The 57,671-nt window shown below is 51.4% G+C and carries 59 protein-coding genes (1 of these 59 running past the window's edge); 32 read left to right on the forward strand and 27 right to left on the reverse strand.

The genetic code is table 11. From position 1 onward, the window contains the following. Positions 1-936 precede the first annotated feature (936 nt). From P2W70_RS30575 to P2W70_RS30585, 3 genes are all read left to right on the forward strand, one after another. Positions 937-1,560, forward strand: coding sequence for an SGNH/GDSL hydrolase family protein (locus P2W70_RS30575; RefSeq protein WP_276485404.1), 624 nt, complete (start codon positions 937-939; stop codon positions 1,558-1,560). Positions 1,561-1,625: 65 nt separating this feature from the next. Next, positions 1,626-2,195, forward strand: a complete 570-nt coding sequence (locus P2W70_RS30580; RefSeq protein WP_276485405.1) for a DUF6934 family protein — start codon at positions 1,626-1,628, stop codon at positions 2,193-2,195. Then, positions 2,192-2,365, forward strand: a complete 174-nt coding sequence (locus P2W70_RS30585) for a hypothetical protein (RefSeq protein ID WP_276485406.1) — start codon at positions 2,192-2,194, stop codon at positions 2,363-2,365. The genes P2W70_RS30580 and P2W70_RS30585 overlap by 4 nt, the downstream gene beginning before the upstream one ends. Positions 2,366-2,428: 63 nt before the next feature. Here the strand turns inward: P2W70_RS30585 and P2W70_RS30590 are convergent, their stop codons facing one another. Continuing rightward, a complete protein-coding gene (locus P2W70_RS30590; RefSeq protein WP_276485407.1) occupies positions 2,429-2,686 on the reverse strand; it encodes a hypothetical protein in 258 nt (85 codons plus the stop codon). Between the two features lie 71 nt (positions 2,687-2,757). Here P2W70_RS30590 and P2W70_RS30595 point away from each other — a divergent pair, with 71 nt between their 5' ends. The 4 genes from P2W70_RS30595 to P2W70_RS30610 all read left to right on the forward strand — a co-directional run bounded on the left by P2W70_RS30595 (position 2,758) and on the right by P2W70_RS30610 (position 5,851). Further along, positions 2,758-3,075: a winged helix-turn-helix transcriptional regulator gene (locus tag P2W70_RS30595; protein ID WP_276485408.1), complete on the forward strand. Its 318-nt coding sequence runs from the start codon at positions 2,758-2,760 to the stop codon at positions 3,073-3,075. A 185-nt stretch (positions 3,076-3,260) separates the two neighbouring features. Then, positions 3,261-4,415 (forward strand): DmpA family aminopeptidase, encoded by a 1,155-nt coding sequence (locus P2W70_RS30600; RefSeq protein ID WP_276485409.1) that lies wholly within the window; start codon positions 3,261-3,263, stop codon positions 4,413-4,415. 289 nt (positions 4,416-4,704) lie between these two features. Then, positions 4,705-5,235: a hypothetical protein gene (locus P2W70_RS30605; RefSeq protein ID WP_276485410.1), complete on the forward strand. Its 531-nt coding sequence runs from the start codon at positions 4,705-4,707 to the stop codon at positions 5,233-5,235. 64 nt (positions 5,236-5,299) lie between these two features. Next, on the forward strand, positions 5,300-5,851 hold the full coding sequence (locus P2W70_RS30610; protein ID WP_276485411.1) for a hypothetical protein: 552 nt from the start codon (positions 5,300-5,302) through the stop codon (positions 5,849-5,851). A gap of 11 nt (positions 5,852-5,862) precedes the next feature. Here the strand turns inward: P2W70_RS30610 and P2W70_RS30615 are convergent, their stop codons facing one another. From P2W70_RS30615 to pxpB, 8 genes are all read right to left on the reverse strand, one after another. Beyond that, complete coding sequence (locus P2W70_RS30615) at positions 5,863-7,125, reverse strand: DUF4407 domain-containing protein (protein WP_276485412.1); 1,263 nt, start codon at positions 7,123-7,125, stop codon at positions 5,863-5,865. Between the two features lie 217 nt (positions 7,126-7,342). Continuing rightward, positions 7,343-8,827, reverse strand: coding sequence for an FAD-binding oxidoreductase (locus P2W70_RS30620; RefSeq protein WP_276485413.1), 1,485 nt, complete (start codon positions 8,825-8,827; stop codon positions 7,343-7,345). A 217-nt stretch (positions 8,828-9,044) separates the two neighbouring features. Further along, on the reverse strand, positions 9,045-9,503 hold the full coding sequence (locus P2W70_RS30625) for a hypothetical protein (RefSeq protein ID WP_276485414.1): 459 nt from the start codon (positions 9,501-9,503) through the stop codon (positions 9,045-9,047). 210 nt (positions 9,504-9,713) lie between these two features. Further along, positions 9,714-10,139, reverse strand: a complete 426-nt coding sequence (locus P2W70_RS30630; RefSeq protein WP_276485415.1) for a hypothetical protein — start codon at positions 10,137-10,139, stop codon at positions 9,714-9,716. A gap of 74 nt (positions 10,140-10,213) precedes the next feature. Beyond that, the gene (locus P2W70_RS30635; protein ID WP_276485416.1) at positions 10,214-11,443 is read right to left on the reverse strand and encodes an NRAMP family divalent metal transporter; all 1,230 of its coding nucleotides are present in this window, start codon (positions 11,441-11,443) and stop codon (positions 10,214-10,216) included. After that, the gene (locus tag P2W70_RS30640; RefSeq protein WP_276485417.1) at positions 11,424-12,185 is read right to left on the reverse strand and encodes a LamB/YcsF family protein; all 762 of its coding nucleotides are present in this window, start codon (positions 12,183-12,185) and stop codon (positions 11,424-11,426) included. The genes P2W70_RS30635 and P2W70_RS30640 overlap by 20 nt, the downstream gene beginning before the upstream one ends. Next, on the reverse strand, positions 12,179-13,174 hold the full coding sequence (locus tag P2W70_RS30645) for a 5-oxoprolinase subunit C family protein (protein ID WP_276485418.1): 996 nt from the start codon (positions 13,172-13,174) through the stop codon (positions 12,179-12,181). Before P2W70_RS30645 ends, P2W70_RS30640 begins: the two co-directional genes overlap by 7 nt. A 58-nt stretch (positions 13,175-13,232) precedes the next feature. Beyond that, on the reverse strand, positions 13,233-13,910 hold the full coding sequence (gene pxpB, locus P2W70_RS30650; RefSeq protein ID WP_276485419.1) for a 5-oxoprolinase subunit PxpB: 678 nt from the start codon (positions 13,908-13,910) through the stop codon (positions 13,233-13,235). A 335-nt stretch (positions 13,911-14,245) separates the two neighbouring features. On the opposite strand from pxpB, the gene topA reads away from it, so the two are divergent. The 4 genes from topA to P2W70_RS30670 all read left to right on the forward strand — a co-directional run bounded on the left by topA (position 14,246) and on the right by P2W70_RS30670 (position 19,283). Continuing rightward, positions 14,246-16,846, forward strand: a complete 2,601-nt coding sequence (gene topA, locus P2W70_RS30655) for a type I DNA topoisomerase (protein ID WP_276485420.1) — start codon at positions 14,246-14,248, stop codon at positions 16,844-16,846. Positions 16,847-16,852: 6 nt separating this feature from the next. Next, complete coding sequence (locus P2W70_RS30660) at positions 16,853-17,404, forward strand: YcxB family protein (RefSeq protein WP_276485421.1); 552 nt, start codon at positions 16,853-16,855, stop codon at positions 17,402-17,404. A gap of 194 nt (positions 17,405-17,598) precedes the next feature. After that, positions 17,599-18,513, forward strand: a complete 915-nt coding sequence (locus tag P2W70_RS30665; protein ID WP_276485422.1) for a transglutaminase family protein — start codon at positions 17,599-17,601, stop codon at positions 18,511-18,513. Positions 18,514-18,812: 299 nt separating this feature from the next. Further along, complete coding sequence (locus tag P2W70_RS30670) at positions 18,813-19,283, forward strand: Dps family protein (protein WP_276485423.1); 471 nt, start codon at positions 18,813-18,815, stop codon at positions 19,281-19,283. A gap of 98 nt (positions 19,284-19,381) precedes the next feature. On the opposite strand, the gene P2W70_RS30675 is transcribed toward P2W70_RS30670, so the two are convergent. From P2W70_RS30675 to P2W70_RS30685, 3 genes are all read right to left on the reverse strand, one after another. Then, positions 19,382-20,149 carry a methyltransferase domain-containing protein gene (locus P2W70_RS30675; RefSeq protein ID WP_276485424.1) on the reverse strand — a complete coding sequence of 256 codons (768 nt, stop codon included), beginning with the start codon at positions 20,147-20,149 and terminating at the stop codon, positions 19,382-19,384. Positions 20,150-20,237: 88 nt separating this feature from the next. Continuing rightward, on the reverse strand, positions 20,238-20,966 hold the full coding sequence (locus P2W70_RS30680; protein ID WP_276485425.1) for a LytR/AlgR family response regulator transcription factor: 729 nt from the start codon (positions 20,964-20,966) through the stop codon (positions 20,238-20,240). Beyond that, entirely contained in the window at positions 20,966-22,036 is a 1,071-nt protein-coding gene (locus P2W70_RS30685; protein WP_276485426.1) for a sensor histidine kinase, read from the reverse strand. Before P2W70_RS30685 ends, P2W70_RS30680 begins: the two co-directional genes overlap by 1 nt. 232 nt (positions 22,037-22,268) lie before the next feature. Between P2W70_RS30685 and P2W70_RS30690 the strand changes: the two genes are divergently transcribed. Beyond that, positions 22,269-22,553 (forward strand): hypothetical protein, encoded by a 285-nt coding sequence (locus tag P2W70_RS30690; protein WP_276485427.1) that lies wholly within the window; start codon positions 22,269-22,271, stop codon positions 22,551-22,553. 5 nt (positions 22,554-22,558) lie between these two features. Here P2W70_RS30690 and P2W70_RS30695 read toward each other — a convergent pair whose 3' ends face one another. From P2W70_RS30695 to P2W70_RS30705, 3 genes are all read right to left on the reverse strand, one after another. After that, a complete protein-coding gene (locus tag P2W70_RS30695; RefSeq protein WP_276485428.1) occupies positions 22,559-24,214 on the reverse strand; it encodes a serine hydrolase domain-containing protein in 1,656 nt (551 codons plus the stop codon). 322 nt (positions 24,215-24,536) lie between these two features. Next, complete coding sequence (locus P2W70_RS30700; protein ID WP_276485429.1) at positions 24,537-25,976, reverse strand: Gfo/Idh/MocA family protein; 1,440 nt, start codon at positions 25,974-25,976, stop codon at positions 24,537-24,539. 224 nt (positions 25,977-26,200) lie between these two features. Next, on the reverse strand, positions 26,201-27,637 hold the full coding sequence (locus P2W70_RS30705) for a Gfo/Idh/MocA family protein (RefSeq protein ID WP_276485430.1): 1,437 nt from the start codon (positions 27,635-27,637) through the stop codon (positions 26,201-26,203). A 71-nt stretch (positions 27,638-27,708) separates the two neighbouring features. On the opposite strand from P2W70_RS30705, the gene P2W70_RS30710 reads away from it, so the two are divergent. From P2W70_RS30710 to P2W70_RS30765, 12 genes are all read left to right on the forward strand, one after another. Then, positions 27,709-28,038: a tRNA-binding protein gene (locus P2W70_RS30710; RefSeq protein ID WP_276485431.1), complete on the forward strand. Its 330-nt coding sequence runs from the start codon at positions 27,709-27,711 to the stop codon at positions 28,036-28,038. Beyond that, positions 28,019-28,561, forward strand: a complete 543-nt coding sequence (locus P2W70_RS30715; protein WP_276485432.1) for a methylated-DNA--[protein]-cysteine S-methyltransferase — start codon at positions 28,019-28,021, stop codon at positions 28,559-28,561. Before P2W70_RS30710 ends, P2W70_RS30715 begins: the two co-directional genes overlap by 20 nt. Positions 28,562-28,682: 121 nt before the next feature. Next, on the forward strand, positions 28,683-29,504 hold the full coding sequence (locus tag P2W70_RS30720; RefSeq protein ID WP_276485433.1) for an SDR family NAD(P)-dependent oxidoreductase: 822 nt from the start codon (positions 28,683-28,685) through the stop codon (positions 29,502-29,504). Between the two features lie 106 nt (positions 29,505-29,610). After that, complete coding sequence (locus P2W70_RS30725) at positions 29,611-30,504, forward strand: helix-turn-helix domain-containing protein (protein WP_276485434.1); 894 nt, start codon at positions 29,611-29,613, stop codon at positions 30,502-30,504. 81 nt (positions 30,505-30,585) lie between these two features. Beyond that, positions 30,586-31,341, forward strand: coding sequence for an SGNH/GDSL hydrolase family protein (locus tag P2W70_RS30730; protein ID WP_276485435.1), 756 nt, complete (start codon positions 30,586-30,588; stop codon positions 31,339-31,341). A 170-nt stretch (positions 31,342-31,511) separates the two neighbouring features. Beyond that, positions 31,512-31,994: a cupin domain-containing protein gene (locus P2W70_RS30735; protein WP_276485436.1), complete on the forward strand. Its 483-nt coding sequence runs from the start codon at positions 31,512-31,514 to the stop codon at positions 31,992-31,994. A gap of 76 nt (positions 31,995-32,070) precedes the next feature. Then, entirely contained in the window at positions 32,071-32,913 is an 843-nt protein-coding gene (locus P2W70_RS30740) for a helix-turn-helix domain-containing protein (RefSeq protein ID WP_276485437.1), read from the forward strand. A 65-nt stretch (positions 32,914-32,978) separates the two neighbouring features. Then, on the forward strand, positions 32,979-33,509 hold the full coding sequence (locus P2W70_RS30745; protein ID WP_276485438.1) for an O-acetyl-ADP-ribose deacetylase: 531 nt from the start codon (positions 32,979-32,981) through the stop codon (positions 33,507-33,509). Next, on the forward strand, positions 33,499-34,503 hold the full coding sequence (locus P2W70_RS30750; RefSeq protein ID WP_276485439.1) for a YhdH/YhfP family quinone oxidoreductase: 1,005 nt from the start codon (positions 33,499-33,501) through the stop codon (positions 34,501-34,503). The genes P2W70_RS30745 and P2W70_RS30750 overlap by 11 nt, the downstream gene beginning before the upstream one ends. Positions 34,504-34,512: 9 nt before the next feature. After that, positions 34,513-35,550 (forward strand): ferredoxin--NADP reductase, encoded by a 1,038-nt coding sequence (locus P2W70_RS30755; RefSeq protein WP_276485440.1) that lies wholly within the window; start codon positions 34,513-34,515, stop codon positions 35,548-35,550. Positions 35,551-35,751: 201 nt separating this feature from the next. Beyond that, complete coding sequence (locus P2W70_RS30760) at positions 35,752-37,026, forward strand: NAD(P)/FAD-dependent oxidoreductase (protein ID WP_276485441.1); 1,275 nt, start codon at positions 35,752-35,754, stop codon at positions 37,024-37,026. 113 nt (positions 37,027-37,139) lie between these two features. Further along, the gene (locus P2W70_RS30765; protein ID WP_276485442.1) at positions 37,140-37,766 is read left to right on the forward strand and encodes a class I SAM-dependent methyltransferase; all 627 of its coding nucleotides are present in this window, start codon (positions 37,140-37,142) and stop codon (positions 37,764-37,766) included. Positions 37,767-37,768: 2 nt separating this feature from the next. Here the strand turns inward: P2W70_RS30765 and P2W70_RS30770 are convergent, their stop codons facing one another. After that, positions 37,769-38,734: an AraC family transcriptional regulator gene (locus P2W70_RS30770; RefSeq protein WP_276485443.1), complete on the reverse strand. Its 966-nt coding sequence runs from the start codon at positions 38,732-38,734 to the stop codon at positions 37,769-37,771. Between the two features lie 70 nt (positions 38,735-38,804). Between P2W70_RS30770 and P2W70_RS30775 the strand changes: the two genes are divergently transcribed. From P2W70_RS30775 to eutC, 5 genes are all read left to right on the forward strand, one after another. Next, positions 38,805-39,188 (forward strand): hypothetical protein, encoded by a 384-nt coding sequence (locus tag P2W70_RS30775; RefSeq protein WP_276485444.1) that lies wholly within the window; start codon positions 38,805-38,807, stop codon positions 39,186-39,188. Positions 39,189-39,480: 292 nt separating this feature from the next. Further along, complete coding sequence (locus tag P2W70_RS30780; protein ID WP_276485445.1) at positions 39,481-39,849, forward strand: hypothetical protein; 369 nt, start codon at positions 39,481-39,483, stop codon at positions 39,847-39,849. A 157-nt stretch (positions 39,850-40,006) separates the two neighbouring features. Continuing rightward, positions 40,007-41,332, forward strand: a complete 1,326-nt coding sequence (gene eat / locus P2W70_RS30785; protein ID WP_276485446.1) for an ethanolamine permease — start codon at positions 40,007-40,009, stop codon at positions 41,330-41,332. A gap of 8 nt (positions 41,333-41,340) precedes the next feature. Beyond that, positions 41,341-42,717 (forward strand): ethanolamine ammonia-lyase subunit EutB, encoded by a 1,377-nt coding sequence (locus tag P2W70_RS30790; RefSeq protein WP_276485447.1) that lies wholly within the window; start codon positions 41,341-41,343, stop codon positions 42,715-42,717. Between the two features lie 141 nt (positions 42,718-42,858). Then, positions 42,859-43,710, forward strand: a complete 852-nt coding sequence (gene eutC / locus P2W70_RS30795) for an ethanolamine ammonia-lyase subunit EutC (RefSeq protein WP_276485448.1) — start codon at positions 42,859-42,861, stop codon at positions 43,708-43,710. Between the two features lies 1 nt (position 43,711). Here the strand turns inward: eutC and P2W70_RS30800 are convergent, their stop codons facing one another. The 5 genes from P2W70_RS30800 to P2W70_RS30820 form a co-directional block, all read right to left on the reverse strand. Continuing rightward, positions 43,712-43,996, reverse strand: coding sequence for a hypothetical protein (locus P2W70_RS30800; RefSeq protein WP_276485449.1), 285 nt, complete (start codon positions 43,994-43,996; stop codon positions 43,712-43,714). Between the two features lie 330 nt (positions 43,997-44,326). Next, positions 44,327-44,518 carry a hypothetical protein gene (locus tag P2W70_RS30805; protein ID WP_276485450.1) on the reverse strand — a complete coding sequence of 64 codons (192 nt, stop codon included), beginning with the start codon at positions 44,516-44,518 and terminating at the stop codon, positions 44,327-44,329. Continuing rightward, on the reverse strand, positions 44,511-45,083 hold the full coding sequence (locus P2W70_RS30810; RefSeq protein ID WP_276485451.1) for an ATPase: 573 nt from the start codon (positions 45,081-45,083) through the stop codon (positions 44,511-44,513). The genes P2W70_RS30805 and P2W70_RS30810 overlap by 8 nt, the downstream gene beginning before the upstream one ends. A 48-nt stretch (positions 45,084-45,131) precedes the next feature. Further along, the gene (locus tag P2W70_RS30815) at positions 45,132-45,674 is read right to left on the reverse strand and encodes a CAP domain-containing protein (protein WP_276485452.1); all 543 of its coding nucleotides are present in this window, start codon (positions 45,672-45,674) and stop codon (positions 45,132-45,134) included. An 848-nt stretch (positions 45,675-46,522) separates the two neighbouring features. After that, the gene (locus P2W70_RS30820; RefSeq protein ID WP_276485453.1) at positions 46,523-46,981 is read right to left on the reverse strand and encodes a GNAT family N-acetyltransferase; all 459 of its coding nucleotides are present in this window, start codon (positions 46,979-46,981) and stop codon (positions 46,523-46,525) included. Between the two features lie 161 nt (positions 46,982-47,142). Between P2W70_RS30820 and P2W70_RS30825 the strand changes: the two genes are divergently transcribed. Beyond that, complete coding sequence (locus tag P2W70_RS30825) at positions 47,143-47,628, forward strand: SRPBCC family protein (protein ID WP_276485454.1); 486 nt, start codon at positions 47,143-47,145, stop codon at positions 47,626-47,628. A 131-nt stretch (positions 47,629-47,759) separates the two neighbouring features. On the opposite strand, the gene fbp is transcribed toward P2W70_RS30825, so the two are convergent. Beyond that, positions 47,760-48,767 (reverse strand): class 1 fructose-bisphosphatase, encoded by a 1,008-nt coding sequence (gene fbp, locus P2W70_RS30830; protein WP_276485455.1) that lies wholly within the window; start codon positions 48,765-48,767, stop codon positions 47,760-47,762. 450 nt (positions 48,768-49,217) lie between these two features. Between fbp and P2W70_RS30835 the strand changes: the two genes are divergently transcribed. After that, a complete protein-coding gene (locus P2W70_RS30835; RefSeq protein WP_276485456.1) occupies positions 49,218-50,489 on the forward strand; it encodes an aspartate kinase in 1,272 nt (423 codons plus the stop codon). 4 nt (positions 50,490-50,493) lie between these two features. Continuing rightward, positions 50,494-52,275: a MutS-related protein gene (locus P2W70_RS30840; protein ID WP_276485457.1), complete on the forward strand. Its 1,782-nt coding sequence runs from the start codon at positions 50,494-50,496 to the stop codon at positions 52,273-52,275. 65 nt (positions 52,276-52,340) lie between these two features. Here the strand turns inward: P2W70_RS30840 and P2W70_RS30845 are convergent, their stop codons facing one another. The 5 genes from P2W70_RS30845 to P2W70_RS30865 form a co-directional block, all read right to left on the reverse strand. Continuing rightward, a complete protein-coding gene (locus P2W70_RS30845) occupies positions 52,341-53,711 on the reverse strand; it encodes a TlpA family protein disulfide reductase (RefSeq protein ID WP_276485458.1) in 1,371 nt (456 codons plus the stop codon). A 98-nt stretch (positions 53,712-53,809) separates the two neighbouring features. Next, complete coding sequence (locus tag P2W70_RS30850) at positions 53,810-55,267, reverse strand: PKD-like family lipoprotein (protein WP_276485459.1); 1,458 nt, start codon at positions 55,265-55,267, stop codon at positions 53,810-53,812. Positions 55,268-55,328: 61 nt separating this feature from the next. Then, a complete protein-coding gene (locus tag P2W70_RS30855) occupies positions 55,329-56,066 on the reverse strand; it encodes a DUF4843 domain-containing protein (RefSeq protein ID WP_276486157.1) in 738 nt (245 codons plus the stop codon). A 26-nt stretch (positions 56,067-56,092) separates the two neighbouring features. Continuing rightward, entirely contained in the window at positions 56,093-57,529 is a 1,437-nt protein-coding gene (locus P2W70_RS30860; RefSeq protein WP_276485460.1) for a RagB/SusD family nutrient uptake outer membrane protein, read from the reverse strand. Between the two features lie 18 nt (positions 57,530-57,547). Next, positions 57,548-57,671, reverse strand: partial view of a SusC/RagA family TonB-linked outer membrane protein gene (locus tag P2W70_RS30865; RefSeq protein WP_276485461.1) — the end only. It continues 3,176 nt past the right edge of the window; the window shows 124 of its 3,300 coding nt (coding positions 3,177-3,300); its start codon lies beyond the right edge, outside the window — the gene reads right to left on this strand; it ends in the stop codon at positions 57,548-57,550.

Raw genomic sequence — 57,671 nt, forward strand, 5'->3', positions numbered from 1 at the left:
TTACGCAATACCTGTTCATAGGCACGGCGTATGTTGCGATTATCCAGTATACGTGCTAGTAACTCCATTAGCCATTGCTTTTTTTTCTCGTCGCTTTGTTTCGTATTTTCTTCAAAACCACTGCTCAGCACTGATTAATACGCTCAGGCTTCCGGCCTTACCCTTTTAATTCAGTCTCACCTTAGAGTGAGTTTTCTGCTTTCATCACAGTGATTCCAGTTCCATGACTACTCCGCAGCATTCTGATGTCTGGGCCTTCCCTGTTTAGGCCACAGGTACTACTTCCAGAGCTGACTTCTGCCAAACCTGATATACCATCTCTGATATTCATTGCCCCTTTAGGATACGCGTCTCCCGCCGGCAGCAGTTGGGCAGATATCCCCAGGTAAGACCTTACACTTTCATCCCATGTGTCCGCTGTATTTACATCATAGAGGTTCCGGATAGTTTAGGACTTTAGCTTGCTTAGCAGCCTTGTCCACCTCTTGATGCCTTGTATACAGTTTCTGTTCGTCGGACCGGGACTTTGCCGCAGGCTTCCTTCAGATTCCACCTCGCGGTGGACACCCTTGCCATTGGCTAACGGTTCCCACTATCAAGGCCCGTAGAGGACTCCCACCTCCAAGTTTAAGATCATGCTGGGCACACCAAGAGAACGGGTGCTTCCAGCGAAGCACCCGTTCTTTTTTAAAGACGGTGCGGCCACCGCGTCATGAGGACGAGCCCTGAGCATTATTTCGATCACCATCCGCCCGAACAGATCACCGGCGTACCGCGTAGTTTGACCCAAGTAGCGTACAGTTTTGACCGGTAACCGGGTATTTTTGGTGGCCTACAAGCTAAATAGCTTGTTTACTTCGTATATAGACAAAGGCTTCTGACGTGAACAAAGTAGTATTGTTCCTATACCTTTGTCTGTCTATACATTGCACCAAAATGACAAAGGAAAGGAACCAACCCAACCAAACCTACCTCGCCCTGGGCGACTCATATACCATTGGCGAAGGTGTACCGGAGGCGGAGAATTTTCCGCACCAGGCTGTTCAGCTATTGAACAAGGCCGGACATCCATTCAGCAAACCTACCATTATTGCCAAGACCGGCTGGACGACAGACGAACTGACGGCCGGCATCGCGGCGGCCAATCCGCCGGGTCCTTACAATATCGTGTCGTTGCTGATCGGGGTCAACAACCAGTACCGTGGTCGCAGCAGTGAGGAGTACAAGGGCGAGTTTGAAGGATTGTTGCTGAAAGCGATTGCCTATGCAGGTGGCAACAACAACCATGTATTTGTGTTATCGATCCCTGATTGGGGAGTTACGCCGTTTGCCGAGGGGCGCGATCGTGCGCAGATCGCTTTGGAGATCGACCAATTCAATGCGATCAACCAGGCGGTAGCGGCGCAATACAAGGTACACTATATCGACATTACACCCGGTACGCGCGAAGCAGCGACCGATCGTACATTACTCACCTCCGACAATCTCCATCCATCGGGTAAAGATTATGAACGCTGGGCCGAAAAGTTGGCAACAGGGATCGGAAACCTGGAGAATTAAGTATTCACCGTCCTGCCAAAACCAGGTGCTTAGCGATATCGTATATGCGCGGGTAAGTCTTTCACATGACAAACTCGGAGCATTGTTATTTATTTCAGGAGAAACTTGACAACGAAAATGCCAGTTATTATTTCGTTAGCAACGGATACCGTAGATTATTGAAAGTTGTTCAATATACTTATGTGGGAATAAACCGTGAACGGCCTACCTATAATTTTGGTTTTGGAACGCTGAATCTGGACAATGGCACGTTGCAAGACATGGATATTTCTGCCAATGGTGATGCTTATAAAGTCTTTAATACAGTTTTAAACACCGTTCTGGATTTCCTTAAACGCTTTCCGGGTGCCATGATAATGGTAGAAGGAAGTGATAGCAATACACTATATCCTGATTTATGTTGGCTCACTTGTAACAAAAACTGTGCACCCCCTCACTGCCGGAATCAACATCGAAGGATAAAACTTTACAAATCATTTCTAAATAAGAACTATGATTTGTTATCAAAGGAATATCAATTTTGCGGAGGCGTAAAAAACACTCATAATGAATATGTTATGGAGGAATATCGAAGAAACAACAACTATGAATCTATTTTCTTTATTCAGAAACAATTAGCTAATTTTATGATATGAAAAGCGTAAAGAAAATTCCACCCAACATGTCGGATACCGAAACGAAGGATTTTCTGAAGCAAGTAGCCCAAACGTTTGCAGGAGTGAATCACTTTCCCGAAAAAACAGCCCTTGCGCGTGAGATCTTAAAGAATACAAAGTTCCCACCAATCCCTAAACCTAAAGCCTGACCTTCGGGGGAGATACAGCCATGCATGACAGCCAAGTCCAATTACAGCACTAAACTATTCAATTTAGTTGTTGAGGCCCCTCACCACTTTCTCCTTCTTAACCGCCTTCAGTGAATTGATAAGGCCCAGCAGGATCGGTGTCATAGCCCCGGGAATGAAAACCAGCGCTACAAATTTGTTTCCCTTTTGGGTCATTAAGAGTAGGCCAAGAGCCAGGAGAATCAGATTACCAATCCCCAGCGCATAAAAGGCCACTTTCAGCATCTTCTCGTTTTTCAGTAATTCTTCCTTACTCATCTCGTGGCGTTTCTTCGAAGCCATACAGTCGGTTATTTTGGTTAATTTCGCAAAGTTGAACCGAATTCGTTTACCCTGCAAGCAGTCAGAAATTTATGACTACACCACAATCTAATCCCGAAGAAGAAACCTGTCCGGCACAAGCCCTGCTCAAATCCCTGTCTGGCAAAAACAAAGCCGCCATATTCCGGTTGGCCGTATCAGCCCCGCTGCGCTTCAGTAGCCTCCTGCGCCAGATACCAGGCTCCAACAAACAATCATTGACTGTCGCCCTGCGCGAAATGGAAGCAGAAGCCTTATTACAACGGGTTGTCGTGCAGGAAAAGCCGTTGCATGTAGAATACGTACTGACCCCCAAAGGACAATTGCTCATCCCCGTCTTCGAACAACTGGAAAAGCTTAGTCAGGAGTAACTCCATGTACCAGATTGTCCATCGCTGTAAAAAAACTCTCCCTACCCGGTAAACGGGCAGCAGATCAAACCGCCATCATACAACCATCCTCCGCTGCCTGATCCGGCAATGGCAACACTCCATACAGTTTGGATACAGACTCCAGGTGAAAATCGCTTACCTTTCCCTTCACCAATTCTAGTTGTATGAGATCATGCGCACTTCTCATCGCATCACTCCTGACCCTGGCTGCCACCGCACAAACCAAACAACGCGCCCGCGCCCTGGGTGTACCTTTCGATGGCACCACCGGCCCGCTCAATGCCATCACCGATGTACCAGGTATACTGGTCGGTTATAAAACGATCATTAAAGGGAAAGCCGATAGCCTCATCAGGGGTAAAGGCCCCGTTCGCACCGGCGTGACCGTCATACTGCCCAAAGGCAAAAGTCTGGAAGGGTATCCTGCCGGTTGGTTCTCCCTCAACGGAGACGGCGAAATGACCGGCATTCCTTACATCGATGATTACGGAAGGGGCTACGGCGCCATTGGTATTACCAATACCAACAGTGTAGGTACCGTACGGGACGCCATTGGCCAGTGGAATACCAAAGAGTTCTCCTCGGGCAACTCGCTCGACTTTGCCTTTTCCATGCCCATCGTGGCTGAGACCTTCGATGGTATGCTCAATGATATCAATGGATTTCATGTAAAAACCCAGGATGTATGGGATGCCCTCGACAGCGCACATGGAGGCGCCATTGCCGAAGGCAATGTAGGCGGAGGTACCGGGATGTCGCTGTTTGGTTTTAAAGGGGGAAGCGGTACGGCCTCGCGTGTAATCAGGATCGATAGTACCAGCTATACCGTGGGCGTTTTTGTCCAGGCCAATTTTGGCGGCCGCAAATTCCTGAACGTAGCCGGTGTGCCCGTAGGCAAAGAGATCACCGACCTGCGGCCCGTAGTGAACATGAAAGAAAAGAAAGACGGCTCCATCATTGTGGTCATCGCTACCGACGCGCCATTGATGCCCCTGCAACTGAAACAGGTGGCCAAACGGGCCGTCATTGGCATAGCGCGCACCGGCGGCTGGGCCAGCAATGGCTCGGGTGACATTTTCGTCGCTTTGAGCACCCATCAACCAGGTTTAAAAGGCTCCCTTGAGCAATGGAGTACCGTACACAAAGAAATGATGGACCCTATTTACCTGGCCACCGCCGAAGCCACGGAAGAAGCCATTATCAACGTGCTGCTGGCCGCCGAGACCATGCAGGGCATCAATGGCAATACCTGGCATGCCCTGCCCCATGACCGGCTGGTACAGGTGCTGAAGCAATACAACCGGTTCAACAAGCGATAAACAATGGGTAAAACGGGCTGCCTGGTCGCCCACACCACCACCATACATTCCCGATCCATCGGCCAACCTTGGGTCAAGTGCGCTTTAACTCCGATAGATCACCGATGGATGGTGCATGGATAGTCCCGGCTTGGGCGGCTGCGCCTGCCCCTTCCCTGGCAGCTACAAGAACGTGCGCCCTACTTTCATACCTACCTGTCTAGGATCCCGTACCTACCTGCCTAGGACCTCACCACATGGGTTGATGCCACCCTTTACCCGTGCAGTATATTTACCGTTAAGATGAACCATGGCAAGATTCGACGGCATACCTGCTTTTACGGGCTCCATTGGCCCGGTGTGCATCTACCAGATGCATGGACGCTACTTCATGCGTACGCGCAGCAATCTTACCGGCGAGCGAGTCAAAACAGATCCTGCCTTCCGGAAAACCATGCAGTATGCCGGTCTATTGAGCCGGGCGTCGAAAATTGCGTCGATCGTATATGGAGAAGTCAACCCCGACAAGAAACAGCATACCCTGTACAGAAAGCTAACCGGGGAAGCAATGTGTTGGCTGCGCTACCAGTGGGCCGAGGGTGAGATCATTGATTTTCTTCGCCAGCAATATGGCCAATCGGGCGTTATCGAGGTATACCCAAAGGTATCGTTGAATCGCCCCTACGGCCGGCAAACACCCATCCTGCAGCCGGGCAAACCCTCACTCGGGGGGTGCTCCGCAAAAAAAGAGCCGTTTAAAACCCTTTTTGGCAAACAGGAATACCAGCTTCGGCGACGTGCTGTCAATAAGTTAATTATCGACTATGAGTGGGCTACTTAGGCCATTAGGCTTGTTAGTTCGCATTTTTCTACTAAACTTGCGACTTCAATCGCCCGTTTCCACCATGGATATGCAACAAACACCACCGACAACGTCCGCACCCCAGGCTCCATTAGCTACTGGCACACCATACGCTAAACTCAGCTGGCGGGAAAAGTTTGCCGGTATCATCGTGTTGTTCATCGGGTTCGTGTACCTCTTCGTGCAGGTCAGCAGTTTCCTATCGTCTAAGGCCGATACCTTCTCTGTCAACGAAGGCGATATACACATCAGCTCCAGTGAACTGATGAACCATGTACGTTCTATTGTATCCATCATATTGGCCTTACTGGGTGGCTGGTTGCTGCTCAACGGTAAAAAAGCTGGTTGGGTAATCTCCGTGCCCTTGTTGCTGCTCATCCTGACCATCGCCACCTGGTTGATGATCGCTTACTATCCGCTGGCCGATAACCTAAGCAAAATACTCGGCGGAACGGTGGTCTTCCTGATCCTGCTCGCACTCCTGTTTCTGATCCTACCATCCGCCAGAAAAAAATATAAGGTCACCCGGATTACTGTGATCTCCATGGTGACCTTACTCGTATTATTGGCCGCAATGTATTTCTTTATGCAATAAGGCGGTAGCGATTACAGCACATCTCCCTCATCTACCTGGTAGCGCTCCTTGATCTTGCGCATCACTTCATCCATCGAAGCACGGTGATCCCGTGGATTCCACTCACCACGCTCCCACTTCTCGAGCTCCTCGTCGATGTGTTTTTGCTGTAAAGCGGAAAGCTTATCTGTTAACTGGTCCGACACTTCCTTTTGCTTGCGGTAGAAAGCCTTCTTCTTTTCAGAAGTCAATTCTTTGTCTTTGCGCATCTCATTTTCAGCTGCAGCCATTTGTGTCAATTCTTCCTTGGCCAGCGCAATATCATAAGGACCTACGGGCATGATCAGTTTTGAAACGATCGGCCCCACCTCGATCAGGATGATCAGCAGCGACAATAGCAAACTCGTCCAGAACACACTGCTTTCTTCAGAAGCCAGGTCAGATAAGGCCTTGTTCCGTTCCAGGAAACCCACATTGGCCTTCGCTGCCGCTTCGTATTGTTTGCGTTTGTCTTCCAGGCCAGCTTTGGCACCAGCGAGGATACTATCTTGTTTGGCGATATCCACCTGCAACAGGGCCAACTCCGGACTGTACTGCTGGCGGGCCGTTTCAAAGGCGTTCATCTTCAGCCGGGTCAGGTTTTCAATGCCCCTCCTGCCCGATCCACCTGTACCATCCGCCTCCTGCACATACGACTGTTGCAGGCGGTGCAACGTATCTTCGATCGACAGTTTGCGGGTGATCAGCCGGTTGCGTTCCGCTTCCGTGGTCTGCATCAGCGCTTTGTTCTCCGCCTGCAGCAGACTGTCATTCAGCCGAATCTTCTTGTGAATATTCTCTACCACTTTGGTATCGATCTCCTTTTCGAAGATCTTCAATTCGAGGGGCCGGGCAATGGTCACCCCGATCAGCAGCGCCAGCGCCACCCGTGGCACCGCCATCCAGGCCTGCTTGCGCGGACTGACCCCATACTTACGCATGGTAGACACCAGAAACCGGTCGAAGTTGAAGATGATAAGGCCCCACACCAGGGCGAAGACAAATGTCCACCCAATGCTGTTGAAGATGCTGTAGATCGCATAGCCGGAGGATACGGCAGCCAATACAAAGGTGGCGAGGATCACGCCTCCCAGGCCACTGTACTTGCTGTGTTCTGATGGAAATTGCTTGAGGAGTTGCTGATGTGCGCCGGCACACCACCACAAAAAATTCGAGTCGGATCGTTTTCCACTCCCCCCGCTGAAGGAGTCGTAGGCGTACAGGTCATTACCCTGCACAGGTTCTTTGGCAGACATAAGAATGCTTTTAGGAAATAAATTGTAAAAGTTGAACGATAGCGGTTGAAGTGGAACGAGAATACAACGGCAAATAACGGCAATAATTGCAAATGAAACGTGAAAACAGGTGGTAATTCGCCGATAATTCACCGGCAAAGACGACTGGCGCCAGCAGGTTGATAGCGGTACTATTCGGACCGATGCCGGCATAAGTATTCAACGCCTGGCTGGATACTCATAGCGCCGCCTGTATCGACAGCGCATGGTGGAAAATATTCAACGGATCGTAAGCTGCCTTTACCGCCTGCAGACGTGGGTGGCCCGCCTTATAATAGAGTGTGTACCAGGGGGTAACGGAAGTATTCCAGTCGGCACTGGCCAGGTCGGTATCCGGATGGTTGATCATGGCGCCATCCGTCTGTTCATTGGGAACCGGCACACCACCCGAAGCAGCAAAGAGATCCTTGTAAAAATTGCGCACCCAATCGAGGCTGGGCTTTTCGCCGGATGGATCCATCCAACCGGTATTGCAGGCCACATCCATGATAGCATCCCGTTGTGCCGACGCGGTGTGGTCGGGAGGAATGGCGTTGACCACTCCGCCGTAGGTGGCCAGGCCTATCATACCGCCAATCGGCACCTGCGCCGTGAGGTATCGATAAGCAGTAGCTATCTGATCGTCCGTCAATGGGCGGCGGAAGAAAGCATCTTTTATTTTTGCCTGTGCCTTGTCGAAGCCAGGTTGAAAGAGTTCGGGAAAAGGATTCAGCGCAAATTGCAGCCAGGCGTTCTCCTCCAACTGTTTTGTATAAGCCAGCCCCACCGGCTCTACGACGTCTTTTACAAACGCGTTGATGACGTCCGCAGCGGTAGCTCCTGTGGCCAATCCTTTGATCTCTATTTTGCCGATGTTGCGGTGATTCAGAAATAGAATGCCAAATAACGATATATAGGGAGAGTTTGGTCCACCATGGCGCAAGCACCAGTCACCAAACCGATGTACGAGCGTCGCGAAAGAGGCTTCGTCGAAATCTTTCCACTCCCACCCGATCCGGAATGTGGTCAGGGTAGCGGGCGCTTGGGGTAATGTCGTAGCAGGATTGTCGCCGGAAACGTTCGCCGAACGCAACCAGTAACGCGTCACAATCCCGAAATTACCACCACCACCGCCGGTATGGGCCCACCAGAGTTCTTGGTGCGGATCGTCGTCCTCGCGGCTAGCGAATACCACCTGCACCTTGCCCTGCTCATTGACCCTCACCACTTCTACGGCATAGAGGTGATCGGCAGCAAGTCCATATTCCCGGCAAAGAAATCCAAAAGCTCCGCCCAGGATATGACCACCAACACCAATACCGGGATGCTCACCCGCCGGCAGAAATACGCCCCAACCCAAAAACAGCCGGCGATAGAGTTCGCCCACGGTGACGCCTGCGTCCACCACAAAAGCTCCTTTAGTGGTATCAAATTCAATAGCAGTCATCAACTGCATATCGATGACTACCTGAGCGGTGGGATCGGCCACAAATCCTTCGAGGCAATGGCCGCCACTACGCACTACGGGCCGCCGTTGGCTATCGACCACCTCCTGCAAGGCTTGCACCACTGCTGCGGTAGAAGTGGGCAGCACAATGTATTCGGGCTTGCCCGTATACCGCTTATTGAAACGTTTGGCAGCGAGGTCGGCATAGCGATGATCGGCCGGCGTGATCTTTTCCATAGATTAAATGTATAGAAAAGCGGGGAGCCGGTTGGTCATGGGCCAATAAAGACGGGATTGCCCCGGAGGGGGTACCAGGTGGTTGTAGAGAAACTGCCGCGCTAGTCGGCGTAGATAGACAAAAGGACCGGCACCGCCTGGCGGGACCGATCCTTTTGCCGAATGATACAATTTCAGAACGCTTCAAACAGCTTTGAGAGAAACGCTGTCGATCTTTTTATGCTCTCACCTTGTACAGCTTAGTCAGCCGGTCAAGGAATTTTTGCGCATCGGCATTGGCGGGCTGTGGTTCATCGGCACGCTTGTACGCCAGGTCGTGCTTACAGGGATGGATCGAAAGTTTGCCCTTCTCTTTGCTGCCAAACAGGATCCATTCGTCGCCGGGTTTCATGTAAAACTGGCAACTGGTCAGCATCATGGGTTCAAACACCACGGTTGTCTTTTTACCTTTGATCAGCTTGGTAACCTGTACCTGCCAGCGCCCGCCACGGTTATCGGGATTGGCGGGGTCGCCCGAAAGCGTATCGACCGATACGATCTTTACCAGGGCAATGAAATCATACTGCTTCAACTGCTTTTTCTTGGTGACCTCATAGTCTACCGGTTTGCACTTGCACGCATAGGCGCTACTTCCTGCCAGGAACAATACTGCCACTACTGTCAATAACTTCTTCATACTTGTGGTTTTTAAAAAGATGCGCGCAAGTTAGTCATTACACAGCATTGCCTATGCTTCACATTCATTTAACAGATGGTTAAATCTATGAAGCGTTAATATAGCAAGCAGTTTTACGATAGACATATCATCGGGGATGTAGAAGGGCTTGCACTTCCGTGTCAGCCTTTGGATGGCCGTTATGGAGATATCTACAATGCAGGCAGGAGTTTATTCATTGAACGGATCATGCTCATCGCGGTATTTGCCCCGCATCGACATCACGATGTAGACAATTCCGCCCAGCACGCCACCGATGGCCACCGCCCATACCAGCAACGCTTTGCGCAGCGTACCGCCATAAGTATACACGTAGTAAATGTAGAATGTAGCCGCCAACCCGAGCAGCAGCAGTACCACCCCATACAGGTAGCCGCCCCGGTTTTCTTTTTTGAACTCGCCGCCGTTGGCCGCAAATAGTTCTTCCATTAATTGGCTGGCTTCAATGGGGTCCATGCCGCGGTAGTCTGCCATCAGGTTGTCTAGGATATGCTCTCTTTTGCCGCCTTCTTTGACGGCACCGATGGCATAATCGATATTGTCTTCCTTGACGCCTTGCGCCAGGTATTTGGCTTTGATGGCAGCAAAATTATTCATAAGAGGCTTTGAGTAGCCCCAAAATAAGCCCATTTCCCGAAGTTTTCAAAACGGGCAGGTAAAACCGTTGTTGGCTACTTCCACAACTTCGGCAGGTCATCGGCGAGCGCCACTACACTCATATAGCCCATCACGACCACCACCGCCCAACCGGCCAGCTGCATCCACACAGGATGTCGGTAACCTTTCATCAACCGGGTGTTCATGGCGCCGATCAGGATAATGCCCAGTCCAATCGGCAGAATCAGCCCGTTCACGACACCTGCCCCAATCAGCAATTGCTTGGGCTTGCCGATCCATACAAATATCAATGTAGAGAGGATAATAAACACCGAGATACACAACCGCTCGTAGCGGGCAAACAACGGATGAAAGGTCTTGAAGAAGGAGACCGAAGTATATGCTGCCCCCACCACCGATGAGATGGCCGCACTCCACAATACCACCCCGAATATCCGGAAACCGATCTCACCCGCCGCATGGCGAAACACACTCGCCGGCGGATTCTGGTCATCCAGTACCACGCCCTGTACCACGACGCCCAGCGCCGCCAGGAACAACACATACCGCATGAAACTAGAGATCACAATGCCACTCATCGCACTACGGTTCACCTGTTGTATATGCGCCGTTCCTTTGATGCCCGCATCGAGTAAGCGGTGCGCACCAGAGAACGTGATATAGCCACCAACCGTACCGCCCACCAGGGCCACGATAGCGATCATGCTGATCTTCTCCGGCATCACCGTTTGCCGCAACGCTTCGCCGAGCGGCGGATGCGCGCTGAAAGCAATAAAAAGCGTCAGCAATATCTTGACCACACCGAGTATCTTGGTAAAACCATCCAGCATCTTGCCGATCTCCGTCATCCAGAACAGGATCAGCGCCACCACACAACTGATCATCGCGCCCTGCTCAAAAGACATCCCCGTCAGCACATTCATGCCCAGCCCACAGCCGGCGATATTGCCGATGTTGAAAGCAAAACCACCGAGTATCACCAGTATCGACAGGAAATAACCCAGTCCCGGCAACAACGCATTGGCCAGGTCCTGCGCGCGCAGTTCACTCACCGTGAGTACCCGCCAGGTATTGAGTTGCGCCCCGATATCCAGCAATACCGATACGAGGATCACGAACCCCATACCCGCCAGCAGTTGCTGCGTAAAAACCGTTGTTTGTGTGAGAAACCCAGGACCGATCGAAGAGTTGGCCATCAGAAAGGCAGCGCCCAGTACAGCACCGCCGCCGCCAAACATCGCCCGTGTCTTATTGCCGGAAGGATTAGTCAGCGGTGATTTCAATACCTTGTTTTTTTAATGCCTGGTGAATACGTTGGGCAAAGGCGAGGGCATGCGGACCATCACTATGGATACAAACAGTCTCCGCATCCAGCTTGATCTTCTTGCCCGTGGTCGTGGTGACCATATCCTCTTTCACCATCTGTAAAACCTGCCGCACAGCTACCACTTCATCTTCGATCAGGGCATTGGGCTCCGAACGTGGGGTCAAGCTGCCATCGTCGCGGTAAGTTCGGTCGGCAAATACCTCACTGTAGGAAATGAGTTTGGAGACATTCGCTTTATTGATCATTTCACTGCCCGAGAGGCCGTACAGGATCATGTTCTTGTCGGTATTTTTGACCGCCCGGCAGATCGTATCGGCCAGGGCAGGATCTGCCGCTGCCATATTGTACAGCGCGCCATGTGGTTTTACATGGTGCAAAGACACATCATACAACTTGAGGAATGCTTGCAGCGCCCCGATCTGGTAAACCACCAGGTCGTACACCTGCTCGGGCGACAAGGTCATATTCGTGCGGCCAAAGTTCTCGCGGTCCATGAACGATACATGCGCCCCGATGGCAATATTCGCTTCCGAGGCGGCCGCCACCAACTCATGCATGGTAAACGGATCGCCCGCATGAAACCCGCAGGCAATGTTGATGGAACTTAAGTAAGGAAATAAGGCAATGTCTTTCTCGATGTCATAAGGCCAGAGGTGCGTACTTTCCCCCATATCGCAATTAATGTCTATCGCTACCATACTAGTTGATTCAGGTGATCATGACATGCCCGCTGAATTATGCTGAGCTCATGTTCCTGTGAAAATAGTAATTCCTCGGCAGTAGGCGTGTCAACCAGTTGAAATTGTATGCTGTCGCTCGGCCGTAATTGCGCCAGTTTGGGTAACTGAGAAGAGATAACGTGCGCCACACGTGGGTATCCGCCGGTGGTTTGGTGATCGGCCATCAATAAAATAAGTTGTCCGTCGGGCAGTAATTGTACCGTACCAAAGCTCACGCCGGAAGAAAGCAGCTCCGTATTGACCTGCCGCTTCAAAGGTACGCCGCGCAACTGGTACCCCATACGGTCGGAGAAGGGATGAATGATGAAGTTGCTATCGAGCATATCGCGTTGGGAAGCCGCCGAAAGCTGGCTCCATTCATGACCGGTCGTGATCTTGATCTCATGGGGCAATTGATAAGTGCGCCCTGTATCGACACGCCAGTTGAGCGGCTGGTATTCCCGCGTTTCCTTCAGCAAACCGGCGAAGTAAATAGAATTCTCTTTAAAAGGCAGCTCATCCCCTTTTTCGAGTTTACGGCCATGGAAGCCACCCACGCCCGCCTTGAGGTTGGTACTATAGCTATCCAGCCATTGCGGTACGCAGAATCCGCCATGCACAGCGAGGTAGCAGCGACTGCCCTGCACCCATTGCGGAAAATGCAGAATGGTATTGCGTCTCACTACGATGGGCCGCCAGGTACTGACGAGCTCATTGTCGTTGAGCGTGGGGGTAAAATCGGCCCCGGTAATACTGATCAGTGCGTTTTGTTCGAAGAGGATTTGCGCAGCCGGGAAATGGATCTCCATCACAGCCGCTCCCGGATCATTACCAACCAGCATATTGGCTATGCGGGCTGCATAACCGTCCATGACACCGCCCGGATTGATACCCCAGCAGCTATAGCCGGGCCGGCCAAGGTCCTGTATAGTATCCAACAGGCCGGGTTTGATGATCGTTAAGGACATAGGTATTGTTACGGGTTTTGAGTTTGGATAAAGCAGGTTATTGGATGACCGACTGGTTTTACAGCCCTTGTGTCGGATAGAACACTACTTCGTCGCCTGCCTTTAGTAGTACGGGAAATTGCGACTGAGGGTTGAACATTTGCAGCGGGGTGCGCCCGATGATGTTCCAGCCTCCCGGACTGGGCAGCGGATAGATGCCTGTTTGCGAGCCGGCTATACCAATACTGCCGGCCGCCACGGGTACAGGTTTTTCTTTGCGCGGCTGCGCGATCAGCGGGTCTACTTCGCCCAGATAAGCAAAGCCGGGTAAAAACCCGATCATGTATACGCGGTACACGGTCGCCGTGTGGATATGGATCAATTCTTCAGCACGCATCCCCTTGGCCGCAGCCAGGGCTGCCAGGTCGGGCCCGTCATTACCCCCGTAGAAAACCGGGATCTGGTGCCTCACCGGTGCCTGGCTGACGGTCGCGCCAGACTGGTGGTAAGCGTCGAGCAACTGGTCCCGCACCCACTCGAAAATGGTATGGGCAGGGCGGTAATGCGCCTTGATCAGGGTTGGATCAAACACGAGGGTGAGTGAAGAATAAGCGGTGATGATGTCTTTCTGGCCGGTAAATGGATGCTGTCGCAACCATTGGTTCATGGCGAGTACTTTGCCATTCAGCGCTTCGCTGAGCTGGTTTCCGAGGTCGATGGTGACGGCCCCATCACCCAATGAAAATATGACGGGCATTTGGTTCAATGACAGGCTGCAGGATGTCCGATGGACTAAAGATATGGTTTCTTACAATAAATAGTACAATATATACAGCTTGGCAGGTAACTGCCAGTGAGATACGCCAAATCGCCGGATTGTCGCCCGGCTACCTTCTTCCCTTGCCTCGCTGGATCTATGCCTTGTAGCCCTATTCCCCCTTTCCCGCGCTGGGAACTTCCCTCCCCATTTCTTGTTTCGCGTTGATTTTCTTTAATTTAGCTATTTGGCCACCGGCAGCAATTTGTTGGTATCGTGCTTATACACTAAACTTGCACGCCAACAGGCCAATTGTAAAACCGTTCAATCAACGTATGGCGAAGAATTTATTGATCGTAGAGTCCCCTGCAAAAGCGAAGACTATTGAGAAGTTCCTGGGCAAAGATTTCGAGGTAAAGAGCTGCTATGGACATATTCGTGATCTGGAAAAGGACGAGATGGGTATCGACGTTAAGAATAACTATCAACCCCGATATATAGTACCCGACGAAAAGGAAAGGGTCGTAAAAGAATTAAAGACGCTAGCCAAGAAATCTGACGAAGTGTGGCTCGCAACGGATGAGGACCGCGAAGGGGAAGCCATCAGCTGGCATTTGTGCGAGGTACTCGGACTGGACCCAGAAACTACAAAACGTATTGTATTTCATGAAATTACGAAGCCTGCCATCGTCAACGCGGTGAGCAAGCCCCGTACTGTCAACATGAACCTGGTGAATGCCCAGCAGGCTCGCCGGGTACTTGACCGTATCGTAGGTTTCGAGCTGAGCCCCGTGCTCTGGCGCAAGATGAGCATGAAGAACAACCTCAGCGCCGGCCGCGTACAGAGTGTCGCCGTTCGGCTCATCGCCGAGCGCGAAAGGGAGATCAATGCCTTCACCGCCGTCAGCTCCTTTAAAATAGACGCACAGTTTACCGCCAAAGATACCACCGGCAAGCAGGTCGGCTTCAGTGCCGAAGGCAAGAAGTACAACCAGGCCGAAGACGCGGAGAAATTCCTGCAAAGTTGTATCGGCGCCGATTACACGGTCACCGATATCCAGGTAAAACCCGGCAAGAAATCACCTTCTGCCCCCTTTACCACCTCCACCCTGCAGCAGGAAGCTTCCCGTAAACTGGGTTATTCAGTAAGCCGTACCATGTTGCTCGCACAAAAGCTGTACGAAAGCGGTTACATATCTTATATGCGTACCGACAGCGTCAACCTGAGCGATACCGCTATGGAGGGCATCCGCAACCAAGTGACCAGCGCCTACGGCGACCGTTACTTCCAGCCACGCAAGTACAAGAACAAGAATGAATCGGCCCAGGAAGCGCACGAAGCGATCCGCCCTACTTACATGGAGAACTCCACGGTAGACGATCCGGATACCAAACGCCTCTATGAGCTGATCTGGAAACGCACCATGGCCAGCCAGATGGCCGACGCCGAACTGGAAAAGACCATTGCGAAGATCCTCATCTCCACCAATAAGGAAGAGCTCACTGCCAGCGGTGAGGTGCTGAAGTTTGAAGGCTTCCTGAAAGTATACCGGGAAGACCGCGACGATGAAGACATCTCTGAAGACGAGCAAAATGAAGGCATGCTGCCCCCACTCGCCGTGAAGCAGCAATTGCCGCTGACCAATATGAAGGCTACCGAGCGCTATACACGCCCCCTGCCCCGCTACACGGAGGCATCGCTGGTAAAGAAGCTCGAAGAGCTCGGCATCGGCCGACCTTCTACCTATGCCCCCACCATCTCTACCATCCAGAAAAGAGGGTATGTAGAGAAAAGAGATAAAGAAGGCGTACGCCGCGAATTCCGCGTGTTCCGCCTCGCCAACGACAAGATCACCAAAGTAGTCGATGCCGAGAATACCGGTGCCGAGAAATCAAAACTATTCCCTTCCGACCTGGGTCTCGTCGTGACCGACTTCCTCAAGCAATACTTCGATGACATCATGGACTACGGCTTCACCGCCCGCGTTGAAGGAGAGTTTGACGAAGTAGCTGCTGGCAAACTGAAGTGGAACCGCATGATCGACGATTTCTATATCCCGTTCAAAAAGGATGTAGACAACACCATCGAAACGGCTGAACGCATCAAAGGCGAGCGTGAGCTGGGTGTAGATGCAGAGACCGGTAAGAAGATCGTGGCGCGTATGGGTCGTTATGGTCCCATGGTGCAGATCGGCGATGTGAACGATGAAGAGAAACCACGTTTCGCCGCGCTGAAAAAAGACCAGAGCATCGAGACCATCACGCTCGACGAAGCGTTGGCCCTGTTCCAACTGCCCCGCACCCTGGGTGAATACGAAGGGCAGGAAGTGGTCGTCAACATCGGCCGCTTTGGTCCGTACGTGAAGTTTGGCGAACAGTTCATCTCCATCCCCCGTGGTGAAGAGCCACTGGATGTAACGCTCGAGCGCGCGATCGAGATCATCAAAGATAAGCAGACAGCAGACGCTCCTATCGATACCTACGATAACAAACCCGTTACCAAGGGTAAAGGCCGCTTTGGTCCTTTCATCAAATGGAACGAGATGTTCATCAACGTGCCACGCCGGTACAATTTCGATGCATTGAGCGCTTCCGATATAAAAGAACTGATCGAGACCAAGATCAGCAAAGAAGCCAACCGGTACATCCAAAACTGGCCCGATGAAAAGATCGCACTCGAGAATGGCCGTTGGGGTCCCTTCATCCGATTTGGTAAAAAGATGCTGAAGCTGGGCAGAAAGGCCGACGATTCCAAATACACTGCCGAAGAAATGGCGGAAGTAAGTCTCGACGATGTGAAGAAGATGATCGAAGCACAGGTGCCCAACGCGTTTGCGAAGAAAACCAAAGCAGCCCCTGCTAAAAAAGCAGCTGCCAAGAAATCTGCACCCGCTAAAAAAGCCGCCGCCAAAAAAGCAGCGCCGAAGAAGAAATAAACACGGATGCTGGTACTGAAATACCATCTTACCGAAGAAGAATACTTCGATTATAACTATTACACCGCCTGGGCTTCACCGGAGAAGAAAGGCTACAGGGTCCGCTATTACTTACGTGTATTTGTATTATACGCAGTAGTAGCGGGCCTTTTCATTTACAGCCGTCATAACCAGCAATGGCTGTGGGACCTCATCGTTTTCGGCATCATTGCACTCATTTACTTTCTGCTGGTGCCCTGGCTTATCCGCAAATCAATCGACCGGCGTGTGAAAGACACCTTACGCCAAACAGAAAATCAGCATATCCTGAATGCAGCAGAAGTAACCTTTATGGAATCGGGCATCATCGACAAGGACGAATCCTCCGAATCGAAATACGCCTGGGATGCCATCGTGCGAAAAGGAGAAACGCCATTGTGTTATTACCTGTATACTAACTCTTATCATGCCATCGTTATTCCCCGGAGGGCTGTACAAAACCCGGCCGACAGGAAGGAACTGGAACGAATATTCGATACTTACCTGCCACTTACTTCAGAATTCGGAACAGAAGAATAACTTTGTAGAGCCGCTACCGTTTACAGCTACAACGCAGCCCGGACGGCTGTTTGCATTCCAAAACAGTTGTCCCTGACCGACTTGTAGCATTCCCATTTGTGGATTTGTGGAAAACATTTTCATTTGTAATCCTACAGTTTACCCGAAATTGACTGCCATATCTGATGTGTTGGACACTGAAGTAACTGCAAATCATGGAAGAAACTAAGGAAATATCGGCGCTGTTTCACCTGTTGGACGATCCTGACACTGAGGTATACCAAGCGGTATCTACCCGCATCATCGACTTTGGAAAAGGAATTATTCCCAACCTCGAGAACCTCTGGGAAAACACCATCAGCGAAGAAATACAGGAAAGGATCGAGCAATTGATCCACCGCCTCCACCTGCGCGATCTTTCGGAAGAAGTTTCCCTCTGGAACAACAATACCCACCAGGACTTACTGACCGGCGCGCTGCTTGCCGCCCGTTTTCAATATCCCGAATTGGCTACCGCACAGGTATTTCAGGAAGTAGAAAAGCTGCGCCGCAATATCTGGCTTGAGCTCAACAACTACCTCACCCCCCTGGAGCAGGTCAACGTGCTCACCAGCATCCTGTACAATTACTACAGCCTGCGTGGTGCAGAAGTGGGCTACCAGCATCCCGAAGAGTTCCTGATCAACAAACAGCTCGAAAGCAAAAGAGGTAATGCCATTGCCAATGGTATCCTCTATCTCATAGTAAGCGAACTGCTCGATGTGCCTATCCGGGCCATCAACATTCCCCGCCAGTTCGTACTCGCCTACTTCAAGACCGATTACGACTTCCACCGGCATACGACCGACATGCTGTACCGGGCCGAGTTCTTCATCGACCCCATGAGTGGGCAGGTATTTACCCATAAAGATGTAGAAAACTACTTCAAGCGGATCAATGTGCCGCCCGTACCTTCCTATTTCAAGCCCTTGTCGAACAAGCGGGTCATCCAGATCCTGCTTGAAGAATTTGCCAAATGCTTCGACACCGACAAGACCCGTTACAAACAACAGGAACTCGTTGGACTGGCCGAGCTGATCGTGGAAGAACCGCCAACACCACCTCCCGCCCCGGAAGGTCCACCCGTGTAATGAACGGATGGCTTCATGGCTATTGCCATTCAACAACGTTTGTTTGACCATACGTTGCAGCCTTGCTATACAGAAGCTGCATGAATTACCTATTGGTCTGTGTGACCATGCTCCCTGCATTGCCTCGTGCCTGTATCCCCTCGTTGCCTGTATTCCCTTGTTTGCCTCTGTGCCTTGTTGCCTGGTTGCCTTTCTTCCCCGCAGGCATCGGATTTGCAGCCATGCCATCCACGAATGCTGTACAACCTACCGACAGTATCTATTGCATAACACTGCATTAACAAACCAAATCATAAAGTATGAAAGCCAATATTGGTCTGACCGAAAAACATGCCCAGGATGTGGCCCTGATCTTAAACAAGGTACTGGCCGATGAGATGATCATCTACTCCAAGACCCGCAATTACCATTGGAACTACGAAGGCGACAATTTCATGGAAATGCATAAATTCTATGAAGGACAATACGAAGAACTGGCGGAGGATATCGATGAAGTCGCAGAGCGTATTCGTAAGATCGGGCATTATGCAGAAGGCCGGCTGAAAGAATACGTGAAGCTTTCCGATCTGGAAGAGGATGCCCCCACCAACGATCAACAAAAACAGGTGAAGAACCTGCTCGATGACCACGAAACCATGACGCGGTACCTGCGTGAGCAGATCGATATCGTCGACAACAAACTCAAGGATGCCGGCACCACCGACTTCCTGACAGGGCTCCTGCAAAAACACGAAAAATGGGCGTGGATGCTCCGCGCTTACCTCAAGTAAGAAAATCTTTCCCGAATTATATACCGAGGCGGATTGTGCGCAGGCGGATAGTGACCGCAACGGGCAGTCCGCTTTTTTACACAGGTAAACCGCGCCCCTTAAAACCGGGCTGAGAGCAAGATCCTCCTGAAAGGATAGAAGATCGGCCTGTCGGGAAAATAGGCCGCAATGCGCGCCTTGAAGTCCGCCACAAAGGGTGCCTTCAATTCCTCCGGCAACGCCTCCATATAGGGGATCATGCCCGTAGCAGCGACAAAATTGAAGACCTCTTCTGTCTCCTCCACGATCAACGGATAGATCTTCTCCAGCGCAGTAATATTTGTACCGCCATGTCGAAACAACAACTGCGCATAGCGATCGGTATCCAATACCGGCGACGTTCTTTTGAAACCCTTCAGCGCCTGTTCATATGGCGCACTGGCGGCGGTCTGCAACAACAACCGGTTGGCAATATTATGGTGCTGGGCAGGCATCTGCACCACCAGTTGTCCACCGGGTTTGATCTTGTCGATCACAGCAGGAAACAGCCATTCATGGTCGGGTACCCATTGCAGAGCAGCATTGGAGAAGATCAGGTCCCATTGTCCCGGCAGCGCCAGCTGATCCTGAATACTACGTACAACGAAGCTCAACCCATCCCGCGTAAATGTACCAGCCTCCTGCAACATCTCCGCCGAATTATCGACCCCTACAACAGTGGCATCCGGCAAGCGATCTGCCAGGTGCCGCGTCAGCTCGCCAGTACCACAGCCCAGATCAATGACCGATAGACCAGGCTTTACATCCTGTACCAATTGCAAGGCATCGAAGAAAGGCGCACTGCGCTCCCTTTTGAAATGACCATACTTGACCGGATCCCAGGGCATAGACAATGGATTTGATGAAGAACCTGCAAGGTACACATTCTCCGAGGCACAACTTTTAACAGCCCAGTACCCGCATGACGGCTTCCCGTTATTGACGACCGATGGGCAATTCTTCGGTACCGATCTCGATGGTGGCGGCGGTAAACGCCCTGATCTTATCGATCGCGATGATATACGACCGGTGATTGCGGAGAAATAGTTCATCCGGTAGTTTCTCTTCGAGGTAAGTGATACGCTGGTAGGTAATGATGTCTTTATCGGCCGTTTTCACCCGCACATAGTCGCGCAGACTTTCCATATACAGGATATCCTTGAGCAAGACTTTCACCATCTTTTTATCAGCCTTGAGATAGATGAATGGATCGGGCGCCAATGCAGGTCCTGTACCGGTAATCAAGGCCGGTAACGTACCTGAGGCCGGTGGTGCAGTAGGCGTGCCATGACCAGTAGGAATAGCGGGAAGCTGGTAATACTTGTGGATGGCTGCCAGAAAACGATTGAAAGGTATCGGCTTCACCAGGTAGTGGATGACCTCCAGTTCAAAGCCTTCCACCGCATAATCGCGGTAAGCGGTGGTAATGATCACCGCCGGACGCTTCGGCAGGCTACGCAACAGGTCGATGCCTGTGAGGCGGGGCATCTGAATATCGAGCAACATGATATCCACCTTGTGTTGTTGCAGAAAATGAAAGGCTTCCAGCGCATTGTTGCATCGGCCTTCCAACGACAGGGTATCCAATTGGCGGATGTATTGCTCCACCACATCGCCCGCCAGGGGTTCATCGTCTACAATAAGGCATTTGATCGTGTGTTCCATCAGGCATCAGATAAATGAATGGTAAGATCGGCCGTATGGCGGCCTGCTTCCTGCAGCAGTACCAGTTCGTGCTGACCGTTATACAACAGGTGAAGCCGTCTTCTTACATTTTGCAAACCAATACCCGTCTGCTCCCGGCGAATAGTCCCGGCATCGGGCAGTTGATCGCTACAACTATTCTCCACCTTCAGCTGCAACCGGCCTTCTTTCAATTTAATATCGATCGTGATCCACACCTGCCCGGTCTCATCGCTGACGCCGTGCTTAAAAGCGTTTTCGACGAAAGGGATCAATAACAAGGGCGCTACACCGATCTGCGTCGTATCGCCCGACACATTCAGCGAAACCTCCAATCGCTGGCCATACCGCAGTTTTTTCAGTTCGATGTAGTTACGGATATGCTGTAGTTCCTTTTCCAGCGAAGTGCGCCCCGCCTGGGCATCGTACAACATATAGCTCATCAGGTCCGACAATTTCAGCACGACGGCAGGTGCCACGGGCGATTGCTGCAAGGTAAGCGAATAGAGATTATTGAGTGTATTGAACAAAAAATGGGGCTGTACCTGTGCACGCAGGTAATTCAGTTCCGACCGCAAACGGTCTTTTTCAATCGCCTGCTGTTGTTGCTGCTGGCCATACCATTGTTGCAGGATACGGACGAAAAGGGTAAACAACAAGATCGGCCCCAGCAGCCAGATCATGCTTTTGAACAACATGTACCAGACAAAGATGGCTTCGGGGTGGGTAGTATCGGCCATGAAATCAGGTTCCAGCACCCGTTCCAGGAGATAGCGATTAAGTACCGAGCAAACCAGCAATAAACTGATTGCTGCCAGCACATAACCTACGTAACGCCCACGCGCAAAAAAGCGCGGGTACAATACGTATAAGTTGAAGTAAGCGACGACCAGCGTACCGGGCAACCGGAAAAGTTCATAGAGGAAGTTTTCCCACAACTCATCGTCACCCAGGTGCATGCCGGTATACAAAAGGATATAGGCTACCCAAAACAGACAATGGGTCAATAAGCGGGAACGGCATAGATAGAAGTTGATAACATTTCCTTGCATGCGTACAGGTTGATCTCCTACCGGGTGATATAAAACCTCAAATTAGGGATTAGGTGGCTTTGCAGGTTGACTTTTTAGACAAACTCCCCGCCAGGTTCCCGATACAACCATTTGGCGCCTGCCGGCATGTTAGGAGGTCTGCAACCGCTGTATACCGGTGCATTTACGTCGATCGACGAGATGTCGGCAAAACGGGGCTGCCTTGTACTTCTTTTGTTGAAAATCAGGTCCCGTGAAGCATTCAATCCCTATCATTCGCCTGCTCCCTGCCCTGTTGGCACTCCTGGCTGTTGAAGATACCCTGGCGCAATCGCGCCAGTCTGCCGATACGATGGGTATCCGCAAAAACGATACGCTGCAGACGGTGACCGTCACCGGTCGCAAGCCAATGATCGAACGCCGTACCGATCGCATCATCCTTCCTGTAGAATCGATGATGGCATCCGCCGGTGGTACTGCCTGGGAGGTGCCCTCGGCCCGGAACAGTGGCGAAGAAAGAAACAGGCTGGGTGACTGACAGCGCTATCGTTCTTTGCTGAAATGCAGGTGCATGATATCACCATCGTTGTAATCGAAGCCCGTAATTCGTCCACGGTGATCGCGTGTGAACAACAAATGCCGGATGAAGGCAGCCTGCGTAACACCATGATCGGGGCCTACCAACACCATATCGGCTTTACCGAGGCGTATATGCTCGATCACCAGTTTACCCTCCTGCAGGGATATCGTAAACCGGCAATCCAGCTCGTCGGAATGATACCGACCAACATAATTTTTGAGCGCGGCGCCTGTCGGTGCTGCGCCGGCACTTTGCAGTTCGATCGGCAGTGCCATTGCCGGAGAGATGAGCTGCAAGGTTTCTCCGGCAAAGCGGTATCGGACAGCCGGCCTGTTCCTGATATAGAATTCGGTGAAGCTGGCAGGCGCGAGCTCATTACTGCCAACATACAAAGCGCCCCGTTGCCAGCTCACATCAACCCGGTAACCATTGGCAGCAATGTAGGCTCCGGCCAGCTTTCTGACCTTATTGGAATCGGGCAAGGCAGTCCCTGTAGTGGGGCTCTCCGTTCTAACATTCCCCCCTTGATTGGCCACCGGTGGCAACAACAGGTCCGACATCTCCATGACCTTATTGTAGACGGCATTATCACTACCATTACCAAACACGACAAAACCCAGTTGTTGATCGGGATAGGCCAATACGACTGTCCGGTAGCCGGCCAGGCTACCATTGTGGAGCAAACGCCGCCGTCCGTTGACGGTATCCACACTGATACCCATTGCATAATAATTGCGTCGGCCATCCTTCAGGGGCTGTGTGGCGGTAAATAGCTGCATTACCTGTTGGGTAGCCCCATCGGGCGACCAGTAATGACGTACCCATTTCGACATATCCTGCAGCGACGTAAACAGACCGCCATCACCCAATGTGTATACCTGTTGCCGGGCATTGCGCCATTGACCGTTGGAAAAGCTATATGAGGGTGCCAGACCAGGCATCAGGGCATACGGGTCGTCGGCAAAGAAACTGTTGGTCATCTGCAATGGCTTAAAGATGACCGAGTCGGTAAACCGCCGGAACGAGGTACCACTTACATGGGCGACGATCTCGGCCAGCAATACATAGTTGCTGTTCGAATAAGCGTATTTGGTGCCTGGTTCAAAATTGAGCGAGTGTTGTTGCCGGATGATACGCATACCCAGTTCCTGCGTCAATAACCCACTTCCGCCAAGGCCAAAAAGGTCCATCAGCCTGATATCATCACGCAGGCCGCTGGTATGGTGCAACAGGTTCTCCACGGTGACCTTGCTGCCAAGATCCTGCAGCGATGGCACGTAGGTATGAATATCTTCCTCCAACCTGATCTTCCCTTCGTTCACCAGGTAAGCCACGGCATATCCTGCAAACTGCTTAGATACCGAACACATGTAGTAAATGCTTTCCGGTGTGCTGGCGAGTCGCTGCTCGAGCTGGGCCAGTCCAAATCCCTTGGCATATACCAGTTGATCACCCATCACCACACCAGCCACACAACCCGGTATAGGTTGTCGATCCCATTGTGCAAACAAGCGGTCGATCTTGTCTCGTGTTGAATCCGGCAACGACTGTGCAGTAGTCAGGTTGGCGCTGTACGTCAGTAGTACGATGATCAATAACAGGCGAATGATTGGTGGCATAGTTACAGGTATGGCAATACACAGCCTGCGGCATAGAAGCACGTTCGCCGGCTGGCGCTTGCATGAATAAATGGATGGTGAAATAAACAGACCAATGCTGGCTACTACCCTCAAACAGGTAGCTTGCCCGGCATAAACCAAAGGTAGGAAATATTTCGTACGAACAAAATACTAGCGCTAAAATTGTCCTCCGGACAAGGAATTATGTGGTCAACCGGTTCCACCCAAAGAAAAAAAGGGTATCTCTTGTTACAGAGATACCCTTTGTATCGTTGCTCAACGAATGGGGTGCTGACAGCCTGCGCTGCAGTCACCGATAGCCTTAGAGGCTCAGTTTCCAGCCGTCGCGGTATTCACGCTTAACGAACTGATTCGCTTCGTCGAAGTTGGTAATCTTCATGTTCTTGGCATCCCACAGGAGTTTCTTGCGGCCAAGGTACTTGTCATCCCATCCTTTACCATTCGGATTTTTCATCAGGTAGCTACGGATAGCCAGGTTGGAGATCAGGATGCTTTCGGTAAACGGACCAGCAAACTCGAACGGAGAGCTGGTTTCGCCTTTACCATAACCAGCGATACAGGCGTTCACCCACTGTACGTAGTGACCTTCTGGTACACGCTTGATGGTTTCTTTCGGCATGGTCTTCTCTTTCATCAGGCGCGTAGGCAGCAAACGGGGGTTGGCGCCATAACAATCGCACATGATCTTACCTTTCGTACCGATAAAGATGGTACCGCCATCCCAGTTACCCATGGGTTCGTCGGGCAGCAGTTCTTCCGGACGCTCAGGCAGCAGGCCACCATCGTGCCAGGATACGCGGATCTCGCCTTTACCCTTCTTCTTGGGATATACCAGGTGAACGATGGTAGACGGAGGACAGCTATCGGGATTGGTGGTATCGTTCCACATTTCTTTCCAGATAGTTGCTACGCTACATTCTACGCTCGTAGGATAGTCGATGGGCAGAATACGGTAAACGGGGTCCATGATGTGGCAAGCCATATCACCGAGTGAACCGGTACCGAAGTTCCACCAACCACGCCAGTTGAACGGCAGGTAAGCGGGGTTGTAATCGATCTTCTTGGCAGGTCCGAGCCACAGATCCCAATCCAGTTCTTTGGGAACTTCAAAAGTACCTGTAGGGGTAGGAACGCCCTGAGGCCATACGGGACGGTTGGTCCAGCAATGTACAGTATGTACATCACCGATCATACCAGCGTCGACCATTTCTTTCATTTTACGAACGCCGTCGCCAGAACCACCCTGGTTGCCCATTTGGGTGATCACTTTGTATTTCTTAGCGGCTTCGGTCAGCACACGCGCTTCGTAAATATCATGGGTCATGGGCTTTTGGCAGTATACGTGCTTGCCCAGTTGCATGGCAGCCAGTGCTGCTACCGCGTGTGTGTTATCAGGTGTGGAGACGGAAACGGCATCGATATTGTTCTTCTCCTTTTCCAGCATCTCACGGAAATCTCTGTAATAGTTCGCCTTGGAAAAACGCTCACGCGATTTCTTGGCCGAACGGTCGTCAACGTCGCAAAGAGCTACGATGTCGGCATTGGGGCTCTTGGCAAACTCAGCCAGATCGCTTTGGCCTTTACCACCTACGCCAATACCGGCAATGCGCAGTTTATCACTGGGGGCGATGAAGCCTCTACCCAATACGTGGCGTGGCACGATGAAAAAACCTGCAGCCGCCAGCGAGGAATTGCGGATAAAATCGCGGCGGGTTGGTTGATTCGTTTGTTTCTTTTTCATGCTGACAAACTTGGTTTTTAATTTAATATGTTAGGGAACAGCAGTGGAATAACGATTTAGCAGCCAAATTACAGGAAACCGCCCATTCCCCGAAAATATTTTTTATCGTTGGTGATTAATTATTCATGAATTCGCAAACAAGTACCCTAAGTGTTGAAAAACCACTAATTAGGCGGCGAAAAAGTACGATAAGACAATGTTTTGGTACTTTTTAGGCCTTCCTCCTACAACTCCAGCTTCCAGTTGCCGCGGTATTGCCGCTTGATAAACTGGTTGGCTGGCTCGAAATTGGTCACTTTCATATTTTCACCGTCCCACAGCAGCTTTTTACGGCCAATGAACTTCTTATTGCCTTTTGCATCCGGTTCGCTGTAATAGAAGCTACGCACGCCCAGGTTGCCCATGAGCACGGTTTCCACCAGCGGTCCTGCCATTTCAAACGGCGAACTGGTGTACGCGCCATGCCCTTGCTTGCAGGCATTGGTCCACTGCGTCTGGTGACCTTCCGGACCACCGGGCACAAAAGGCCTGTCGGGCTTGGGCAGTTTGGCGGGATTGAATTTATTGGCTGGGAGCAGCTTGGCATTGTCACCAAAAATACCCGTCACGATCTTACCCTTCGTACCCTCGAAAAGCACACCGCCACCGTCATCGCCAAAAGGCTCATCAGCGCCCAGCTCATCCGGACGGCGGGGCATGATGCCCCCATCGGTCCAGATCATCTCCACCGGCACCATTTTACCGCGGGCCGGGAACATGATATGTGTTTTGGAAGAAAGCGGATAACTATCGGTATTGAAAGCTTCCTGGAAGAAGCCCGTCCAGGTGCGGGTAACACTCGACTCCACCGAGATCGGGTATTTCAGGCGCAGGGCACGATACGGCACATCGATGAAGTGGCAACCCATATCACCGAGTGAACCTGTACCAAAATCAACCCAACCACGCCAGGTGGCCGGGATATAGGCGGGGTTAAACTCGCGGAAAGGTGCGGTGCCCAACCAGAGATCCCAATCTACTTCGTTCGGTACCGCAAACTGGCCCTTGGGCGTTGGTATGCCCTGTGGCCAGGTAGGCCGGTTGGTCCACACATGCACGGTATGCACATTACCGATTACGCCTCCCTGCACCCAGGCTTCCACATGACGGGTACCGTCGCTGCTGCTGCCCTGGTTGCCCATTTGGGTAACGACCTTATATTTCTCCGCGGCCTGTGTGAGTATACGGGCCTCATAAATATCATGCGTCAGAGGTTTCTCTACATATACGTGTTTGCCCAATTGCATACACGCCAGCGTCATCACGGCATGCATGTGGTCAGGTGTACTGATCATAACGGCATCGATGCCCTTGCCTTCTTTATCCAGCATTTCGCGGAAGTCGCGGTAATAAGAAGCCTTGGGATGTTTCTTGCGGGAGTCGGCCGCCTGGCGATCATCTACATCACATAAGGATACGATGTTCTCGGCACCTTTGTTATACGCGTTGGCAATATTCACGATGCCTTTACCACCGGCACCGATGGCGGCGATGTTCAGTTTGTCACTGGGCGCAATGAATCCTTTTCCCAATACATGACGGGGTACAATGAAAAAGCCGGCGGCGGCAAGCGAAGAGTTACGGATAAATGATCTGCGGGACGGAGACTGGTTCCTTTTCATATTGCAAATGGTGGTTGGATGATTTGGAATAGCTAAATGGTTACATTTGATGATACTATAAATGATATTAGATGATTACCTGGGATGACTTTGAAAAGATCGACTTGCGTGTCGGAACAATTCTGGAAGTTAATGATTTTCCGAAAGCCAAAAAACCTGCCTACCAAATTACCGTCGATTTCGGTGAACTGGGTATCAAAAGGTCATCGGCACAGATCACCGTTTTATACTCCAAAGACGAGCTGATCGGCAAACAGGTGGTAGCCGTTGTCAATTTCCCGCCCCGGCAGATCGCCAATTTCTTCAGCGAATGCCTGATCATGGGTGTTTATACTGATAAAAAAGATGTAGTTTTAATACAACCTGAAAGAAAAGTAGACAATGGTTGGAAGATCGGATAGCAATATGCAAACGATTGAGTTAGTGACCAACTTCACCACATATTATCATTCACCCGTTGGGATGCTGCGCATCTCCGGCACTGATCACTACATCAGCGAAGTACATTTCATGAAAGAGGAAGATGGCAAAGCCGCTCAAACCAATCCGGATGCCTTACCTCCCCTTGCTATTCAGGCCATCGAACAATTGATACAGTACTTCCATGGTGACCGGCGTACTTTCGAACTGCCCCTCAACCAGGATGGTACCGACTTTCAACAAAAGGTTTGGAATGAACTCGCCAATATTCCATTTGGCAGAACCATCAGCTACCAGGAATTCTCGCGCCGCCTCGGCGATCCCAAAGTAATTCGCGCAGCAGCGTCCGCGAATGGTAAAAACCATATCGCCATTATCATCCCCTGCCACCGGGTGATTGGCGCCAAAGGCGATCTCGTCGGCTTCGGTGGTGGGCTTGCCCGCAAAAAATGGTTGCTCAACCACGAGAACAAAGTCGCCCATGGGGTGCAGACGTTGTTTTAAGGAATATTCGACGACGGCCCCTGCCGTCGTTTTTTTGTGCTATTCTTTCCCCCAACAGCGTTATTTCGCCCGCGCCACCCGCTCTACTTTTGAGGTATCAAAAACGAAAAACAAAAAGTATATGAGCAAGATCGTTTTCATCACAGGCGCCTCCAAAGGCTTTGGTAAATTATGGGCAGAAGCCCTGTTGCAACGCGGTGATAAAGTAGCCGCCACCGCGCGCAACCTCCACGCACTCGACGGACTCGTAAAAACCTATGGCGACAACATACTCCCCCTTACGCTCGACGTCAACAACCGCGCGGAGGTTTTCAGCACCGTCGATAAAGTGCAAAAGCATTTTGGGCGTATCGACGTATTGATCAACAATGCCGGTTATGGCGTGTTCGGCACCACCGAAGAAACCACGGAAGAACAGGCCAGAACACAAATGGAAACCAATTTCTTTGGCTCCCTCTGGGTGACACAGGCCGTACTACCCGTACTGCGCCAGCAACAAAGCGGTCACATTATACAGGTATCGAGTTTCCTGGGTCTCACCACCATTCCTATGCTGGGGTTGTACAACGCTTCCAAATTTGCCGTTGAAGGTCTGATCGAAACCGTAGGCAGCGAAGTAGCACACCTGGGCATCAAAACCACCCTCATCGAACCGAGTGGCTACGCCACCGATTGGGCCGGTGCCTCTGCCACCCAAACCACTGCCGACATCAACGATTACCATCCCGTTCGGGAAGCCTTTGCCAAATCGGCCGAGCACCCCGATATGTGGGGCAAACCCGAGGCTACCGTAGCGCCCTTGCTGGACGTCATCGATAGCCCCAATCCACCGCAGCGACTGCTATTCGGTAAAATTGCCTACCATGGTATGCAACAGGTGTACACCAAGCGCTTAGAAGATATCAATAACTGGAAAGCAGTGAGCATTGCCGCACACGGCTAAACCCTGCGCGCCTATTGTTTGTTACAACTGGAGACGGTGCTGGCAGGCGATGCGCCTGCCGGCACCGTTCTCCTCTTATTGACTTGATTGTTATAAATTTATAAGCATGAAGCACTACAAAACCCTGGCCGATCTACACAAAGACAATGGCTGGGCAGCTCCAGAGAACCCCATGATCAGCCTGATTGGCTGTCTTAGTTCCTGTACACTCGGCGACCGTGAGTTTACCGTAGATGCCTATGCCATCGCTTTCAAGAAACTGAAGTCAGGCGTAATAATGTATGGCCGCACTCCCTACGACCATACGGATGGTTCGATGTACTTCATGAAGCCTCGCCAGATCATTGAAATGCGCGGACTGGAGTTTGAAGATGCCAGCTTCATGATCTATATCCACGAAGATTACCTCAATGGTCATCCTCTGCATACCATCATGCAGCAATATGGTTTCTTTGAGTACGAAGTGAATGAAGCCCTGCACCTGTCGCCCAGGGAAGAAGCGACCATCTGGGAGTTACGCGATAAGATCGAAACAGAATACAATACCAACCAGGACGAATACAGCCGCGAGATCATCCTGGGGCATATCGCCTCGATACTACTATACGCGCAACGCTTTTACAAACGCCAGTTCATCAACCGTACCGAACTGTCGGGCAAAACAGTCACCAAATTCAATACCGCCTTACAACAGTATATCAAAGACGGCGGACTGCAAGACAAAGGACTACCTTCTGTCAACTACATGGCTACCCAATTGCATTTATCACCCCGTTACCTCACCGACCTGCTCAAACAGGAGACGGGCAAAACAGCGCTCGAACTGATCCACTTATCGCTGATCTCCGAAGCCAAGAACCTGCTGCGGTCGGCCGACCAGGGCGTGGCGGAGATCGCTTATATGCTTGGCTTCGAGAACAGCTCTTATTTCACGCGGCTGTTCAAAAAACAAACCGGCATGAAGCCCCTGGAATTCCGGAAGGGCGGTCAGTTGAACTAGCCCCCCTCACATCATTATGTCGCAAATATTCAATGGCAGCCCTGGCTGCCATTCTACTTTTGTACCAAATGAAAGAGGTATATGAAAATTCTGGTCGCGGGCGATAGCATCACACGAGGCACTGTGGGCGCCAGCTACACCAAAGTATTGCAGCAGCGTTTTCCCCACTGGCAGATCAACAATATCGGCCGCAACGGCGATACCTTGCTGGTCATTACCCAGCGGTTACTCAGGACCCTCAGCGCCGACAACACCTATGATTTTATCGTGCTGCAGGGTGGTTACAACGATATCCTGCTGCCCTGGTTCGGGCTGCAGAATGCCTGGTTTCGTTTTGCCTACCGGTCACAACTCAAAAAAGGCATCATCCCCATCACCAACCCACATCACTACGAAGAACACCTGCGCCAAACCATCAAAGCCATCAGCCGCCTGTGTAATGGCAAGATCATCCTCACCACCATTGGCTGTATCAATGAAAACCTCTCTTTCTCCCTCAATTACCAACGGGAACAATACAACCACTGCGTACGGAATATTGCGCGCTCCGAACCGGTGCTGCTGGCCGACTGTGCCAAAGATTTTGAAGCCCACCTGAAAAGCAGCCGGCCCAGGCCTTATTTCATCCAGGACTTTGTATCTGTCACTTTTCTCGACCGGCTGATCTCAGCGCTGCCCGGCGGCCCCTGGCTGCTGAGTAAAAAAAGGAAACTGCAGCTGACAACCGATGGCGTACACCTCAATCATGACGGCGCCTTATTGTACAGCAACGCCATTCGCAGTACCTTGCTGCATACAGTGGCGACTTGTCGCATTTGTACAATCCCGGCCCCCTGATGCCACTTAATTTTGCACCAGATCTCCGATACACTCCACGCGTGTAGCTGATATACCAAACCAACTGCCGATGCAGGCAGCGCATGCCCTGGCCAGGATGTGCGCCTTCATCTCATTACCAACATTTATTCATTTTATCAATCAAGTTTATGCAGCCTAATTTCCAGGTTATGAAACCCGGCAACCAGTTCGTCGTGTTTGGACATTTCTTTAATTTTCTCGCTACCGGCGCCGATAGCAACGGTCGGTACCTGATCTATGAAGACCTCGTTCCTCCGGGCGGTGGTCCTCCTCCCCATACCCATCCCGATGAAGAGTTGTTTTACATCATCGAAGGCGAGTTTGAGTTCATTCTGCACGACCTCGACAAACCCTTTCGCGTAGCACCGGGCCAATTGATCCGCATCCCGGGCTCAGCCGTTCATACGTTCAAAAATGTGGGCACTACCGCGGGCCGCACCATTACCATGCTGCTGCCCGGTGAACTGGAAAAGTATTATCGTGCGGTGGGTATTCCCGTAACCGATCCGAGCGAGGTCCCCGACCTGTCACTACCACCCGATTACCCCAATATGGACCTGCGCAAAGCCTTTGAACTGGCCGCGCCCCACCAGGTACATTTTGTGGTGCCCACTACAGTTCAGTCATCCTAAAATACAATTCGCACAGCAATAATTGGCTGGCTGGGACCTTTTTACGGTACTTTACCCCCGATCAACAACGAGGTTAATGATGAGCTACCGTGAATATGTTCCCAGCCAGCCCCTTAGGCAGTATGTCGATTGTTACTGGCACTATGTTTCGGGCCAGGCAGCACCAGCCGGACAATTGCCCATACAACGTTGTCTGCCGCTGGGCAGCATCGAGATCATCCTGCAGGTAGACGGTATGATGGCCGATATATTCGACAATACCCGGCAGCAATGGGAAAAGAGCTTTCGCATCTATTTCGCAGGTATGTATACCGATACCGCTTTTTGGCGGGCACAGCCGGGCACCCTGCTGTTTGGCATCCGGCTCAAACCCGAAAGCCTGCTCCCACTCTTTGGCATTCCTCCCGCTTTGTTGCTCAACAGCGTAGTCGATGCCGAAGCAGTACTTGGCATCAGCGCCGGCCACTTGTACGATGAAATGGCAGGAGTATTCGATATGCCCCGGCTTGTTTCTGTGGCCGAACGGCATTTGCAGCAACGACTGGGCAAGCTCGCCCCCAATCGCAACTACGTAGCGGAGGCCTGCCGCCTCATCCGCGATTCAGGCGCCCACCTTACAGTAGAACAATTAAGTGACGCTATCTATATCAGCAAGCGACAACTGGAACGTCATTTCAAACTGGAGTTTGGCGCCAGCCCCAAAACCTACCAACGCATTATCCGTTTCCGCAATGCTTATCGGTATGCCCGTAGTTGGCACAGCGACAAGATACATTGGGCCGATGTCAGCTACGAGTCGGGTTATGCCGACCAGGCGCACTTCATCCGAGATTTCAAAGCTTTTACCGGCCACGCTCCTTCTGCGCTTCTCAGCGATCGCCAAAGCTTCTTCCAGACGCTCGAGTCGGTGGTGGATTAAAATTCCCGCAGGGAATTGGACGCCCCGATTTTTGCCACTACTTTGTGCGCATCAATCGTACCACCATGGCTACCCAACTCGCCCTCGTTCGTGGCGATATCACCCGTATGCACGTTGATGCTATCGTCAATGCGGCCAACAGCTCGCTGCTGGGTGGTGGCGGTGTAGACGGCGCCATCCACCGGACCGGCGGCCCTGCCATTCTGGAAGAATGTGTCAAGATCCGCAACATACAAGGTGGTTGCGCCACCGGCGAAGCCGTCATCACGACTGGCGGCAAGCTCCCCGCCCGCTACGTCATCCACACCGTGGGGCCCGTTTGGCAGGGCGGCGACAAGGGGGAACGGGATTTGCTATCTAACTGCTACCGGAACACCCTAACTTTGGCGCTCGAACACGGGATTACTACCATTGCTTTTCCCAATATCAGCACCGGTATTTACCGGTACCCCAAAGAGGAGGCGGCCGCTGTAGCCATCGAAACCGTGCGGAAGTTCATAGCAGCCCATCCCGATCGTATCGCCACCATCAGTTTTGTTTGTTTCGACGAAGAGAATTACGGATTATACAAAAAGCAGCTATCATATGCCATTTAGAGCACTCTGGATCACCGAAACCGCCGACGGAAAATTTGAAAGGAATATTATCGAACGGGTCATCGACGACCTGCCTCCGGGAGAAGTGGTCATCAGGGTACAGTATTCATCCCTCAATTATAAAGACGCGCTCTCTGCCACCGGCAACAAGGGCATTACCCGCAAATTTCCCCACACCCCCGGGATCGATGCCGCTGGCGTGGTAGAGATCAGCCGCAACGAAAGGTTCGCCACCGGCGATGAGGTTATCATTACCGGCTACGACCTGGGCATGAATACCTGCGGTGGTTTTGGTGAATTTATCCGTGTGCCGGCCGCCTGGGTCGTGCGCAAACCAGAAGGATACACGTTAAAAGAATGTATGATACTGGGAACGGCGGGGGTAACCGCCGCGATCGGATTGCACAAAATGGAAATGTTGGGCATGCAGCCCTCGCAGGGGCCCATCGTCGTTACCGGCGCTACCGGCGGCGTAGGCAGCCTGGCCGTCGCGATCCTGGCCAAGGCCGGGTATGAGGTCATCGCCGTGTCGGGCAAAAGCCACGCACAGGAATACCTGCAATACCTGGGCGCCTTGCGGGTAGAAGACCGTGAGTTTGTCAATGATCATTCGGGCAAAGCCCTGCTGCGGCCGCAATGGGCAGGCGCCATCGATACGGTAGGCGGCAATACCCTGCTCACCCTGCTGAAAGGTTGTATGACCGAAGGAGCTGTGGTGAGCACGGGACTGGTCTCTTCGCCCAAACTCGACGCCACCGTTTATCCCTTTATCCTCAACGGCGTGAGCCTGCTGGGCGTAGGATCGGCCGAAACGCCGATGACGACCCGCCTGCTCATCTGGGATAAGTTCAGGGATATCTGGAATATCCGCGACAAGCTCAACGCCATCGCCAAAGAAGTGACGCTCGAAGAGCTCAACTTTACCTACATCGACGCCATCCTGCAAGGCAAGATCATGGGCAGAGTGGTGGTGAAAATAGGGGCCGATAAATAATTGTTGCCGATGGATCTGTTGACCTGGAAAGTGACCCGGGTAATACCCGAAGCGAAGCATACCATCAGTTATGTACTGTCGGCAACGAGTGGGCAGCCTGTGACGTATGAAGCAGGCCAGTTCCTCACCCTGCTGTTCGATGACCACGGACAGGAGATCAGGCGCTCTTATTCGCTGGGATCCACACCCAGCATCGATCCACATCCTTTCATCACCGTCAAGAAAAAAGAGAACGGGGCCATCTCCCGTTTAATCCTGCAACATTGGACCGTAGGCAATACCGTACAAAGTCTACCACCTGCAGGCCGTTTTCATATTGACACCCATTCAGCTTTCCACCGGCAGATATTTTTCATCGCTGCCGGCAGCGGCATCACACCGGTTTTCGCCTTGCTCAAGAAACTGCTCCGCGACGAGCCGCAAAGCCGGGCAGTATTGATCTACCAGAACCACAACGAAGACAACATCATTTATCACGAAGCGTTGCAACAACTACAGGGGCAGTATGGAGATCGCTTCACACGCATTGACTTGCTGAGCCATCCGATCCTGCACGAGTTGCCACATCAGCGCCTCAACAACAGCCTGCTCGAATGGCTCATCAACCGGCACCAACATCCCGGTGCACAGCCCACCGCTTTTTATACCTGTGGTCCGGCTTCCTTCATGCGCATGGTACAATTTACCCTGCGGGTGATGGGCATACCGGCATCCGACATCCACAAAGAGAATTTCACGGTAGATCCCTTACCGCCCCCTGCTCTCGACATCGATCCCACACCCCGGACGGTGCAGGTAAGGCAAGGTGAGCGGGTACATCAATTTCAAGTAGCATACCCGCAAACGATCCTGGCTGCTGCCCTGCAACAACATATCCAACTACCCTATAGCTGCAAAGGCGGACGCTGCTCTGCCTGTACCGCGCAATGTGTGAGCGGGGAGGTAAAGTTGTACATGAACGAAGTGCTGACAGAGGCGGATCTTCAAAAAGGACTTGTACTGACCTGTGTAGGGTATGCACTGACAGATCTTGTGCTCGAACTGTAAACAAAAAAGCATCGCTACGCGTTATACAGTGGCAAACCAAAGCTACCAGCCTGTTGACCACGAAGGTGGCATTCTATTGGAGGCGCATCGTATTGGGTATCTGTGTGTTATTGACAAAGAATAGCCGCATTCAGACAACGGGTCAAGGGGCCCGCTTTTTGCAACCGGTATTACTTTTGTCTAACAAAACGGATTTATGCTATGGACCGTCAACAAAAAAAGGTCGTAGTCATCGGTGGAGGATTCGCCGGTGTACACCTGATACAGCAACTGGCCAAAGACGACCGCTTCATCATTACCCTGGTCGACAGAAACAACTACAACTTCTTTCCTCCCCTGATCTACCAGGTATCCGCCGGCTTTTTGGAGCCTTCCAATATCAGTTATCCTTTCCGTAAACTCTACCACAATAAAAAGAACATCACCTTCCGCATGGGCGAGTTCCAGCGGGTGATCCCGGAAGAAAACAAAGTCATCCTCTCTACGGGCGAACTGACCTACGATTACCTCGTGTTCGGAACCGGCACCCAGAGTAATTTCTTTGGTATGGAGAACGTGAAGAAGAATGCCGTGCCGATGAAGACCATTAACGATGCCATTGAACTGCGTAACTATATTCTGCAAACGATCGAAAAGGCCACCATCACCACCGATCCTGACGAGCGTAGAAAACTGCTCACCATGGTGGTAGCAGGCGCGGGGCCCAGCGGGGTGGAGATCTCGGGTATCCTCGCCGAAATGCGCAACGGTATTTACCGTAAAGATTATCCCGAGCTGAAGGATCCGCAGGGCGGCGCTATCTACCTCGTCGATTCCAACTCGAAAGTACTGGGGCCCATGAGTGAAAAATCGCAACAATACACCCATAAGGCATTGGAGCATTTTGGGATCAAGATATTGCTCGGCAAACAGGTAAAGGATTATGTCAATGACGAAGTGATCTTCGCCGACGGCGATAAGATCGCTACCAAAACCCTGATCTGGACAGCCGGCGTGATCGCCGTTGAATTACCCGGACTACCCGCCACTTCCGTTGGCCGTGCCCGCCGGGTGATGGTCGACGCACACAACCTGGTACAAGGCACCAATAATATCTATGCTTTGGGCGACAGCAGCATCATGACCACCGACCCGGCTTTTCCTGGTGGGCATCCCCAACTGGCACAGGTGGCGATACAACAAGGCCAGCTGCTGGCAAAGAACCTGCGTGCCATTGCCGACAATAGAGAACAAAAAGTCTTTATTTACAACGATAAAGGCACCATGGCCATTATTGGTAAAAACAAAGCCGTAGCCGATATCGGCAAACTACATTTCAAAGGATTGACAGCGGCCCTGATCTGGGGTTTCATTCACATCTGGTCGCTCATCAATTACCGCAATAAGATCAAGACCTTCTGGAACTGGGCTTTTGCCTGGTTTACCAAAGACGTGGCCATGCGCTTCATCTTCCGCCCTACGGAAAAGAAAGTATAACACCGCTTTGATCCAATAAGATCGCCCTGACCTCGCGTGGTCGGGGCTTTTTATTTCCCGTTATCTTTGCACCCTGCGGCATACAACAGGCCGCCAGTTAAATTATCATAGCCATGAATATACAAGAAGCTTACGACGCCTGGGCGGGGCAATACGACACGAATGTCAACAAAACCCGTGATCTGGAAGCCGTCGCGTTGCGTACTACACTCGCCGCCATTCCCATCCACCACTGCCTGGAAATAGGATGTGGCACCGGTAAGAACACCACTTGGTACATCGATAAAGCCCACACGGTAACCGCCGTCGATCAATCGCAAGGCATGCTGGACCTTGCCCGCGAAAAGATCAGCTCCCCCAAAGTAACTTTTGTACAGGCAGATATACAGCAGCCCTGGGATTTCGTGCAGCAACCCTACGACCTGGTGGGATTCAGCCTGGTACTGGAACATATCGAAGACCTGCATAGTATACTGGAGAAAGCCGCGGCTGCGCTGCAACCCGGTGGCTATGTATACATCGGAGAACTACACCCCTTCAAACAATATACCGGCAGTATGGCACGCTTCGAAACAACACAAGGCACACAGCTGGTCACTTGTTTCAACCACCATATTTCCGATTTCGTGGAAGCTGGCAAACAAAGCGGATTATCGTTGATAGATATCGAAGAATACTTCGATGAGGATGATCGAAAAGGTTTGCCCCGCATACTGACGCTGTTACTGAAGAAGGACTAAGGTTATAGTAAACGCCGCAGGCGATCCGGCGAATCACCATACCATTTGCGGAAAGAATGAATGAAAGCGGCCGGCTCGGAATAGCCGAGTATCGTCGCTATGCCAGCAACCGTGTACCGGTCGTGCCGCAACAACAAACCACAGAGCTTCTTTTTGATCTCTTCCAGCAACTCGCGGAAGCTGCTCCCTTCCGCAGCCAGCCGGCGCTGCAAGGTACGGGGCGTCAGGTATAGGGCACCTGATACCGCTTGAATATCGGGCAACTGTGGATCGGACATGGACAACAGGGCCAGCTTAACCTTGCCGGCAAAACTATCATCGGGTTTCAGCTGTTCGATCATCCGCAGGTATTCGGGTACCAATACGTCTACCTGTAAATGGCTGTTGTTGCGTAAAGCAGCTTTGAGGATGACCGGTTCAAAAGTCACCGTAAACGCCTCACCCTTTTTCCACGCAGCAGGATAATTGGCTTCCCAATAAGGAGAAGACAATTGAATATCGGTTTCCGGTCCGGTCATCATCTGCAACTCACGGCTTACAATCGCCAGTGTATATTCGAGAAGGACCCGGTTTTCGTTTATTGAGTTGTTATCGATCACGAAACACAGTTCCACCTGCTCTGCCGACACCCTCGTCGTTGCCCTGATCAACGGTATAGCTGCCTCGAGATAGGTTTGCAGGTAATGCAGTGCTTCATCCACGGTAGTGGCCTGCAAGGATAACTGATAAATAACGCCCAGTAATTTCAAAGATATACATTGGCCGCAGGCGATACCCCAGTGGCTGTCGGGTAGCTGCGTATCGATGGCATGGATCACCCGGTAAAGGTCATCAGCTTTGATGAGTGTTTTTTCATCCAGGTCGTCTAAAGGTGTTGACTGAACAAGCGCGAGAATATCCTCCGGCGACAAGCCCCGTAGCCGCGCATATTGCAGCAGGTGATGCAGGTGTACAGCGAGAATATGCATATTGTCGCAATTTATCAATTTGTCGCCGGATACCGCCGCTACATTTGCCTTGTATCAAACAACAAACACCATGAAGATGCTCAAAAATGTATTACTGATCAATGCCATCAGCTCAGGTGCCGCCGGATTGTTACTCGTATTATTCCCTGACTATACAGCCGGCCTCTTCGGCGCCGCGCTCCAATGGCCCTTTGTGGCGGCCGGGCTCTTTCTGATCGCATTTGCCAGTTTTGTATGGATGCAGGGCCGGCAGGCAAAGCCCCCCAAAGGATGGGTAAAACTGATTATCACACTCGATATCATCTGGGTAGCCGATAGCCTGCTCATTGTAGTACCTCAGTTATTCGACCTCAGTTTTATTGGCTACCTGCTGATCTCGGGCGTGGCAGCCTGGGTGGCCCTGATGGCTTTTTTACAGACCAGAGGTTTACAACAATACCGTACACCCCAGTAAGGGTATCGTTGAAGGCCACCAGGATGGCTTAACCCAAACATAATAATAGCCCTGAAAGACTGCCCGGCATACCACCCAACCACAGTGGAGCTTGCCGGGCTTTTTCCATATAAGCGAGTAGGGAAAACAATTCCACAGGAGGGCCAGCTGGCCGCCAACAATAGACAATTGTCAAAAAAGGGATCAAAACTCCCCAATGACCAATCTGAAATTTGCAAGTCATAGCCATTTTATGCCGTCTCATGCTTGCAGGCTCAACATTGAATGACTACTTTTACGTCTGCCAAATTACATGCACTACCTGAATGTACTACCATTATTGTTGTGCGGATTACTGGTGGTAACGATCATCGCCACAGTAGGGGCTATTGCATCCCGTAAATTCAACTTTCAGTACACCTGGCTCAGCGTGGCGTCGGCCGTTTTTTACACGTATGCGGGCTACCTGCTGGTCAGAGAAACCGACCTGCTCACCGCACTCATCGTCAACAATGTCATTGGGTTTTACGATGCCACGATCGGCCTGAAGCTTTGCATGGCTTTCAAAGCCAATTTTAAGATGGTCGATGAAGAAGTAGAGCTTCCATCCACCCAGTTTAGCGTGGCCACTATGATGTTTGTGTCTACCGCCCTTACCTTACTGGGTTTTATTTTCGCCTGAGTCTCTCTGTAGTCGATGGAATGACCATCCACGTCATGACATAGCAATTATCTACATGTAAATTTTTAAGCCTCACTATTAGCAAACACCTAACAAAAACGACATTATTTTCACTTTTTACTGGCGACAAGTCTTATTTTTAGCCAAACCAAGGCTAATGAGCACAGCATCCGTAACAAGTTTAAAAAAAACCATTCGACCGATACACCTGTGGGCGATTGCTGTAGGCCTGGTCATTTCCGGCGAATACTTTGGCTGGAACTATGGCTGGGGCGTGGCCGGCACCGTCGGATTCCTCATCGCCACCCTCATCATTACCGTACTCTACATCACTTTTATCTTCAGTTTTACCGAACTCACCACCGCTATTCCCCATGCCGGTGGTCCTTTTGCCTATTCGTACAAGGCGCTTGGCCCATTGGGCGGGTTGGTAGCGGGTTATGCCACCCTCATCGAATTTTTGTTTGCGACACCGGCCATTGCTTTCGCCCTGGGCAATTACTTGCACTTCCTCTACCCTTCCCTGCCTGTACTCAGTACTGCCATCGCGTGTTACTTAGTATTTACGGCCATCAACCTGCTGGGCATTAAAGAGTCGGCCTTCTTCACCCTGGTCGTCACTTTACTGGCCGTTGGCGAATTGCTCATTTACCTGGGCATCGTAGCTCCTTCGTTTAAGCTGGAAAACTTTCTGCACAACAATATGCCGGCCGGATGGGGCGGTGTCTTTGCGGCCTTACCCTTTGCCATGTGGCTGTATGTGTGTATTGAAGGCGTGGCCATGGTAGCAGAAGAAGTCAGCAACCCGGCAACCTCCATCCCAAAGGGATATATATCCGGCATTCTCACGCTGATGTTGCTGGCCATCGGCGTGATGGTTTTTACAGGTGGCATTACCGACTGGCAACAATTGACAGCGATCGATTATCCGCTGCCGGAGTCCATCGGAATCGTACTCGGCAAAGACAATAGCATTACCAAGCTTTTCGCCGGTATCGGACTCTTTGGTCTCATTGCTTCTTTTCACAGTATTATCATTGGCTACAGCCGGCAACTGTTTGCCCAGGCGCGAAGCGGTTACCTGCCCAAAATACTGTCGCGGGTGAATCACCGGCAGACGCCCCACTGGGCACTGATGGCAGGCGCCGTCTTTGGCATCGTTGCCTTGTGTATGGGCAAAACCGATCAACTGGTGATCCTCTCCGTGATGGGTGCCGTGGTTATGTATATCATGAGTATGATCAGCCTGTTTGTATTGCGTCGAAAATCGCCCTCCCTGCCGCGTCCATACCTGGTACCGCTGTATCCCTGGTTTCCGGCCATCGCCCTGGTACTGTCGATCGTCGCGCTGGCGGCCATCATCTATTACAATGCCCGGTTGTCGCTGTTCTTTTTTGGCGGACTGGCCATCATGGCGATTATTTTCATCGGCTTGGGTAAGCACCGGCAGGCAGTGAAGAATGATGTAATTTTAGAAGCATAAGCAAGTACATGGCCTACAAAGCAACCATTGGCAATATTGTATATGCGTTCCCGGACCTCAGGACCTTGCTGGCCCGTGCCACACCTTACCGGTCGGGCGATGCGTTGGCCGGACTGACGGCTGCGAGTTACGAAGAACGGATTGCCGCGCAGATCGTATTGGCCGATGTACCGCTGAAACAGTTTCTGCAGGAAGCGATCATCCCGTACGAAACAGACGAAATCACGCGGTTGATCATCGATGAACACGCCACTGACGCCTTTGCCCCCATCAGTCATTTTACGGTAGGGCAATTGCGTGATTGGTTATTGAGTGATGCGGCTACTACCCTCCAGTTGCAACAGGTCGCTACCGGACTGACGCCGGAAATGGTTGCCGCTGTTTCCAAGCTGATGCGCAACCAGGACCTGATCAGCGTGGCACGCAAATGCGAAGTGATCACGAGCTTTAGAAATACCTTGGGATTAAAAGGGCATTTTTCGGTGCGCCTGCAGCCTAACCACGCTACGGATGATGCGCGCGGTATAGCAGCCAGCATGGTAGATGGTTTGCTGTACGGCAGTGGTGATGCAGTGATTGGCATCAACCCGGCAACGGACAGTCCGGCCGTGGTAGTACAACTACTGCAAATGATCGATGACCTGCGGCAGCAGTATGCGATCCCCACCCAGAGTTGTGTGTTGTGCCATGTGACCACTGCTTTGTCGATCATGCCGCAGGCTCCTGTCGACCTGGTATTTCAATCCATTGGTGGCACGGAAGCCACGAACAGTAGTTTTGGCGTAAACCTGTCGATGCTGGCCGAAGCGCAGGCAGCCGCTTTGTCGTTGCAGCGTGGCACCGTTGGCCACAACGTGATGTATTTTGAAACTGGCCAGGGCAGTTCCCTTTCGGCGAATGCCCATGCCGGGGTAGACCAGCAAACCTGTGAAGTACGGGCGTATGCGGTTGCCCGCAAATTCGCGCCCCTGCTGGTCAATACCGTGGTAGGGTTTATCGGTCCCGAATATCTGTACGACGGTAAGCAGATCATTCGCGCAGCATTGGAAGATCATTGTTGCGGTAAGTTACTGGGCTTACCGATGGGGGTGGATGTATGTTATACCAACCATGCTGAAGCCGACCAGGACGATATGGACAACCTGTTGACCTTGCTGGGCGTGGCGGGCTGTAGTTATATCATGGGGGTGCCAGGGGCAGATGATATTATGCTCAATTACCAGTCGACCTCTTTTCACGATGCCTTGTACCTGCGGCAGGTGTTGGGCTTACGGCCCGCACCGGAGTTTGAACAATGGCTGGTACGGCAGGGGATCATGAATGAGCAGGGAAAGCTGCAGCAGGTGCCCCGTGAACATCCATTGATTGCCGCGGGAAGCTATTGAGATCAAATCAACAACCAGGCAACTATTCATAAAGACAATCGTGTATAGATGCTCTTGCGATACCAGCTGGTGCTGCCCAATACGGCGCACCGGTAACCATGAACGAACCCGGCCAGGATCATCCACCAATAGCAGATTATCATGAGCGATCAACCAATACAACCTTTCTCGCATCAACCCGACCCCTGGGTGTCCTTGCGGGCGTTTACGCCGGCAAGGATCGCGTTGGGGCGTACGGGGGTGGCGATCCCTTTGCAGGAAGTGTTACAGTTCAGGATGGCGCATGCCCATGCACGGGATGCGGTGTATTCGTTGTTGGCCACCACCACCCTGGCGGCGCGGCTGACGGGGTTGGGTTATGCCGTGCAGGATCTTCACAGCCGCGCTGCCGATCGACACGAATACCTGCAACGGCCGGATAAAGGAAGAAGATTGAACGAGGCTTCCGTGCAAATACTGCGCAATGCCGGAGCGCCACCAACCACGATTTCTCGGACAGATCAGGCAGTTGGTAATACGGAATCGTCCACCAACAAACAGCCTCCTGTATCACCCCTGCTTTCCATCGTGCTGGCCGACGGACTGAGTGCAACGGCAGTCAACCACCACGCTATACCACTGCTGGAAATATTGCTACCACAGTTGCAGGCTGGCGGATTTTCTGTAGCACCCATCAACCTCGTACAGCAGGGCCGGGTGGCCATCGGCGATGAGATCGGGATGTTGCAAGAGGCATCGATGGTGATCGTATTGATTGGCGAAAGACCGGGGTTGAGTTCGCCCGATAGCCTGGGCATCTATCTTACTTATCGCCCTGTATTGGGACTGACGGATGAGGCACGCAACTGCATTTCCAACATTCGACCGGGCGGACTTTCCTACCAGGCTGCAGCTGATAAACTGTATTGGTTTATCCGGGAGTCAACGCGTTTACAAATATCGGGTGTGGGACTGAAAGACGAGGAAGGATTGCTGGATGCTTCTACACGATGAATTATTCTTTAAAATAGCGCGCAGGCATGCCAGGATTCATCAGTTGGGCCAACAGTTCCTGGGCCAGCATAGCCAGCACGACGAACAGCACCACCCACCAGGCGTTCCTTTTTTCATATTCCTTGTAATTGCCTAACAACGGCGGCCAGGCAATAAAGGTCAATAGTAAACTGCCGATGGTATTGGTGACCAGCGGAGGCATAAACCACGGCATCCACGCGGGGTTTTCGTACACTCTTTCTACCACTACGAGCCAGATGATTCCCATGAACAGTATAAAAGCCATGGCGGACTTCTGGCGAATAGCCGTCAGATTCAAGCAAAGCATCACAGCTCCTACAAAGGGGGAAAACACGAGCGAACAAAGGGCTATCGCTAATCGGGAATAAAATCGGGGTTGCATCCGGCATGATTTAGTTAGATCTGGCTACTGCTCAAGTTTCCGCCAGTTGAAACAGCAGGCCGTCACGGTAGTAATCGCTAACTCAGTCAGTAGTCATTTAGAAGATCAAGATAGGGAGACAAACAGTAACTGCAAAGTCCCAATGATCAATCAATGAAAATAAAAAAAGAGGTCTTTTAGACCTCGGTAGAAAAGAATGTCGGAATAAGTGAGTTAGTTGACCTTCTTATCCATTTGCTCCAATAAATCCTTTGCGGGAACAATTTGTATACCGCCCTCAGCATCACCTATTACCAAGGTCTTGTTATTTGCTGCACTTTTTTCAACCAGCTCACGCGCAGCATCTTTAATACCCTGGAGGATTTTCTTGGTATATTCTCTATTATATACGGGCTTATTAGACATTGTTATTACTTTGGCGCACAACGACATTCCAAATATCGCCTTTTTCAATGACAGTATCAACTCCTACCCCGCCTTCAGCAATTGTTTCCGGAATCGTGCTGATATTATCGACCAACATCCAAACGTCGCATACTGGCACATAGAGGTGAAATAAATTGTATAGACCTCTGTAATACCTTCGAACAACCACATCATCCGGAATAAAATGCCCTCCCTCATTTACCCTGCTTGCCACTCGCTTGATTGCCAACTCCGGCGAACTTAGCCAGAAATACACCAAAGTCACATAATACCCCCGCTCCTGCGCCTTCTTCACCAACGATACATAACTCCTGGTAGCTAATGTAGTCTCGAATGCAAAATCCACTCCCTCCTCCATCAGTTGATTGATGCGATTTAACATGATCCTACCCGCTTCCAGGGCCACACTTTCTACATTAAATGGAGAGAGTCCTGCCGCAATACTGTCAGCATTGACGAATTCCTTACAATGCAATATCTCTGGTAAAATAGTATAACTCGCCGTCGTCTTACCCGCGCCATTACAGCCAGCTATGATGTACAAGTTTGGCATTCAATAAAACTAAGCTAACCAACTTTATCCCGCAAATCCTCAATTCGCAAATATCTGCGTGAAGTACAGCGTGCTTTTAGAATCGCGCGCAACGCCAATGCCGGTGAGGCGATATTTGCCTTCAATGTTCTTACGGTGACCGGGACTGTTGAGCCAACCTTTCACCACTTCTTCCGCAGATTGGCTGCCATAAGCAACATTCTCTGCTGTGGCTGAAACGCCGGCAACCTTAGTGGTAATTATTTTACTGCGGTATGAAAATCCGTCATGCCCGAATGGGGTCTTTTTGGACGCCATAGACACGGTATGTCTCCGCGCTTCTGTTTCTATGACCGGGTTGGCGGTCAACGCCGGCAGCCCTTTTTTCTGGCGATATTCATTGATCAGGACCAAAATCTGATCCTCCAGACCGGGGGCAATCGTCGCTGAAGTCGGTTTCGGCGCCGCCGGCTTACTGGTTTTGGCTGTTGTCGTGCTGGACTTCGACGCGGCTGAGGTCGATTTGCTGCTCGAACAGGATGAAAAACCAATAATAAGCGTACTGATATACAGGAAAATCGTGTAACGAATGCGGCTGTGCATGTAAATCGGGATTTACCCTACCGCCCTACTAATTTTGTACCAGCTATTGTGAAAGAAAAGAGAATTTGATTGTCAACCAGTTGCACGCGGTGGTACCCAAACTACGTCGCCCGTTTGGTGATCAGCGCTACGTTTTTGACGCCGCACTGCCTATGATTCATTCTGGTCTGCCTAGGCTTTTCTTCGGGAATTGTTCGGGTTTTCATTGTTAATCCACCGGTATTTCCCGAAGAAGTCTCGAACGAGCCGCGAAGAAGGTGCGAAGCAATGCCTACCCAGGATTATTTTACTCACCTGTAAAGTCCAGCCAGGAGGATTTTTTCACTCGTAAAGCTATTCCAGGACACCAGCTGAACCTCATAGATATTCAAATTTGCCAACACAGTGTGTAATCCGTACGCGATGGAGGACATCAACAGCCATCTTACTACCCTGGCACAATACTGCGCCAGCAACATACCCGCACTGCCTTAGCACAGGCAAAAACAGTCTTTTTAGAGCAGTGACAGAACTGTGCCAGAACGGTGGCAGAGGACTGGTAGAGCTGGGGTGGGCCGGGCGATTGGCTTCTATATGCCTGAACATTGCCTACACTATAAGGAAATATTGCCTCCTGTCATTGACAGTCCAGGCAATGTGTAGGCATACTGGAGACAATGCGTAGGCAATCAGCCGGCAATGGAGGTGCAATAAAATCACAATCGCCTTAAAGGTCAATTACAGGCGCAAGAGCAAGACATTGCATCAAAACCAAGCGCAGATACCACTCGCAAACCAACGTCCGTAAAACAAAAACTAAACCAAATTAGCAACGAACACCCGCAAACGGTTAATATTTACTCACCATTTCAGGTCAACAACAGCTCCATTTTCACATCTGCGGTAGCAAATGGTGAATGTTCCACCGGCACATGCCGGAACCCATATTTCTCGTAAAGCTTAATGGCTGTCTGGAGCTGACTGTTGGAGAATAAGCTAAGTTTTGTGGCCTTCCAATCCCGCGCCGTTTGCATACATTGGTCGATCAGCAACCGGCTGATGCCCTTGCCCTGCCAGGCCCGGGTGACCGCCATTTTGGCAAACTCATATTCCCCGTCGGCCTCTTTCATGAGGGCCGCCGATCCGACGATCTCATCGCCGGTCTGCGCCAACCAAATGATGCCGCCCCGGTCAATGATCGTACCACGTGGATCGTCGAGCACCATTAGATCGTGGGATTCTGTGAGGTGGTATTTATCCAACCACTCGAGATTAAGCCGCTTAAAGGCATCGGCATACCTGTCTTCGTAAAGAATAATGTTGATCATGGCTATTTTGTGATAATGATGTGAAAAGCAGGCACTGCAAGGCTTACAACCGCCCGCTATCACAAATATAAGCCAATCGCAGATGCCCCGGAGAAGCCCAGGCATAAGACTTGCCGTTATACGTCCAGTAACCACTTTATTCGTCCAACAACCAGTCAATCATGTCTCAAACACAACCAGTCAGACGCACCGATCGGAGATCCAGGCTCATTAAAGCAAGCCCAGCTGTAATCTACCAGGCCCTCCTCGATCCGGAAGCCCTGGCCACCTGGCGCGCGCCCACGGGTATGAAAGGCCGCATCGATCATTTCGAAGCGAAGGAAGGCGGCAATTACAAGATGACACTAACGTATGAAGATACCAGCCAGGGTGTAAAAGGCAAGTCATCGGAACAGGACGACAGCTTCGAAGGACGTTTTGTACAATTGGCACCGAACGAAAAAGTGGTGGAAGAAACCGAGTTCGACTCCGAAGACCCGGCCTTTGCCGGTACCATGCGCATCACAACCTCGCTACAGGAAACGGAGGAAGGTACTGAAGTTACCATGACCTGCGAAAATGTGCCGCCAGGCATCCGTGAAGAGGATCACCTGCAAGGAATTGATTCGTCGCTGGAGAACCTGGCTGCTTATACAGAAAAACTTTAGGTGCGTGGAGTTGGTCATCACAACAATAGTAACAGGTACCATCGGCAACGCTGATCCGCTATCCTGCCGACACCTTTGAGCATCGTCTTATGACCGATTTGGCCCAGGTTTCATGCATGGATTACCCATCCTTACAGGCAACTCTCCATTTCTTCCATCATGCCCTTGCTGCCAATAAATAGTGGGGAACGCTGGTGTAGTTCGGTAGGCTCGATGTCCAATATGCGTTGCTCGCCATTGGTCGCCTTACCGCCTGCCACTTCGAGGATGAAGGCAAAGGGATTGCATTCATACAGCAAGCGCAGCTTACCCTTAGGCTTTTCAATGGTGCCAGGATACATAAATATGCCGCCTTTGATCAGGTTGCGGTGCACATCCGCCACCATACTGCCGATATAACGTTGCGTGTATGGACCACCGTTCGTTTTATCCTTGCGCTGGCATTTGTCGATATACTTTTGAACGCCTAATGGATAGCGGAAAAAATTACCATGGTTCACCGAATAAATGCCCCCAAACTCGGGGCATTTGATATTGGGATGACTGAGGCAGAACTCACCGATAGAAGGATCGAGCGTAAAACCATTTACGCCCCGGCGCGTGCCATATACCAGCATAGTCGATGACCCATAAACCATATATCCGGCTGCCACCTGCTTACGGCCGGGTTGCAGGAAATCTTCGAGGGTTACCGGACTGCCTACAGGCGTCACCCGGCGATAGACACTGAAAATAGTTCCGATCGACACGTTGACGTCGATATTACCGCTGCCATCGAGCGGGTCAAACATACAGATGTATTTGGAGCTGCAGCTCACCTGGTCTTCAAAGGCGACAAAGCTATCCAGCTCTTCACTGGCGATACCTGCACAGCTCATGCCGTGTTGTAATACGCCCATAAACTGGTTGTTGGCAAAAATGTCTAGTTTCTTCACATCCTCTCCCTGGACATTGACCGCACCGGCATCACCCAAGATATCGACCAGCCCCGCCTTGTTCACTTCCACATTGACCCGCTTGGCCGCCCGGCCCATATCCCGCAGCAAACCGCTCAATTCACCCGTCGCATGCGGAAAATCCCGCAATTGCTGGATGGTGAACTCGTCGAGGGTCATTACTTGCCGTTTAATGGTGCTCATGGTAGCCGTTTTAGATGTGTTGGTTTGGTGACAATGCGGGCAAAACTAAGGGGAAAGCCCTGAAAGTCAAAGCATCGCAAACCCGCGCCAAAGCGGCTTTTCCGAGCAAAAACGGTATAGCTCACCCTTGTTAGCCTGTAATTTTTTATTATAAAATTTATGCAAACGTTGCCGAAAAGGGGCCTCGTCCTATCGATGTCAACGGTCCCAACAATAGATTGATGCGCACCGGGCATCACTCCCCCCCAATCGAGGGCCGATTGCCTGTGCCATGACTTTCGTTTAGTTGTCTTGTGCCCCGCTCGTAGACGAAAACCATGACTTTCAATTACATTTGCTGCGATTTACCGGGCCGGTTCTGTAACAATCAGCCCTTCCCGGATACCAATGGAGGGTTATGCAGATCAACACCCTTCCCCATTTTTAATCGATCAATTTCTTATCGGCATTATGAAGGTTTTCAAATTTGGCGGCGCCAGCGTACAGAACATAGAACGGATTCAATTGGTGGCAGACATCCTCCGCAGCTATCCCGACGAAAAGATCCTGGTTGTGATTTCCGCCATGGGCAAAACCACCAACGCCCTCGAAAAAGTAACGGACGCGTTTTTCAACCAGCAAAAGGAAGAAGCCCTGCTGCTCTTCGAAGCCGTCAAAAAAAGCCACCTCACCACCGCCAAATACCTGCTCGTCACCCATTACAATGCCGCCCTGGAACAACTGGCCAACTTCTTCACCGAAGTTGAATGGCTGCTCCACGATAACCCCGTACGTGACTACGATTACTATTACGATCAGATCGTGTGCGCCGGCGAACTACTCTCCACCGCCATCATGAGTGCCTACTTCAACGAAATGGGCATCGCCAACGAATGGATCGATGTGCGCGACATCGTACGCACCGACAACAATTTCCGCGATGCCAATATCGACTGGGCCTTTACCCAACAAAAGATCAACAGCGATATCCTGTCCCTGTTCGAGGATACCAATATCGTCGTAACACAAGGGTTTATCGGCGCTACCGACGAAAACGAAAGCACGACCCTTGGCCGTGAAGGCAGCGACTACACCGCCGCCGTATTCGCCAATATGCTCGACGCCGAAAGTCAGACCATCTGGAAAGATGTGGAAGGTGTCATGAACGCTGACCCCAAGGCTTTTCCCGACGCCCAGTTCATCGGTACCCTCAACTACAACGAGGTGATCGAAATGGCTTACTACGGCGCCCAGGTCATTCACCCAAAGACCATCAAGCCGCTCCAGAACAAAGGCATTCCCCTCCAGGTAAAATGCTTTCTCGATAAAACCCTGCCCGGCACCGTGATCAACAACAAGGCGGTTAAAAACCTGCCCCCCATCATCGTGCTGAAGCAACAGCAGGCACTCATTCACCTGCACTCGAGAGATTTCTCTTTTGTGGGCGAACAACCCATGTCGGACTTGTACGAACTGCTGGCCAGCCTCAAAGTAAAGCCCAACCTGGTGCAAACCGGCGCCGTATCGATCCAGGTGTGCCTCGACGACCGGTCGGATAAGATCGAGAAACTGGCCCTCGCCGCTTCCGATTTCTTCGAAGTGCAGGTAGAGAAAGGTCTTACTCTGCTCACCATACGTCATTACAACGATGCCCTACTGGAAAAACTGATCGCCGGACACGCGGTGGCCCTGCGCCAGCAATCGCCCGAAACCGTACAGGTATTGATGCAACCCAACCCATAATCTTATGCAATCGCCCGCCTCCTATTACCAGGAAAGGATCCAGCAACTCAGCGCTCAATTACAAAGCCTGCAGAAACGCAGTGTACTCACCGGCATCGCCCGGCTCGTGTCCTTCCTGGCACTCGCCTGGAGCGTGTGGCGCTGGATACAGGACGGTGGTACCAACTACAAACTGCTCACGGCTGCCTTCCTCGTGCTGTTCATCGTATTCATCCGCATCGCGCTCAACCTGAGCGATCAAAAGAAACTGGTTGAGAAGCTACTGTTCCTCAACCGCAATGAAGCTGGCGTACTCCAATATGCACCCAACCAGTTCAACAATGGCGTTGCTTTCAGCACCAACGACAACTATAGTGGTGACCTCGATATCTTTGGCGCCAACTCGGTATACCACCTGCTCAACCGTACCACCACCCATCACGGCGCACATGCCCTGGCGGGTATCCTAAGCCAGTCACTGCTGGACAAAGCCGCCATCGAGGCACAGCAGAAAGCGGTACGCACCCTGGCGCCACAAAAAGAATTACGCCAATTACTCACCGCCAACGGCCTCATCCACGAAGAAAAAGAAGGCAACCTGCACGATGTAGCTTCCTGGCTCAAAGCCCCACCGGTATTGCGCGACAAAACCTGGGTCAATGTGTTCAGGCTGCTGGTTCCAACCTTCAATATCGGCGCCATCATTTTTTACCTGTTTACCGACAACTACCTGCCGGTACTTGGTGGTGTACTCGCCGGTTGGGTATTCATTGGCCGCTTTGCCAAACCCATTAACCAACAGCATCTGCTGCTGAGCAAAAAGCAGTCCATCCTCGAGCAATATGCTACCATCCTGCGCCTTTTCAGCACGGCTGATAAAGGCAGCGCTACCCTGCTGCAACAACAGCAGCAAACAGCCATCGAAGCCCACCAGGCCATCAACAAACTGTCGCGCCTCGCCGGCTTGTTTGACCAGCGCATCAATATGCTCGTAATCCTCTTTCTCAACAGCCTCGTGCTCTATGACCTGCAATGCATGTGGCAGCTCGAAAGCTGGAAGGCTGCCAACAAAGAACGATTTGGTCAATGGATCGACACCGTCGGGATCATCGAAACACTCAACTCACTGGCCACCTTCGCCTACAACAACCCCGCTTATCACTGGCCAACGGTCAACACCAGTGGACTATCAATTCAGGGTAAGGCCCTCGCCCATCCGCTGATACCAGCGGGCAAATGTGTGTCCAATGATTTTACCTTCGGACTGGAAGAAAGACTCGCACTCGTCACAGGATCCAATATGAGCGGCAAAACAACCTTCCTGCGTACCGTTGGCGTCAACCTGCTACTCGCTCAATGCGGGGCGCCCGTCTGTGCGGCGGAACTTTCCTTTACGCCCATAAATATCCTGACCTCCATCCGTGTCAGCGACTCGCTGCAAGAGCAGACCTCCTATTTCATGGCAGAACTGAAACGCCTCAAGCAGATCATCCTGCATTTGCAAAAGCACAACACGCCTGCGCTCGTGCTCATCGATGAGATCCTGCGTGGAACGAACTCCGAAGACAAAACACACGGCTCCGAGCAGTTCATTAAAAAACTGCTGCAATACAATTGTCTAACCATGTTTGCGACACACGATCTATCATTAAGTGTACTCGAACAGGAACTGCCGGGACAATTGAGCAATTATTGCTTCGAAAGCATCATCAAAGATGGCGAACTCATCTTCGATTACACCTTACAGCGCGGCGTGGCCAAGAACCGCAATGCCTCCTTCCTGATGCAGAAAATGGAGATTATTTAAGCTATAAAAGCTGAAAGCCCCTCAGAAGAGGGGCTCGGGCCACATGAGAAAAAAAAGAGGGAACACTATTTTTTCAGTTCTGCATCCAGCAAAAGTTTCAGCTCTTTTCCGGAAGGTCTGGGAGCATCGGTCGAAACAATGTTACCCTTCTTGTCAAAGACCATAAAACGGGGTATGGCCTTGATATCGTAATTCTTCGCAATCGCGCTCCAGCCACCGGCATACAGTTGCACGCCTTTCAGTTGTTCTGAGACTACGAAGTCTTTCCATTTTTGCTCGTCTTTCGTTTCGTCTACCGACACGCTCATGAACACCACATCCTGTCCGCGGTAGGCTTCTTCCATTTCCTTCAAGGCAGGTATTTCCTTTTTGCAGGGCTGACACCAGGTAGCCCATACATCCACGATGACCACCTTACCCTTGAAATCTGTCAACGATACTTGTTTACCGGCAACATCCGGGTAGGTGAAGTTGATGGCAGGCTGCCCAGGTTTGGAGGATGCCTGCGCCAGCTTGACGGATATTTCGGAAGCACGACGTTGCTGATCGGCAGTGAGCAGGTATTTACCATGGCTTTGTTGCAGATCGAGGAAACCCAGGTAGGTTTTCAGTCCGGCCGCGACGATCAGTGTTACCTCGCCGCGCAGCGTATCATTGGTAACCCCTGTCATGCGTGACTCGATATCTCCCTTCAGCGGACGGCCCGCCACGATATCAGTCGTCATCGGCAGTGATGAGAGAATACGGATACCAAACGGATACGTCATCAGGTAAGCATCTTTGGTATAATCTGCGGTGGCGATGCCCTTGTAATACGCTGTATAATCTTCGGATTTTGGATGCACGGAATTAGGGCTGTGCGTAAACCCCGTAGCCCAGAACAGCAGATCCACCTGGCGGCGGCGTGCAAATGCAGCTTCAAATTGTTTATTGGTGGTCTTCAGCGTTGGCGCCTTGGCTTGCTTGTTCACAAATGCTTCCAGCAGCGGAAAATACTCTTTGAAAGTAAGGTTGAAGCGACGGCCGAGGTAATTGCCGGGCATAGACACGGCCAGCGAACGGCTTTCCCATTCAGCCAGCGCGAGGTTCTCGGGCGTATTCGCGCCTTTGAGCGTATAGCTGGTGTCATTGAGCGTTACGTTCAATTGATCGCCTGGTTTGAAATAAAAGCTATGCTTGTTCGCAGGAATGCCTTCGGCACCATAGCCCACCACATAAAAATCTTCCGTTTTGGGATAGAACAGGAACCCAAACTTGCCGGTTGAATCGGCCTTGGCCGATGCAATCTCTTCCAGGCGGCCATGGGTAATGGCAAAGAGCTTCACGGGCTCTTTGCTGCGTCGCGTGGTTGTTCCCTGTACGGTGGCTGGCTTTGTTTGTGCCAGGGCCATCAATACGCAAGGGAAGGCACATACGGTCAGTAATACTTTTTTCATTGCTATAAAGGATAAATAATTTTTCAATGTAGACGCATCGCCCCGCCCGCCGCAGCCCTGAGGGCCACGACGAGGAGGTTTTGCATGCAGAAAAGTTGTTAGCGTGTACGGTATGAAGCGGCAACGATCTTGCCCAGGCCGTTCCAGGTATTGACCAGGACCAGGTCGCCCTGTACGGGTGGCACAGTATATTCTTCCAATGTACCATTGGCTCCTTCCGGTTGTGCCGGATCAACAGATCCTGCCACCAGCGTGGAACCGCGGAACTGCAACATAGAAAAGGACTTGCTGCCCTTGTCGATCATCAGTTTACTGGTCTTGAGCGACATGTCGTAGGAATACAGCTTGCTACCTACGGTATAGAAGATGTAGCCGAAATCGGGGTTGACCGCGAAGTTGGCTGCCTGTGCCATATCCGTGGCCGTCATTTCCTCGTAATAGACCTGTTGTATATTATTTCCAAATAAGAAACGCGCCAGGTAATACTTACCGGAAACCGGATCGCGCAGGATAGCATACACATTGCCATTGTTGAAGGTGGTATAGGCCATGTACACCAGGTCCTTGCCCGTTTTCCAATCGAACAGGGTGCCTTCGGGCATCAGGCCGCAACTGCCGTCGTCACCTACATGCCGTACAAATCGTTTGTTGGTATTGTCATACAGGCACGTTGCAGTGGTGGCGGTGGAGGTAGCGATAAAAGGCGCCACCTGGAATGGAATGGTCTCCCCCTTCAGCAGGTTGATGGGCAGGCCAAACCGGATATTCATGACGTAATAGTAGTAATACACATCCGTTCCTTCCAGCATAAACACACGGTAAGCGCCAGCATTGGCAAAGGCCGCGGGAGCAAAGGTTTCCGGCACATTGCTCAGCATCTCGTATTTGATATTGAGCGTGCTCTTGTACTGAAAAGTCTCCGGGTCTACCCGGTCAGTAGTTTTATCGGTAGAAATATAGATACCATAACCGGTAGAGAGTGCGCTGATCTTGAAGCAATTGATGTTGACAGGTTTGCCCTGCAGTTTTAGATCGGACCCGGCAAATGTCAGCACATCAGGGATTACCCTATACTGGTTGTTGAGCTTACTGATCATATCGAGCCTGGCTTTGCCATTCACATCGGTCATCGCCATCCAGCCTTCATAGATGGCGCTGGTTACTTCGATCATAAATGATTTCTGGAACTGGATACCCGAGAGCGTGTCTTTCACCCGGTAGTACATCGTGTATTTACCGGCAGGCAGGTTCATGGTCATCTGCAGGCTTCGGTTGTAACCCAGTACTCTTTTCATGTCGAGGGACGTGGCTCCCATCATCAGGCTGATCCACTCATAGGTATAGCGGGCCGAATCGACTGCTGCAGGATCGCTGGGAACCAGGTTGGGTATGATCTGCAGGTAACTGCCCTGCAACACAGAATAGTTGTCGGCTATATTGCGGATCTCCAGGTTATTGGGCTCTACATAGGTGTAGTTGCCCTCGTCTTTCATACAACCGGTCAAACCAGCCAGGCTGATGAGGACGATGAGATATAATAAATGAAGTTGTTTCATGTCTGAATGCGTTTTAAAAACAGTGGATGCTGAAATTACTGGTAGTAGCCGGCCATTGCCCTTACTGCGACAATGCCCCCATCACCATATCATTGCCGTTTTCTTCTTTGATGGTATTGCCGAGCGCCCTTTGCTCATTGAGGTAACGCTGCATGAACTTACCATAGAAAACAGTTTCTGCTACGCTTACCGACGTATTCAGTTTATCGATCGGTATCTCGAGTAGGTCGCACATCAGGTACAGCTTCCTGCGCGAGAAATCACCCAAGTAAGCCGCCAGCCAGTATTTAGGAGTTGACAGGATATCATCCACTTTGACACGATGCACAATGGTACTCAACAGGTAGGTCGAATATTTCTTCCAGGGCAATCCCAGGTCAAAATGCTCGTTGGCCTGCAGTTCGAGGTTGATGGAAAAGGTCTTCAACAGCATATCCGGTGTACGGTGCAGCAGCAGGTAAATGGTATCGATCGTCTTGCCAGCTTTGATGATGAAGGGCTTTACAAAATCATAATGCACCCCCACCTGCCCGCTCGAGGTATCCTGCACTTTCAGGGCATAGGTACGGTCTACCGGAGATACCGGCCCGCTTACCTTGACAGGCACCCGCAGGATCGAATCTTTTTGTTCGGCCTTCACATAAGCAAAGGTGACGATCGTTGAATCGAATAAGGGCGCCTGCGTATTGGTCGGTGGCGCTTCAACAGCCGGAATGAAATAGATGGTAGGTGATCCGTCGTAAGTTTTTAGGTCCTTGCTGCAGCCAGACAGAGCGGCCAGCAACAGGCATGAAAGCATGTATTTCACAATAAGTTGGTTTAGCGTTAACGGTATTGGGTTTCCGACAAGGGCAGCGGTATCACATATTTGGCAGCATTCATGGTAACGTTGCCACTGGTGGCCGCACTGTTAGGGATACTGGTCACGTTCCGTCGCTTGTAGTAAAAGAACAACTGCCCTTCACCATAGAACTCTTTCTGGTATTCCTTCTGCAACTCGGTATTGACCACGGCCGTAGCGGCGAGGTCAGTAAGGCCCCGGTTCTTACGCACGGTATTGATGAGGGCACGTCCCTTGGCTGCATCCGTTTCGCACTCTGCCATGATGTAATAGAGTTCGCTCATGCGCAGCATAGGCATCTTATACCGGGCAGGACTATCGGGCGACAGCACATCCGTGTACTTAAAAAAGGTCTTGTATGCTTTGCCCCCTGTAGTAGCCAGCGCCCAGCTGGGGTTGTACCGGTAATCGTTCTCGTTGCTCTCATATAGTGCCTTCAACCTGGTATCGTTGGGCGCCAGGATCGAGGATTCCTGTACTTCAGGCGCAAACAGGTCGCGGTTGGTGGCATACAGGTTGATGTTGAACAAGGCGAAGATCAGCTCTGATGAAAAAATACGGTCGGGATTCGCCCGGTCACTCATTACGCGGCTGGGGTTGATCCAGGGGAACCACTTCGATCCCTCCTCCACTACCGAACGCGCCGATTCGTAGGCTGCCGCTTTGTTGTTGCGGTACAGGTGCACCCTGGCTTGCAGGGCCTTTACAGCGAAGTAGTTCATCCTAAGGTTGCGGTTGCGCCAGAAATCCAGTCCATCATTTTGCTGTGCCAATACCACACCCTGGTACCTGACCGGGTCGTTTTGCAGGTAACTTTCTGCCAGCTTCAGATCGTCGAGTACGCTATCGATCACCTGGTTGGCGGGCAGTAGTTCAGCGATCTCCGGTTGTGCCTTGCGGTAATATGGGATAGATTTGGCCACCGAATCTTTTGTATTGCAGATCGGACCGAACATCCGCAGCATATCGAAATGCATCATAGCCCGCAAGCCGATGGCCTCGCCGCGCATGATGGAATCTGCCTGGGCTGAATAGTTTCCCTTGTATTTATCGAGGTTCTTTACATATTCGTTGGCATTTACCACCAGCGCATAGGCAGCCACCCAGGAGCTTTCGAAATTGCCCATCACCGCCGATTCCGCATACTGGTAATTCTGGTAAATGGTGCGGCTATGGGTGGCGCCGATGTTATAACGCTGTGCCAGTATCTCGATCGTAGAAAGCGTAAGGTAATTGCCATACAGTGGCGCGGAAGCCAGGTGCAGGTATATCCCATTGAGCGCCGTGGCTGCGCTGGTCATATCGGCAAATACCTGCTCTTCGGTAAACTTGTCTTTAGGCTGTACATCGAGCCATTTGGTACAACCGCTCCCGAAGGCTGTAAGGAGTATCAATAATATTCCCGTATTTCTTTTGGACATAGTGTTAAAAGTTTGCAGTTAGAAAGTAGTCGCGATACTGAATGAAATAACACGGGCAAACGGATATTCGATTCCCCGCTCCCTTCTTACCGTCGATATGCGGAACACATCGTTGAGGTAGGCATTGAGCGAAAGCGATTTC

Origin of the sequence: Paraflavitalea pollutisoli, from assembly GCF_029360705.1 — a bacterium.
GTDB classification, from domain to species: Bacteria; Bacteroidota; Bacteroidia; order Chitinophagales; family Chitinophagaceae; genus Paraflavitalea; species Paraflavitalea pollutisoli.

Bases quoted from the DNA above. Each gene is read 5' to 3' on its own strand.
- P2W70_RS30610 (WP_276485411.1), top strand. From the start codon at position 5,300: ATGGATATGCAACAAACACCACCGACAACGTCCGCACCCCAGGCTCCA.
- eat (WP_276485446.1), top strand. From the start codon at position 40,007: ATGAGCACAGCATCCGTAACAAGTTTAAAAAAAACCATTCGACCGATA.
- P2W70_RS30625 (WP_276485414.1), bottom strand. From the start codon at position 9,503: ATGAAGAAGTTATTGACAGTAGTGGCAGTATTGTTCCTGGCAGGAAGT.
- P2W70_RS30850 (WP_276485459.1), bottom strand. From the start codon at position 55,267: ATGAAACAACTTCATTTATTATATCTCATCGTCCTCATCAGCCTGGCT.
- P2W70_RS30575 (WP_276485404.1), top strand. From the start codon at position 937: ATGACAAAGGAAAGGAACCAACCCAACCAAACCTACCTCGCCCTGGGC.
- P2W70_RS30595 (WP_276485408.1), top strand. From the start codon at position 2,758: ATGACTACACCACAATCTAATCCCGAAGAAGAAACCTGTCCGGCACAA.
- P2W70_RS30730 (WP_276485435.1), top strand. From the start codon at position 30,586: ATGAAAATTCTGGTCGCGGGCGATAGCATCACACGAGGCACTGTGGGC.
- P2W70_RS30800 (WP_276485449.1), bottom strand. From the start codon at position 43,996: ATGGCTTTTATACTGTTCATGGGAATCATCTGGCTCGTAGTGGTAGAA.
- P2W70_RS30820 (WP_276485453.1), bottom strand. From the start codon at position 46,981: ATGATCAACATTATTCTTTACGAAGACAGGTATGCCGATGCCTTTAAG.
- P2W70_RS30640 (WP_276485417.1), bottom strand. From the start codon at position 12,185: ATGGTAGCGATAGACATTAATTGCGATATGGGGGAAAGTACGCACCTC.
- P2W70_RS30805 (WP_276485450.1), bottom strand. From the start codon at position 44,518: ATGTCTAATAAGCCCGTATATAATAGAGAATATACCAAGAAAATCCTC.
- P2W70_RS30605 (WP_276485410.1), top strand. From the start codon at position 4,705: ATGGCAAGATTCGACGGCATACCTGCTTTTACGGGCTCCATTGGCCCG.
- P2W70_RS30735 (WP_276485436.1), top strand. From the start codon at position 31,512: ATGAAACCCGGCAACCAGTTCGTCGTGTTTGGACATTTCTTTAATTTT.
- P2W70_RS30740 (WP_276485437.1), top strand. From the start codon at position 32,071: ATGATGAGCTACCGTGAATATGTTCCCAGCCAGCCCCTTAGGCAGTAT.
- P2W70_RS30620 (WP_276485413.1), bottom strand. From the start codon at position 8,827: ATGGAAAAGATCACGCCGGCCGATCATCGCTATGCCGACCTCGCTGCC.
- P2W70_RS30630 (WP_276485415.1), bottom strand. From the start codon at position 10,139: ATGAATAATTTTGCTGCCATCAAAGCCAAATACCTGGCGCAAGGCGTC.
- P2W70_RS30685 (WP_276485426.1), bottom strand. From the start codon at position 22,036: ATGCAAGGAAATGTTATCAACTTCTATCTATGCCGTTCCCGCTTATTG.
- P2W70_RS30680 (WP_276485425.1), bottom strand. From the start codon at position 20,966: ATGGAACACACGATCAAATGCCTTATTGTAGACGATGAACCCCTGGCG.
- P2W70_RS30720 (WP_276485433.1), top strand. From the start codon at position 28,683: ATGAGCAAGATCGTTTTCATCACAGGCGCCTCCAAAGGCTTTGGTAAA.
- P2W70_RS30660 (WP_276485421.1), top strand. From the start codon at position 16,853: ATGCTGGTACTGAAATACCATCTTACCGAAGAAGAATACTTCGATTAT.
- P2W70_RS30700 (WP_276485429.1), bottom strand. From the start codon at position 25,976: ATGAAAAAGAAACAAACGAATCAACCAACCCGCCGCGATTTTATCCGC.
- P2W70_RS30670 (WP_276485423.1), top strand. From the start codon at position 18,813: ATGAAAGCCAATATTGGTCTGACCGAAAAACATGCCCAGGATGTGGCC.
- P2W70_RS30750 (WP_276485439.1), top strand. From the start codon at position 33,499: ATGCCATTTAGAGCACTCTGGATCACCGAAACCGCCGACGGAAAATTT.
- P2W70_RS30590 (WP_276485407.1), bottom strand. From the start codon at position 2,686: ATGGCTTCGAAGAAACGCCACGAGATGAGTAAGGAAGAATTACTGAAA.
- fbp (WP_276485455.1), bottom strand. From the start codon at position 48,767: ATGAGCACCATTAAACGGCAAGTAATGACCCTCGACGAGTTCACCATC.
- P2W70_RS30600 (WP_276485409.1), top strand. From the start codon at position 3,261: ATGAGATCATGCGCACTTCTCATCGCATCACTCCTGACCCTGGCTGCC.
- P2W70_RS30765 (WP_276485442.1), top strand. From the start codon at position 37,140: ATGAATATACAAGAAGCTTACGACGCCTGGGCGGGGCAATACGACACG.
- P2W70_RS30815 (WP_276485452.1), bottom strand. From the start codon at position 45,674: ATGCACAGCCGCATTCGTTACACGATTTTCCTGTATATCAGTACGCTT.
- P2W70_RS30705 (WP_276485430.1), bottom strand. From the start codon at position 27,637: ATGAAAAGGAACCAGTCTCCGTCCCGCAGATCATTTATCCGTAACTCT.
- P2W70_RS30825 (WP_276485454.1), top strand. From the start codon at position 47,143: ATGTCTCAAACACAACCAGTCAGACGCACCGATCGGAGATCCAGGCTC.
- eutC (WP_276485448.1), top strand. From the start codon at position 42,859: ATGAGCGATCAACCAATACAACCTTTCTCGCATCAACCCGACCCCTGG.
- P2W70_RS30580 (WP_276485405.1), top strand. From the start codon at position 1,626: ATGACAAACTCGGAGCATTGTTATTTATTTCAGGAGAAACTTGACAAC.
- P2W70_RS30780 (WP_276485445.1), top strand. From the start codon at position 39,481: ATGCACTACCTGAATGTACTACCATTATTGTTGTGCGGATTACTGGTG.
- P2W70_RS30615 (WP_276485412.1), bottom strand. From the start codon at position 7,125: ATGTCTGCCAAAGAACCTGTGCAGGGTAATGACCTGTACGCCTACGAC.
- P2W70_RS30840 (WP_276485457.1), top strand. From the start codon at position 50,494: ATGCAATCGCCCGCCTCCTATTACCAGGAAAGGATCCAGCAACTCAGC.
- P2W70_RS30710 (WP_276485431.1), top strand. From the start codon at position 27,709: ATGATTACCTGGGATGACTTTGAAAAGATCGACTTGCGTGTCGGAACA.
- P2W70_RS30855 (WP_276486157.1), bottom strand. From the start codon at position 56,066: ATGCTTTCATGCCTGTTGCTGGCCGCTCTGTCTGGCTGCAGCAAGGAC.
- P2W70_RS30775 (WP_276485444.1), top strand. From the start codon at position 38,805: ATGAAGATGCTCAAAAATGTATTACTGATCAATGCCATCAGCTCAGGT.
- P2W70_RS30770 (WP_276485443.1), bottom strand. From the start codon at position 38,734: ATGCATATTCTCGCTGTACACCTGCATCACCTGCTGCAATATGCGCGG.
- P2W70_RS30675 (WP_276485424.1), bottom strand. From the start codon at position 20,149: ATGCCCTGGGATCCGGTCAAGTATGGTCATTTCAAAAGGGAGCGCAGT.
- P2W70_RS30835 (WP_276485456.1), top strand. From the start codon at position 49,218: ATGAAGGTTTTCAAATTTGGCGGCGCCAGCGTACAGAACATAGAACGG.
- P2W70_RS30755 (WP_276485440.1), top strand. From the start codon at position 34,513: ATGGATCTGTTGACCTGGAAAGTGACCCGGGTAATACCCGAAGCGAAG.
- P2W70_RS30790 (WP_276485447.1), top strand. From the start codon at position 41,341: ATGGCCTACAAAGCAACCATTGGCAATATTGTATATGCGTTCCCGGAC.
- P2W70_RS30715 (WP_276485432.1), top strand. From the start codon at position 28,019: ATGGTTGGAAGATCGGATAGCAATATGCAAACGATTGAGTTAGTGACC.
- pxpB (WP_276485419.1), bottom strand. From the start codon at position 13,910: ATGCCCGTCATATTTTCATTGGGTGATGGGGCCGTCACCATCGACCTC.
- P2W70_RS30645 (WP_276485418.1), bottom strand. From the start codon at position 13,174: ATGTCCTTAACGATCATCAAACCCGGCCTGTTGGATACTATACAGGAC.
- P2W70_RS30585 (WP_276485406.1), top strand. From the start codon at position 2,192: ATGAAAAGCGTAAAGAAAATTCCACCCAACATGTCGGATACCGAAACG.
- topA (WP_276485420.1), top strand. From the start codon at position 14,246: ATGGCGAAGAATTTATTGATCGTAGAGTCCCCTGCAAAAGCGAAGACT.
- P2W70_RS30860 (WP_276485460.1), bottom strand. From the start codon at position 57,529: ATGTCCAAAAGAAATACGGGAATATTATTGATACTCCTTACAGCCTTC.
- P2W70_RS30665 (WP_276485422.1), top strand. From the start codon at position 17,599: ATGGAAGAAACTAAGGAAATATCGGCGCTGTTTCACCTGTTGGACGAT.
- P2W70_RS30760 (WP_276485441.1), top strand. From the start codon at position 35,752: ATGGACCGTCAACAAAAAAAGGTCGTAGTCATCGGTGGAGGATTCGCC.
- P2W70_RS30745 (WP_276485438.1), top strand. From the start codon at position 32,979: ATGGCTACCCAACTCGCCCTCGTTCGTGGCGATATCACCCGTATGCAC.
- P2W70_RS30845 (WP_276485458.1), bottom strand. From the start codon at position 53,711: ATGAAAAAAGTATTACTGACCGTATGTGCCTTCCCTTGCGTATTGATG.
- P2W70_RS30695 (WP_276485428.1), bottom strand. From the start codon at position 24,214: ATGCCACCAATCATTCGCCTGTTATTGATCATCGTACTACTGACGTAC.
- P2W70_RS30725 (WP_276485434.1), top strand. From the start codon at position 29,611: ATGAAGCACTACAAAACCCTGGCCGATCTACACAAAGACAATGGCTGG.